At 58.2% G+C, this 53,976-nt stretch carries 61 protein-coding genes and 5 pseudogenes (1 of these 66 cut by a window edge); 42 read left to right on the top strand and 24 right to left on the bottom strand.

The genetic code is table 11. From position 1 onward, the window contains the following. Positions 1–252: 252 nt before the first annotated feature. Together E3W21_RS28675 and E3W21_RS28670 are read left to right on the top strand one after the other, a co-directional pair. Positions 253–582 (top strand): hypothetical protein, encoded by a 330-nt coding sequence (locus E3W21_RS28675; RefSeq protein WP_129444910.1) that lies wholly within the window; start codon positions 253–255, stop codon positions 580–582. 124 nt (positions 583–706) lie between these two features. Continuing rightward, complete coding sequence (locus E3W21_RS28670) at positions 707–1,009, top strand: hypothetical protein (protein ID WP_134423002.1); 303 nt, start codon at positions 707–709, stop codon at positions 1,007–1,009. Here the strand turns inward: E3W21_RS28670 and cynR are convergent. Continuing rightward, complete coding sequence (gene cynR, locus E3W21_RS28665; RefSeq protein ID WP_134423000.1) at positions 995–1,900, bottom strand: transcriptional regulator CynR; 906 nt, start codon at positions 1,898–1,900, stop codon at positions 995–997. The two genes, E3W21_RS28670 and cynR, sit on opposite strands and share 15 nt — an antisense overlap. A gap of 124 nt (positions 1,901–2,024) precedes the next feature. Between cynR and cynS the strand changes: the two genes are divergently transcribed. Both cynS and E3W21_RS28655 read left to right on the top strand, forming a co-directional pair. Then, entirely contained in the window at positions 2,025–2,492 is a 468-nt protein-coding gene (gene cynS, locus E3W21_RS28660; RefSeq protein WP_008043963.1) for a cyanase, read from the top strand. A gap of 115 nt (positions 2,493–2,607) precedes the next feature. After that, positions 2,608–3,270, top strand: a complete 663-nt coding sequence (locus E3W21_RS28655) for a carbonic anhydrase (RefSeq protein WP_134422998.1) — start codon at positions 2,608–2,610, stop codon at positions 3,268–3,270. A gap of 78 nt (positions 3,271–3,348) precedes the next feature. On the opposite strand, the gene E3W21_RS28650 is transcribed toward E3W21_RS28655, so the two are convergent. Beyond that, positions 3,349–3,699, bottom strand: a complete 351-nt coding sequence (locus E3W21_RS28650; RefSeq protein ID WP_129444915.1) for a BON domain-containing protein — start codon at positions 3,697–3,699, stop codon at positions 3,349–3,351. A gap of 170 nt (positions 3,700–3,869) precedes the next feature. Continuing rightward, positions 3,870–5,372, bottom strand: a complete 1,503-nt coding sequence (locus E3W21_RS28645; protein WP_134422996.1) for an aldehyde dehydrogenase family protein — start codon at positions 5,370–5,372, stop codon at positions 3,870–3,872. Positions 5,373–5,538: 166 nt separating this feature from the next. Between E3W21_RS28645 and E3W21_RS32070 the strand changes: the two genes are divergently transcribed. Beyond that, positions 5,539–5,691 (top strand): hypothetical protein, encoded by a 153-nt coding sequence (locus E3W21_RS32070; RefSeq protein ID WP_256661688.1) that lies wholly within the window; start codon positions 5,539–5,541, stop codon positions 5,689–5,691. A gap of 41 nt (positions 5,692–5,732) precedes the next feature. After that, complete coding sequence (locus E3W21_RS28640; RefSeq protein ID WP_256661687.1) at positions 5,733–6,110, top strand: N-acetylmuramidase domain-containing protein; 378 nt, start codon at positions 5,733–5,735, stop codon at positions 6,108–6,110. Here the strand turns inward: E3W21_RS28640 and glsB are convergent, their stop codons facing one another. Continuing rightward, entirely contained in the window at positions 6,111–7,019 is a 909-nt protein-coding gene (glsB, locus tag E3W21_RS28635; RefSeq protein WP_134422994.1) for a glutaminase B, read from the bottom strand. A gap of 428 nt (positions 7,020–7,447) precedes the next feature. On the opposite strand from glsB, the gene E3W21_RS28630 reads away from it, so the two are divergent. Genes E3W21_RS28630 through E3W21_RS28615 form a run of 4 tightly spaced genes read left to right on the top strand, consistent with a single transcriptional unit; the run spans position 7,448 to position 9,633 of the window. Further along, positions 7,448–7,651: a hypothetical protein gene (locus E3W21_RS28630; RefSeq protein ID WP_129444917.1), complete on the top strand. Its 204-nt coding sequence runs from the start codon at positions 7,448–7,450 to the stop codon at positions 7,649–7,651. 57 nt (positions 7,652–7,708) lie between these two features. Continuing rightward, entirely contained in the window at positions 7,709–8,224 is a 516-nt protein-coding gene (locus tag E3W21_RS28625; protein WP_134422992.1) for a DoxX family protein, read from the top strand. 50 nt (positions 8,225–8,274) lie between these two features. After that, complete coding sequence (locus tag E3W21_RS28620; protein WP_134422990.1) at positions 8,275–8,898, top strand: glutathione S-transferase family protein; 624 nt, start codon at positions 8,275–8,277, stop codon at positions 8,896–8,898. A gap of 36 nt (positions 8,899–8,934) precedes the next feature. Continuing rightward, positions 8,935–9,633, top strand: coding sequence for a dienelactone hydrolase family protein (locus E3W21_RS28615; RefSeq protein ID WP_134422988.1), 699 nt, complete (start codon positions 8,935–8,937; stop codon positions 9,631–9,633). An 81-nt stretch (positions 9,634–9,714) separates the two neighbouring features. Here the strand turns inward: E3W21_RS28615 and E3W21_RS28610 are convergent, their stop codons facing one another. Beyond that, positions 9,715–10,689, bottom strand: coding sequence for a nitrilase-related carbon-nitrogen hydrolase (locus E3W21_RS28610; protein ID WP_134422986.1), 975 nt, complete (start codon positions 10,687–10,689; stop codon positions 9,715–9,717). Here E3W21_RS28610 and E3W21_RS28605 point away from each other — a divergent pair. Further along, entirely contained in the window at positions 10,660–12,045 is a 1,386-nt protein-coding gene (locus E3W21_RS28605; RefSeq protein ID WP_256661686.1) for a hypothetical protein, read from the top strand. The two genes, E3W21_RS28610 and E3W21_RS28605, sit on opposite strands and share 30 nt — an antisense overlap. Then, positions 12,005–12,313, top strand: coding sequence for a hypothetical protein (locus tag E3W21_RS32065; RefSeq protein WP_256661685.1), 309 nt, complete (start codon positions 12,005–12,007; stop codon positions 12,311–12,313). The genes E3W21_RS28605 and E3W21_RS32065 overlap by 41 nt, the downstream gene beginning before the upstream one ends. Here E3W21_RS32065 and E3W21_RS28600 read toward each other — a convergent pair. Next, positions 12,310–12,510 carry a YbdD/YjiX family protein gene (locus E3W21_RS28600; RefSeq protein ID WP_134422984.1) on the bottom strand — a complete coding sequence of 67 codons (201 nt, stop codon included), beginning with the start codon at positions 12,508–12,510 and terminating at the stop codon, positions 12,310–12,312. The two genes, E3W21_RS32065 and E3W21_RS28600, sit on opposite strands and share 4 nt — an antisense overlap. A 174-nt stretch (positions 12,511–12,684) precedes the next feature. On the opposite strand from E3W21_RS28600, the gene E3W21_RS28595 reads away from it, so the two are divergent. After that, the gene (locus E3W21_RS28595; RefSeq protein WP_134422982.1) at positions 12,685–13,170 is read left to right on the top strand and encodes an adenosine-specific kinase; all 486 of its coding nucleotides are present in this window, start codon (positions 12,685–12,687) and stop codon (positions 13,168–13,170) included. 133 nt (positions 13,171–13,303) lie between these two features. Here the strand turns inward: E3W21_RS28595 and E3W21_RS28590 are convergent. Beyond that, a pseudogene (locus E3W21_RS28590) lies at positions 13,304–14,068 on the bottom strand (cation:dicarboxylate symporter family transporter); the annotation flags it as partial. Positions 14,069–14,142: 74 nt separating this feature from the next. Here E3W21_RS28590 and E3W21_RS28585 point away from each other — a divergent pair. Together E3W21_RS28585 and gfa are read left to right on the top strand one after the other, a co-directional pair. Beyond that, positions 14,143–14,571, top strand: a complete 429-nt coding sequence (locus E3W21_RS28585; protein ID WP_129444923.1) for a hypothetical protein — start codon at positions 14,143–14,145, stop codon at positions 14,569–14,571. Between the two features lie 938 nt (positions 14,572–15,509). Next, a complete protein-coding gene (gene gfa / locus E3W21_RS28575) occupies positions 15,510–16,073 on the top strand; it encodes an S-(hydroxymethyl)glutathione synthase (protein WP_305955717.1) in 564 nt (187 codons plus the stop codon). Positions 16,074–16,144: 71 nt separating this feature from the next. Here the strand turns inward: gfa and E3W21_RS28570 are convergent, their stop codons facing one another. Both E3W21_RS28570 and E3W21_RS28565 read right to left on the bottom strand, forming a co-directional pair. Continuing rightward, entirely contained in the window at positions 16,145–16,786 is a 642-nt protein-coding gene (locus E3W21_RS28570) for a DUF1109 domain-containing protein (protein WP_129444924.1), read from the bottom strand. Continuing rightward, complete coding sequence (locus E3W21_RS28565; protein WP_129444925.1) at positions 16,783–17,355, bottom strand: sigma-70 family RNA polymerase sigma factor; 573 nt, start codon at positions 17,353–17,355, stop codon at positions 16,783–16,785. Before E3W21_RS28565 ends, E3W21_RS28570 begins: the two co-directional genes overlap by 4 nt. A gap of 250 nt (positions 17,356–17,605) precedes the next feature. Between E3W21_RS28565 and E3W21_RS28560 the strand changes: the two genes are divergently transcribed. From E3W21_RS28560 to E3W21_RS28540, 5 genes are all read left to right on the top strand, one after another. Further along, positions 17,606–17,878 carry a DUF2282 domain-containing protein gene (locus E3W21_RS28560; RefSeq protein WP_134422980.1) on the top strand — a complete coding sequence of 91 codons (273 nt, stop codon included), beginning with the start codon at positions 17,606–17,608 and terminating at the stop codon, positions 17,876–17,878. A gap of 28 nt (positions 17,879–17,906) precedes the next feature. After that, positions 17,907–18,761, top strand: a complete 855-nt coding sequence (locus tag E3W21_RS28555; protein WP_134422978.1) for a DUF692 domain-containing protein — start codon at positions 17,907–17,909, stop codon at positions 18,759–18,761. Beyond that, positions 18,758–19,525: a DNA-binding domain-containing protein gene (locus E3W21_RS28550; protein WP_134422976.1), complete on the top strand. Its 768-nt coding sequence runs from the start codon at positions 18,758–18,760 to the stop codon at positions 19,523–19,525. Before E3W21_RS28555 ends, E3W21_RS28550 begins: the two co-directional genes overlap by 4 nt. A 20-nt stretch (positions 19,526–19,545) precedes the next feature. Further along, positions 19,546–20,019, top strand: coding sequence for a DoxX family protein (locus tag E3W21_RS28545; RefSeq protein WP_134422974.1), 474 nt, complete (start codon positions 19,546–19,548; stop codon positions 20,017–20,019). A 308-nt stretch (positions 20,020–20,327) separates the two neighbouring features. After that, positions 20,328–21,074: a YkgJ family cysteine cluster protein gene (locus tag E3W21_RS28540; RefSeq protein WP_134422972.1), complete on the top strand. Its 747-nt coding sequence runs from the start codon at positions 20,328–20,330 to the stop codon at positions 21,072–21,074. 14 nt (positions 21,075–21,088) lie between these two features. Here E3W21_RS28540 and E3W21_RS28535 read toward each other — a convergent pair. Then, positions 21,089–21,714, bottom strand: a pseudogene (locus E3W21_RS28535) (transposase); the annotation flags it as partial. A gap of 338 nt (positions 21,715–22,052) precedes the next feature. On the opposite strand from E3W21_RS28535, the gene E3W21_RS28530 reads away from it, so the two are divergent. Further along, positions 22,053–23,480, top strand: a complete 1,428-nt coding sequence (locus E3W21_RS28530) for a GGDEF domain-containing protein (RefSeq protein WP_134422970.1) — start codon at positions 22,053–22,055, stop codon at positions 23,478–23,480. Positions 23,481–23,546: 66 nt separating this feature from the next. On the opposite strand, the pseudogene E3W21_RS28525 reads toward E3W21_RS28530, so the two are convergent. After that, positions 23,547–24,166 (bottom strand): annotated as a pseudogene (locus tag E3W21_RS28525) (cell wall hydrolase). A gap of 175 nt (positions 24,167–24,341) precedes the next feature. Here E3W21_RS28525 and E3W21_RS28520 point away from each other — a divergent pair. After that, the gene (locus tag E3W21_RS28520) at positions 24,342–25,193 is read left to right on the top strand and encodes a CAP domain-containing protein (protein ID WP_134422968.1); all 852 of its coding nucleotides are present in this window, start codon (positions 24,342–24,344) and stop codon (positions 25,191–25,193) included. 70 nt (positions 25,194–25,263) lie between these two features. Here E3W21_RS28520 and E3W21_RS28515 read toward each other — a convergent pair whose 3' ends face one another. Both E3W21_RS28515 and E3W21_RS32060 read right to left on the bottom strand, forming a co-directional pair. Next, complete coding sequence (locus E3W21_RS28515) at positions 25,264–25,419, bottom strand: DUF2474 domain-containing protein (RefSeq protein WP_134422966.1); 156 nt, start codon at positions 25,417–25,419, stop codon at positions 25,264–25,266. Then, positions 25,406–25,570, bottom strand: a pseudogene (locus tag E3W21_RS32060) (cytochrome d ubiquinol oxidase subunit II); the annotation flags it as partial. The gene E3W21_RS28515 and the pseudogene E3W21_RS32060, both read right to left, overlap by 14 nt. Between E3W21_RS32060 and E3W21_RS28505 the strand changes: the two are divergent. Next, a pseudogene (locus tag E3W21_RS28505) lies at positions 25,560–25,862 on the top strand (cyclic pyranopterin monophosphate synthase MoaC); the annotation flags it as partial. The pseudogenes E3W21_RS32060 and E3W21_RS28505 sit on opposite strands and share 11 nt — an antisense overlap. Then, positions 25,859–26,110, top strand: a complete 252-nt coding sequence (locus E3W21_RS28500; protein WP_129444936.1) for a MoaD/ThiS family protein — start codon at positions 25,859–25,861, stop codon at positions 26,108–26,110. The pseudogene E3W21_RS28505 and the gene E3W21_RS28500, both read left to right, overlap by 4 nt. Positions 26,111–26,114: 4 nt before the next feature. Here the strand turns inward: E3W21_RS28500 and E3W21_RS28495 are convergent, their stop codons facing one another. Beyond that, entirely contained in the window at positions 26,115–26,903 is a 789-nt protein-coding gene (locus tag E3W21_RS28495) for a DeoR/GlpR family DNA-binding transcription regulator (RefSeq protein WP_134422962.1), read from the bottom strand. Positions 26,904–27,206: 303 nt separating this feature from the next. Between E3W21_RS28495 and E3W21_RS28490 the strand changes: the two genes are divergently transcribed. Both E3W21_RS28490 and speF read left to right on the top strand, forming a co-directional pair. Further along, complete coding sequence (locus tag E3W21_RS28490) at positions 27,207–28,127, top strand: serine hydrolase (RefSeq protein WP_134422960.1); 921 nt, start codon at positions 27,207–27,209, stop codon at positions 28,125–28,127. Positions 28,128–28,230: 103 nt separating this feature from the next. Next, positions 28,231–30,414: an ornithine decarboxylase SpeF gene (gene speF, locus E3W21_RS28485; protein WP_134422958.1), complete on the top strand. Its 2,184-nt coding sequence runs from the start codon at positions 28,231–28,233 to the stop codon at positions 30,412–30,414. A 4-nt stretch (positions 30,415–30,418) separates the two neighbouring features. On the opposite strand, the gene E3W21_RS28480 is transcribed toward speF, so the two are convergent. Continuing rightward, positions 30,419–31,312: a LysR family transcriptional regulator gene (locus tag E3W21_RS28480; RefSeq protein ID WP_134422956.1), complete on the bottom strand. Its 894-nt coding sequence runs from the start codon at positions 31,310–31,312 to the stop codon at positions 30,419–30,421. An 85-nt stretch (positions 31,313–31,397) separates the two neighbouring features. Here E3W21_RS28480 and E3W21_RS28475 point away from each other — a divergent pair, with 85 nt between their 5' ends. Next, a complete protein-coding gene (locus tag E3W21_RS28475) occupies positions 31,398–32,189 on the top strand; it encodes an NAD(P)H-dependent oxidoreductase (protein WP_134422954.1) in 792 nt (263 codons plus the stop codon). A 189-nt stretch (positions 32,190–32,378) separates the two neighbouring features. Further along, complete coding sequence (locus E3W21_RS28470; RefSeq protein WP_134422952.1) at positions 32,379–34,055, top strand: MFS transporter; 1,677 nt, start codon at positions 32,379–32,381, stop codon at positions 34,053–34,055. Positions 34,056–34,163: 108 nt separating this feature from the next. On the opposite strand, the gene E3W21_RS32055 is transcribed toward E3W21_RS28470, so the two are convergent. The 4 genes from E3W21_RS32055 to E3W21_RS28450 all read right to left on the bottom strand — a co-directional run bounded on the left by E3W21_RS32055 (position 34,164) and on the right by E3W21_RS28450 (position 36,404). Beyond that, entirely contained in the window at positions 34,164–34,790 is a 627-nt protein-coding gene (locus E3W21_RS32055) for a hypothetical protein (protein WP_134422950.1), read from the bottom strand. An 84-nt stretch (positions 34,791–34,874) separates the two neighbouring features. Then, entirely contained in the window at positions 34,875–35,297 is a 423-nt protein-coding gene (locus E3W21_RS28460; protein WP_129444943.1) for an HD domain-containing protein, read from the bottom strand. Positions 35,298–35,337: 40 nt separating this feature from the next. Beyond that, a complete protein-coding gene (locus E3W21_RS28455) occupies positions 35,338–35,997 on the bottom strand; it encodes a DUF2268 domain-containing putative Zn-dependent protease (RefSeq protein ID WP_134422948.1) in 660 nt (219 codons plus the stop codon). A gap of 35 nt (positions 35,998–36,032) precedes the next feature. Then, a complete protein-coding gene (locus tag E3W21_RS28450) occupies positions 36,033–36,404 on the bottom strand; it encodes a PH domain-containing protein (RefSeq protein ID WP_046049313.1) in 372 nt (123 codons plus the stop codon). Positions 36,405–36,603: 199 nt separating this feature from the next. Here E3W21_RS28450 and E3W21_RS28445 point away from each other — a divergent pair, with 199 nt between their 5' ends. Then, positions 36,604–37,029 (top strand): hypothetical protein, encoded by a 426-nt coding sequence (locus E3W21_RS28445; RefSeq protein ID WP_134422946.1) that lies wholly within the window; start codon positions 36,604–36,606, stop codon positions 37,027–37,029. A gap of 4 nt (positions 37,030–37,033) precedes the next feature. On the opposite strand, the gene E3W21_RS28440 is transcribed toward E3W21_RS28445, so the two are convergent. Both E3W21_RS28440 and E3W21_RS28435 read right to left on the bottom strand, forming a co-directional pair. After that, the gene (locus E3W21_RS28440) at positions 37,034–37,507 is read right to left on the bottom strand and encodes a GNAT family N-acetyltransferase (protein ID WP_134422944.1); all 474 of its coding nucleotides are present in this window, start codon (positions 37,505–37,507) and stop codon (positions 37,034–37,036) included. Positions 37,508–37,728: 221 nt separating this feature from the next. Beyond that, positions 37,729–38,208: a VOC family protein gene (locus E3W21_RS28435; protein ID WP_134422942.1), complete on the bottom strand. Its 480-nt coding sequence runs from the start codon at positions 38,206–38,208 to the stop codon at positions 37,729–37,731. Between the two features lie 152 nt (positions 38,209–38,360). Here E3W21_RS28435 and E3W21_RS28430 point away from each other — a divergent pair, with 152 nt between their 5' ends. From E3W21_RS28430 to E3W21_RS28370, 13 genes are all read left to right on the top strand, one after another. Continuing rightward, positions 38,361–38,903, top strand: coding sequence for a DinB family protein (locus E3W21_RS28430; RefSeq protein ID WP_134422940.1), 543 nt, complete (start codon positions 38,361–38,363; stop codon positions 38,901–38,903). A gap of 228 nt (positions 38,904–39,131) precedes the next feature. Further along, positions 39,132–40,406 carry a flavohemoglobin expression-modulating QEGLA motif protein gene (locus tag E3W21_RS28425; RefSeq protein WP_134422938.1) on the top strand — a complete coding sequence of 425 codons (1,275 nt, stop codon included), beginning with the start codon at positions 39,132–39,134 and terminating at the stop codon, positions 40,404–40,406. A gap of 160 nt (positions 40,407–40,566) precedes the next feature. Beyond that, positions 40,567–41,877, top strand: coding sequence for an NAD(P)/FAD-dependent oxidoreductase (locus E3W21_RS28420; protein ID WP_134422936.1), 1,311 nt, complete (start codon positions 40,567–40,569; stop codon positions 41,875–41,877). Positions 41,878–41,898: 21 nt separating this feature from the next. Then, positions 41,899–42,315, top strand: coding sequence for a RidA family protein (locus E3W21_RS28415; RefSeq protein ID WP_008027166.1), 417 nt, complete (start codon positions 41,899–41,901; stop codon positions 42,313–42,315). Between the two features lie 162 nt (positions 42,316–42,477). Continuing rightward, positions 42,478–43,155, top strand: coding sequence for a DUF1028 domain-containing protein (locus E3W21_RS28410; protein WP_134422934.1), 678 nt, complete (start codon positions 42,478–42,480; stop codon positions 43,153–43,155). Further along, positions 43,152–44,303, top strand: coding sequence for an acetylornithine deacetylase (gene argE, locus E3W21_RS28405; protein ID WP_134422932.1), 1,152 nt, complete (start codon positions 43,152–43,154; stop codon positions 44,301–44,303). The genes E3W21_RS28410 and argE overlap by 4 nt, the downstream gene beginning before the upstream one ends. A gap of 303 nt (positions 44,304–44,606) precedes the next feature. Beyond that, a complete protein-coding gene (locus tag E3W21_RS28400) occupies positions 44,607–46,022 on the top strand; it encodes a cytosine permease (protein WP_134422930.1) in 1,416 nt (471 codons plus the stop codon). A gap of 208 nt (positions 46,023–46,230) precedes the next feature. Further along, positions 46,231–46,449, top strand: coding sequence for a PLD nuclease N-terminal domain-containing protein (locus E3W21_RS28395; RefSeq protein ID WP_134422928.1), 219 nt, complete (start codon positions 46,231–46,233; stop codon positions 46,447–46,449). A gap of 680 nt (positions 46,450–47,129) precedes the next feature. Beyond that, entirely contained in the window at positions 47,130–47,423 is a 294-nt protein-coding gene (locus E3W21_RS28390; RefSeq protein WP_134422926.1) for a fructose-bisphosphate aldolase, read from the top strand. A gap of 193 nt (positions 47,424–47,616) precedes the next feature. Then, a complete protein-coding gene (locus tag E3W21_RS28385) occupies positions 47,617–49,095 on the top strand; it encodes a hypothetical protein (RefSeq protein ID WP_134422924.1) in 1,479 nt (492 codons plus the stop codon). A 96-nt stretch (positions 49,096–49,191) separates the two neighbouring features. Further along, positions 49,192–50,025 carry a suppressor of fused domain protein gene (locus tag E3W21_RS28380; protein ID WP_134422922.1) on the top strand — a complete coding sequence of 278 codons (834 nt, stop codon included), beginning with the start codon at positions 49,192–49,194 and terminating at the stop codon, positions 50,023–50,025. 229 nt (positions 50,026–50,254) lie between these two features. Continuing rightward, positions 50,255–50,773: a hypothetical protein gene (locus E3W21_RS28375; RefSeq protein ID WP_134422920.1), complete on the top strand. Its 519-nt coding sequence runs from the start codon at positions 50,255–50,257 to the stop codon at positions 50,771–50,773. A gap of 13 nt (positions 50,774–50,786) precedes the next feature. Beyond that, positions 50,787–51,416, top strand: coding sequence for a hypothetical protein (locus E3W21_RS28370; RefSeq protein WP_134422918.1), 630 nt, complete (start codon positions 50,787–50,789; stop codon positions 51,414–51,416). Positions 51,417–51,464: 48 nt separating this feature from the next. Here E3W21_RS28370 and E3W21_RS28365 read toward each other — a convergent pair whose 3' ends face one another. The 3 genes from E3W21_RS28365 to E3W21_RS28355 form a co-directional block, all read right to left on the bottom strand. Further along, complete coding sequence (locus E3W21_RS28365) at positions 51,465–52,013, bottom strand: cupin domain-containing protein (RefSeq protein ID WP_007895886.1); 549 nt, start codon at positions 52,011–52,013, stop codon at positions 51,465–51,467. A 444-nt stretch (positions 52,014–52,457) separates the two neighbouring features. After that, positions 52,458–53,741, bottom strand: a complete 1,284-nt coding sequence (locus tag E3W21_RS28360) for an FAD-binding oxidoreductase (RefSeq protein ID WP_134422916.1) — start codon at positions 53,739–53,741, stop codon at positions 52,458–52,460. A gap of 52 nt (positions 53,742–53,793) precedes the next feature. Continuing rightward, on the bottom strand, positions 53,794–53,976 hold the end of the coding sequence (locus tag E3W21_RS28355; protein WP_134422914.1) for an aldehyde dehydrogenase. The gene runs 1,308 nt beyond the window's last position; 183 of the gene's 1,491 nt are visible here — the last part of the coding sequence; its start codon lies off the right edge, out of view — the gene reads right to left on this strand; the stop codon is at positions 53,794–53,796.

The following is a 53,976-nucleotide window of genomic DNA, read 5'->3' as shown; positions in this document are numbered from 1 at the left end:
CAATCCTCATGAAGCTTGTGACCGACCCTGAAAATGTCGGCAGTGGCCAGAAGATTTTCGCCGCTTCTCCTCGTTGTGACGCTATTGCGTAGCAGTTATTCAACACGACTACATGCAACAGACGCGGGACCCCGTCATTTTGGCGGCCGACCGCTGACGTCCTGGTTTCGGTGCCAGGGATCAACTAACCGATGGGCTACCTGTATTAGCGAATCAACTTTGAAAGATCACCAAATGGTCAAGGGGCTTACTATGAATCTGAACAATCAACCCACTATCGATGAACTGGCTCATCTGTTCGCTGCGCAAAAAGACAGCCATGACAGCCATATTCTGTGGATCAGCAAGTCGGGTCAGGTGCAAATCGACTGCCTGTCGCCTCACGCCCATGAAGCGGAGTTCGACAAGAACAACCAGAACCTGCTCGCCCGACTGAAGATGTACCGTCGCGGCCAAGGCTATGTCGGCAAGAAAGCCGCGGCTGACAAGGACTTCATCGGTAATGTTCTGCAAACGCTGAAACAGGCATGGGCCTCGATGCAGAACCAGAACGACGTTCGGGTGATTGACCGGTTCTCCTGATACCTCCACACCCCATCCATAAAAAGGCCCCGCTCGTCACATCGAGCGGGGCCTTTTTGTTTGTCTCGTGCGCACCAAACAACGCTATCGTTAACCGTGTGCACTGGATCATTGGAGGATTGTGATGAACATACAACTGACAGGCTTGCTGTTGCTCGTAATGGCCAGTGCTGCCCATGCAAACAGCATCATCGGCGTTCCGTTGTTCGATGCGGACTGCCCCGGCAAAATCATCGTCCACGCGGATCAGGACGGGCCGGTATTGATCAACAGCAAGGAAGCCGAGACCAAAGCCATTGACGATCGCCGATTCGAAGCCAAGGGTTCGGGCGTCGTCATCTCGATCCTCCTCTCCGATGACGACTCGGTCACGTTGTCTTCCACGGGTAAGGCGCCTAATGGTGTGTGCCAATTAATAGAAGACTGATGCCGTCGACTCACCTGCAGCCGCACCCAACACCAGCTCCATAAAAGCCACCGACGCAGCGCTGTGATAGTTGTTTTTGCGTCGAAGCAGCGCGGCCCCTCGTTTGGGCGACTCCCCCAACAACGGGATTTTACGCAACGCGCGGTCCTCGGTGGCAATGGGCTCCGGAAGGATGGTGGCGATGGCCGTGTGCCGAATGACTTCCAGTAAGGTACTCACCGAGTTGACCTCGATTACCACCTTCGGCGTGATCTGCTCCTGGGCAAAATACTCATCGATGCGGGTGCGGGTAACGAAGTCGGGGGCCAGCAGCGCAAACTCCAGCTGCGCAACCTCTTGCGCGGACAACCCGACCTGGCTTTCGTATAACGGGTGATCGCGTCCCACCATGACGCCCAACGTCTCGGTAAACGCCGGGATCGACTCGATGTCGGCATTTCTGACCTGGGTAAAGGCGATGGCGATGTCCAGTGAGTCATCCACCAGACCGGCCTCGATGTCATCCATCGACAGCTCAAAAATCTGTAGATGGATGTTCGGATAACGCGCCACGTAATCGCGCACCAGCGGCCCCACCAGGTACGCCATGAACGTTGGCGTCATAGCCAGCCGCAAGGTGCCGCGGGACAAGTCCTTCACGTCATGCAGTGCACGTTTACCCGCCTCCAGTTCCACCAGCACCCGACGAGCACATTCGATGTAGGCCTCGCCCGCATCGGTGGGTTTGACCGTGCGCGAGGTTCGGTCGAACAGGCTGACACCCAGGGTTTCTTCCAGTTGCCGGATCTGTTGGGACAGGGTCGGCTGCGAGACGTGAAGCGCCTCGGCGGCGCGGGTGAAACCGCCGTGGTCGGCGACCGCCAGCAAATAGCGCAAATGTCGGAGCAGCATGGGGAATCACCATCTATAGGCTGTGCTTATTCGCTGCATTGTATATCGGTCTTGGACGCTATGGATCGATCAGCAGAAGATTGCTCCACACCCAAGCAACATCACTCCCGACAGGAGAAACACCATGCAACAGTCCCACGCTTACAACGACCCAAGCCTGGCCCTGACCACATCGATCCTCGATGCAAAAGCGCGCAAAAACCTGTCCTGGCAGGACCTGACCGACGGCACCGGCCTCGGTCTGGCCTACGTCACTGCCGCCCTGCTCGGTCAGCACCCGCTGCCGGAAAGCGCCGCCAAAGTGATTGGCGAGAAACTGGACCTGGACGCCGACACCGTGGCCCGCCTGCAGATCATCCCGTTGCGCGGCAGCCTCTCGGGTGTCCCGACCGACCCGACCATCTACCGCTTCTACGAAATGATCCAGATTTACGGCACCACCTTGAAAGCCCTGGTTCATGAACAATTCGGCGACGGCATCATCAGTGCGATCAACTTCAAGCTCGACATGAAGAAAGTCGAAGACCCGGAAGGCGGCTCCCGCGCGGTGATCACCCTCGACGGCAAGTTCCTGCCGCTGCGTCCTTTCTAAGTGGATGCCGGCCCTGCGAGGACTTCGGTCGAGCGCGACCCCGGCTCGGACGCAGCCTCGCGGGCTCGGCAGCTGCTACAAAATAATCATTCGTCTCACGCATGAGGACATCACCATGAAAGCGCTCATCGAAGGTTTTTTGAAGTTCCAGAAAGACGCCTTTCCGCAACGGACCGACCTGTTCAAGCACCTGGCCACTACCCAGCATCCGGGCACGCTGTTCATCACCTGCTCCGACAGCCGTGTCGTGCCGGAGTTGCTGACCCAACAAGAACCCGGTGAACTGTTTGTGATCCGCAATGCCGGCAACATCGTGCCCTCCTACAGCCCCCACCCCGGCGGTGTGTCGGCCACGGTCGAATATGCGGTCGCAGTGCTCGGCGTCACCGATATTGTGATCTGCGGGCACTCGGACTGCGGCGCCATGACCGCCGTCGCCAAGTGCACATGCATGGACCACCTGCCCGCCGTCAGCGGCTGGTTGCAGCACGCCGAGTCAGCGAAAGTCATTAACGAATCCCGCCCTCACGCTAATGAAGCGGCGAGGGTGAGTTCAATGGTTCGGGAGAATGTCATCGCGCAACTGGCCAATATTCAGACGCATCCGAGCGTGCGCCTGGCTCAGGAGAAAGGCCTGCTGAATTTGCATGGTTGGGTTTACGACATCGAGACTGGTTCGGTCGACGCCCTGGATGCCAACAATCACCGTTTTGTGGCGCTCGCCGAGTATCCGGACACCTGCGCCCTTCAAGCCCGATCCATAGAAGCAGCAGCCTGAAGTGTGTATCCACTGGCAGAGACGATCGACGCAGCGCTCCCGGCTCACGGGCGCGCTGCACTGACACGATCGACCGGGTTATTTATCGTCCATCTTTGCTGAAGATTGTGGCCGAATTTCAGCGCTCTCTTCGGCGTTGGGGGGTTCTGGAATACTGCCGGGCGTGAACACGTGAGTCAGCAAGTCTTTGGCATCGATGTCGACGACCCCCTGAACCGAACGGGCCAGAGCTACAGCCTGCTCACACTGTTTATGGGTGTTGACGCGACCGCTCAATGCCACCGTGCCCCCGTGGGTTTTGACATGGATTTGCAGGCCAAGGCTGGGTTCGGCCATTGCCAGGGCTGACTTCACCCTGGCGGTAATCCACGTGTCGTGAACGCCCCTTTCCAGATCATGAGAGTATTGTTGAAAGGAATGAAGTTTCATGGTGTAACCCTCCCTCATGTCATCAGATGCACTGCCCGTCCATTGGCTGTGCAGCCTTCTGACTCTCAGGCGAGCGTTATGGACATCTGATTCGTTTTGGAGTGCTCGCCACGCCCATACGGACGCACATTAAGTATAGTGCGGCCGTTGGCTGGGGTCGTGGTGCTGGATCAGCGTTTGACCGACAGATCCGTCTGGGTCATGCGACTGCGGATCGTGAACACCCCATCTCCCGAGAGAATCGCGCTGCGAGCAAACAGACGACCGCTCTCCCAGTTTGAAAGCCCCAGTTCCGGCTTGTTCAGCGCGTACTGTCCGTCGACCCAGCGGGTCATCCCATTGCCGACAAAAGGTGCGTTGACCGCGTTGTAGAAGCGCTCCTGAGCCTCGGCATCTTCACTGATCAATGACACGGTGAATTGCGGGCTATAGCGATTGAACAACGCGATGGCGCTGTCCAGGTCATCGACAATCTTCAGGCTGACTTCCGGGGTTTCTTCCCATTCCCACTCGCGGCCCAACTGATCCTCGGGCAGCGGTTCGGCCAACGCTTCGGTTTGATAGCCTTCGGCGCGGTACACCTCAACGCTGGCGGTCTGCCAATCGGTCGGCAAGTACGGCTCGCTGCCTTCGACGATGTGCAATTTGCAGCCCTGCCCCCGTGCGGTGCCGGCCTGTTGCAACGCGTCGAGGAACAGCGGCAGCAGTTCTGCGACCCGGTCACGGTGGATCAGGCAGACGTTCATCGTGTTGCAGACTTTGCGATCCAGCGAGTTGCGCACTACAGCGGCAAAGCGCTGGGCATCGGCGTCCTTGTCGGCGATCAGCCAGGCACCACCGGTGCCGTGCAGGCTGACGGCGGTGCCGGCCTGTTGGGCGATGCTGCCCAATTGACTGACGGCGCGCCCCGAACCACGGGCCACCGCCAACGACAGGCGCCGGTCGGCGAACATCGCCCAGCCGGCGGCGTGATTGACGCTTTCCACCAGCGACACCGCGCCGGTCGGCAACCCGGCGTCGCTCAGTGCCGGATTCAGTGCGTGGGTGACGATGGCTTGGGCCGTGCCCAACGCATCGCTGCCAATGCGCAGCACCGCCGTGTTACCCGTGCGCAACACACCGGCGGCGTCGGCGAAGACGTTCGGCCGGCCTTCGAAGACGAACGCGACGATGCCCAGCGGCGAGACCACTTGCTCGACTTTCCAGCCGTCATGCTCGACGCAACTGACCACTTTGCCGCGCGTGGCCGACGCATCGCGCCAGGCCCTGAGGCCGGCGATCATGTCACGGCGCATGCGTTCATCCGCCAGAAGCCGGGTGGTGGAGCGTCCGCGGGCCTTGGCTCGCTCGATGTCGGCCAGGTTGGCGGCTTCGATCAAAGCCCAGCAGGCAGGGTCTTCCAGGCGTTGGGCGAAGCGATCAAAGAACTCGCTGATGGCTTGATCGGAGACCGCGGACATTGCGCTGAAGGCCGCTTCGGCACGCTCGATTGCAATGGCCGCCGCTTGCTGGTCAGCCACCGGAATCAGCAACAATTCGCCGCTGACCTGCTCCACCAGCAAATGGTCCCCGGGCTGAAAGCGCGCGGCCAATTCGGGGCTGACCACAGAGACACGATTCCCGGCGAAAGGGATCGGCGTGCCAGCGACTAGACGTTCGAGCGCAAGAGACATGAAGCGGTTTCACCATGCAGTGGGCGGCCGGAAAATGTATAGGAAAATCCCTGGAGCGTCATTAACCGCACGCCTGACCGGTGATCGAAAACCCGGCAGCCCTGCACCCTGCCCTCCTACGCTGAAAGAGGTACATCAGCGTTTCCTGTTTTCCAAGGAGGCCGTCATGAGCGATGAATTCACAAGCCATGGAGCGGCCCTTGACGAGGATGGTCTGGCGGCTGCGCTAGACCTTGCCAAAGTCAGTGCCGCGCAACGCTGGGCTGTTTTGGCAGTAGAAACGTCCGGCAACGGTTCTTTCCCGGGGTTTTGCTGCTGATATCAGGGTGTTGCGCGTCAAACCTGACGATGATCAAACGGATGGTCGTGTCCGAAAACGAACAACTGCTGTGCACCGTTGGCACGTTGATCGAGGGCGGCTCAGTCGCGGCATTACGGGCCAAGGACTGGGCCAACTTTGCGCGCCGCTACAACGGCCCCAACTACGCGATCAATAACTACGACGTGCGGCTCAGCGCGGCGTATCAGAAGTTCTCCTATGGAGGGACGCCGGACCTGAGAATCCGTATGGCGCAAACCTGCTTGACATACCTGGGCTGGCATCCCGGCATCGTCGGCAAACAGACCCGGGATGCAATGAACCTCTTCCAGGCAAAAGAGCACCTGAATATCACCACGGTGCTGGACGATGAAACGCAGGCGTGTTTGCGCAGCCGGGTCGAAGCGTTGCCGCTCTGACTAGAACACCGACCAGCCAATCCGCTGACTCAGCAACTCCAGCGCGGCCATGCCCGCGAGGGAGTTGCCGGCAGTGTTCAACTCCGGCGACCAGACGCACACCGTGAATTGCCCCGGCACCACCGCGACAATCCCCCCGCCCACGCCGCTCTTGCCGGGCAAACCGACGCGATAGGCAAAGTTGCCGGCTTCATCGTAGAGGCCGCTGGTGGCCATGATCGAGTTGACTTGCTGGGTCTGGCGGGCGGTGAGGATCTGTTCGCCGCTGTGCTTGCAGAAACCGTCGTTCGCCAGAAAACAGAACGCCCGGGCCAGATCCACACAGCTCATGCGCAGCGCGCAATGGCTGAAGTAACTGCGCAGCACCGCTTCGACGTCGTTATGGAAATTGCCGAAAGACTGCATCAGATAAGCCATCGCCGCGTTGCGCGCGCGGTGCTGGTACTCGGACTCGGCGACCTTGCCGTCCACCATGACTTGCGGGTTGCCGGACAGCCGACGGACAAAATCGCGCATCGACAGTGCCGGCGCGGCAAAGCGTGACTGGTTGATGTCGCAGATCACCAGCGCACCTGCATTGATGAAGGGATTGCGCGGGCGTCCGCGCTCGAACTCCAGTTGCACCAGCGAATTGAACGGTTGGCCGGAAGGCTCGTGACCCAGGCGCTTCCAAATGTCTTCGCCGGAGTGTTCGATGGCCTGCACCAGGCTGAACACCTTGGAAATACTCTGCACCGAGAACAGCGTATGGGCATCGCCGGCGCAATACAGTTCGCCGTCATTGCCATACACCGCGATGCCCAGCTGATCGGCCGACACCGTACCGAGGGCGGGAATGTAGTCAGCCACCTTGCCCTGACCGATCAGGGGACGTACTGCGTCAAGGATCTCGTTCAACAGCGCTTGCATGCCGGGTTCCGAAGTCACGCCCCATGGGATTGCGGGGACACAAACGCTAGACGCCAGCGGTCGGTAGCGGATCACAGTTTTGTAAAAACTGCGGCACTGGATGAACCCAATCTCAACTACACCACTGATCCCCTGTGGGAGCGGCGGTGCGGCGATCCGACTTGCTCGCGAATGCGGTGTGTCATTTAACAACGATGTTGACTGACACACCGCATTCGCGAGCAAGTCGGATCGCCGCACCGCCGCTCCCACAATTGGTTTTGTGTTGGCTGTGTATCTGAGTGTGTACAGCCCCGCCCCATACACACCCCGCCCCTAAAACCCCACGGCAAAGACACATCGCAGATACACCTGCTTGATGAACTGTGCCTGTCGATTGGCCATGCCAATCAAAGCGCTCAACTCACTCAATGCTACGGAGTATCACGATGTTCAAGCTCTCGACTTCTTCTTTGACCCTCGGCCTGATCTTCGCTGGCGGCCTGGCCCTGTCCAACGTGGCTTCGGCCTCCGAGTCCGAAGCGTTCAGCATGAAACAACTGGCCCACGGCTACAGCCAGGTCCAGGCCGACACCGCGGAAAAACCGGCGGAAGGTAAATGTGGCGAAGGCAAGTGCGGCGCCAGCGAGTAACCCAATGTGTGGGGCACCGCGGCGCCCCTCCTCCCTGACTGAACGGAGATCAAGCCCATGACCACCTCACTCTCATCGGCCGTGAAAGGCCTGCACCTGAACCTCGACCGTGCCGGTAGCTGGATCGCGCCGCTGACCCTGCGGGTGTTCCTCGCCTGGGAGTTCTTCGAATCAGGCCTGGAAAAATTCAATGGCGAGAACTGGTTCGCCGATATTCAGGACAGCTTCCCGTTCCCCTTCAACCACGTGCCGGCCACGCTGAACTGGGACCTGTCGATGTGGGCCGAACTGATCTGCGCCCTGGCCATACTGTTCGGCCTGGGAACGCGGATCTCGGCAAGCATTTTGATCGTGGTCACGGTCGTCGCGACCGCCGCCGTTCACTGGCCGGCCGATTGGTCTACATTGAGTGAGCTTGCCCAGGGTTACGCCATCAGCAACAAGGGTCACGGCAACTTCAAACTGCCGCTGATCTACCTCGCGGCCTTTATGCCGCTGTTGCTCTCGGGTGCCGGCAAGCTCAGCCTCGATGCGCTGCTGGCTCGAGTCTTCTGGCGTCGCGATAACCGCTGAAGCGCCAGGGACTCGATAACGTCCCTCGGTTCAATAGTGGAGCAATGGTCATGAGTCTCACCCTCTACGGTTTTGACGGCAGTTCCTATGTGCGCACAGTGAAGATGCTGCTGGTGGAAAAAGACGCGGACTTCGACCAGGTGCAGGTCAACGTGATCAAAGGCGAGCCGCACCTGCCAGAGCACTTGGTGCGTCACCCTTTCGGCAAGGTGCCGGTCATCGACCATGACGGTTTCCGGGTGATCGAAACCGATGCGATCGTGGCCTATCTGGACGAAGTCCTGCCAGGCCCGTCAATCACCCCTGACAATGCCCACGACCGTGCGCGCACCTACATGGCCCAGGGCATTTACAATTCCTATGGCTACGGCAACCTTGTGCAAGTGTTCGGCTACCATCTTTTTCCTGACTTCATTGGTGGACAGAATGAAGATTCGCGCCGCAAAGGGATCGAGAACTCGAAACGGGTGCTGCGCGAACTGATGAAAATAAAAGGCACCGATCCGTTTATCGCCGGTCAAGAACCCAGCATTGGCGACTTTTACCTGGCGCCGGGCTGCGCCTACATCGCCATGACCCCGGATGCGCCACAGGTGTTTGCCGTGGACGGCTTCGGCGAATGGTGGAAACGTATGCAGGCACTGCCAAGCTTCAAGGCCACACTGCCCCAATAAGCTTCATCCAACTCACTTGTGTAGACAGGAGCCACCATGAGCGTGACCACCCAATGGATCGAGATCGACAGCGCCGACGGTAAATTCGGCGCTTACCTGGCGATTCCGCACACCCGCAAAGGGCCGGGGATCGTGCTGATCCAGGAAATCTTCGGCGTGAATGAACACATCCGCTCGGTCGCCGAACAATACGCTGCCGACGGTTACCTGGTGATTGCACCGGACCTGTTCTGGCGCAGCGGCGAGCGCATAGAGCTGGGCTACGACGAGGCCGGCTGGAAACGCGCCGTCGAGTTGATGAACGCCACCGATGTTGGCAAGGCACAGACCGACATCGAATTGGCCATCGACGCCTTGAAAGCCCAGCCGGGTCTGGACGGCGGGATCGCCTCGATTGGTTACTGCTTCGGTGGCTTGCTCTCGTACCACACCGCCGCCAATGGGCTGGTGGACGTGGCAATCGCCTATTACGGCGGCGGGATCCAGAACCATCTGGACCGCGCCAATGAAATAGAAGTGCCGCTACTGATGCACTTCGGCGAACAGGACAGCCACATCCCACTGGAAGCCGTGGAGAAAATCGCCGAACGTTTCGATACCAACGATAACGTCGAAATTGTCGTGTACCCGGAGGCCGAACATGGCTTCAACTGCTCGCATCGCGACAGCTACAACCAGCGCGCAGCGGCTGAGGCCCACGGCAATACGTTGATCTTTTTGGGTATGGAACTGTAAGGCCAGACTTTTTAGCGCCTGTAATGGCCTCATCGCGGCGATCCGACTTGCCCGCGATGGGGTCGACACGGTCTCAGCCGATTAACGACCGGTTTCTTCCACCACCTCGTTCACCATCAACTTCGGATGAGCACTGCGCTCATGCACATGGGCTGTCGGTGTACGGTCGATCAGCAGGCTCAACAGTTCCGGACGGCTGTAGTGACCGCGCGAATCCATCATGCGTTTGCGCTTGTCGATCAGGCCCATGTCGAGGTCGACGATGACTTCGCCTTCGCCTTCAGTCAACGAACCCAACACCGAACCGTCCGGGCTGATGATGGCGGTGAAGCAACCACCGGAAATCGGGCCGATGGGGCAACCGGTATCGGCCATGATTTGCGCCTGTTGTTCAGGGTTCAGCCAGGCCGTGGAGTTGACCACGAAGCACGCCGCTTCCAGCGCATGCTGGCGGATGCTGACTTCCATTCTTGAAGCAAACAACGGCCCCGCAAACGACCCCGGGTACATCGCTGCATGGATCTGTTCGCCATCGGCCATCAAGGCATAACGGGCCAGCGGGTTGTAATGTTCCCAGCACGCCAGTTGGCCGATGCGCCCTACCGCGCTGTCGGTGGCGCGCAGGCCGGAGCCGTCGCCCATGCCCCAGATCATGCGTTCGTGATAGGTCGGGGAGATCTTGCGGCGATGCTGAATCAGGGTGCCGTCGGCATCGAACAACAACTGCGTGTTGTACAGCGTGCCGCCGTCACGCTCATTGACGCCGATGGAAACCACCATGCCGGCCTGTCTGGCGGCGGCGCCGATGGCCTCGGTGGCCGCCGAAGGGACCGTGACGGCCTGATCCAGCAGTTTGAGGTGTTCAGCCGCCATTTCGAAAGGCGACTGAACGAACGAGAAGTACGGGTAGTAAGGCACGATGGTTTCCGGGAACACGGCGAACTGCACGCCCTGCTCACCGAGTTCGAGAATCTTCTGCACCACTTTGTCGACGGTGCCTTCACGGCTGTAAAGAACGGGGCTGATTTGTACAGCGGCGGCTTTTACGAGGGTCATGGCGGTGATCTCATTGAGGGAGTGGACTTCAACGAGATCAAAATTACGCCAATAATATTTCTGCTCTCGCCGGGCATCTATGAAGTGGGGATCAGCGGCTTCATTCCGCTGGCGAGCCGGTTGAGCGCGTCACGCCCCGCTAATTGCGAGGCACCGACCCAATCGCAGTCGGAACGAGGCGTACGTCCGCACGACCTGATGGCGCTGCGCTGCCTTCAGGACCCCTCACCGCCGCCCTACCCTGAACCCTCCAAATTAATTCGCGACCGCTTCAAGCAAGCCCAATCGTTCTTCTGGACCGGGCCACTGACGATCACGTTGTTGATACTCGCCGGGTTCATCGTCTGGGGGCGGATCGAGGGCCCGAAAGATGACCATGACGCACGGCTGGCCTGGGTGCGCGGCGTGCCGATGACGCTGTTCATGGTGGCGACGGCCTGCGCATTCATCGCCACGCGGTTCTGGCATGCGGAGTCTCTCTGGTTCACATTCGTGCTGATATTGCTGGGTATCATCTCGTCGAACCTGACCGGGCGCTCCGCGAGGCAACTGGCGATGGCCAAGGACTCGACAGCCAGCATGGACACTGGCTTATACGACTCCCGGGCGTGGTACATCGTGGTCCCGCTCGTCATGTTCATCCTCGCGCTGATGCTGGCGTACCAGATGCACAGCACGTTGACGGACAACGGACTGGGTGAGCCGATGTTCCTGTTTGAAGGCATCAGTGCCTGGCCCACCGTGGCACTGCGGCTGCTGGCCGTGCTGATATCCCTCTCTGCATTGACATGGGGCTGGCGCAATCTGCGCATCAACCGGACCGAGATCGAAGCCGCGTACCATTTACGCCTGCACATGCGCAAATACGAGATGACGTTGTGGGGACAGGTTCGACGCTTGATTCGCCGGGGCCAAGGCTGGACATTGCGTCTGCGGCTCCTTCGGCGCTCGAATGCTGCGGGCCATGCTCGCCACGTGGGTTTACGTTGTGGTCACCAGCGTGTTGTTTGTCATCTGGCCCATGGAGGGCATGCCCGTTCGCGGCTCATCGATGTGGTGGATGATGAGTTGGCTGATCCCTTCCCTGATTTTCCAGGTGATGGTGTTCTGGGTCATGGATGCCAACCTGCTGCTGACGCGATTCATCCGCCATCTCAGCGAACGTCATGCGATCTGGCCAGGCACCTTGCAGATGGAGCACAAGAAGACCTTTGGCATGCTCCGGCACCCGTGCATCGACGAGTGGATGGATTTGCAACTGATCGCCAAGCGCACCTCGGCCGTAAACCGTCTGATCTATGCGCCGACGGTGGCCATGTTGATCCCGTTCGCATCGCGCAGCAGCCTGTTCGATAACTGGCCGACACCGCCCAACCTGGTCATTTCCTACCTGCTGACGGCGCTGGTACTGCTGGTCTCAGCGCTATCGCTGCGCCGTGCCGCGGAAAAATCCCGCACGCTTGCACTGCAACGACTTGACGCCTACCTGCTGCAAACACCTGAAACGACGCCCTGCTACGGCAAGTTCAAGATGATCCGCGAACGAGTCGCGACGCTCAGTACCTCGCTGACCGGTATCGGCGGCTCGGCCATTGTCGATGCGTTGAACTATGCGAAGTTCTAGCAGCAACGGGTATTGCATTTCCCACGGCCGAAACGGGCGTCCTGACGCTCACGGAAAAACGCCGAATAGCTCATGACCGGCTCACCGGGATGATTGAGCGCCATTTGGGCCACGTAGTTGTCGTAATCGGGTACGCCGACCATTAAACGCGCGCTCTGGCTGAGGAACTTCGCGACATGCTGCAGTTTGCGGTACATGGCAAATCTCTCTATGAGTGTGGGGCTGGCCCATGAGAGCGCACTGATGTATCTGCACTGTGTCAGCACCGGGGCGCTTTGTATTTTCACGTATCAAAAGCGGCGACGCTCAACACCCGGCTCGTTCTCACGCTAGGCTGAAGAGTAACGACATCGTGAAAGGAGGCGTTCGAGATGCAACTCATCACGTTGAAAATCGACAAGCCGGAAGCGGCGAACTTCATTTTGGGTCAGACCCACTTCATCAAGTCCGTCGAGGACATCCACGAAGCGTTGGTCAATGCCGTGCCAGGTATCCGCTTTGGCGTGGCCTTTTGCGAAGCTTCCGGCAAATGCCTGGTGCGCTGGTCCGGCACCGATACCGCCATGACCGAACTGGCTCGGAGCAATGCCCAAGCCATCGGCGCAGGCCATAGCTTCATCATTTTCCTCGACGATGGCTTCTATCCCGTAAACGTGTTGAACGCCGTCAAAATGGTTCCAGAGGTGTGCCGCATTTTTTGTGCGACGGCTAATCCGACTGAAGTGATTCTCGCCGAGACGGACCAAGGGCGAGCCATTCTGGGCGTGGTGGATGGCTTCTGTGCCCGTGGCATTGAAGGCGAGGAAGACATCCTGTGGCGCAAGAACCTGTTGCGGCAGATCGGCTACAAGCTTTGAGCACCTTCCGTTATAACCGGGCGCTGAACATCACACTGTTCAGCGCCTCACACCTTACGCCTGAGAGGCTTTTTGGCGAGCCTGCGGCACGGAACCTGCTCCCAGCGCTGAATGAGCAGAGATAACCTCTGCCTGAGGTAAACATCAGCACGGCCAGGACGATCAACTGATCCGTCAGGGTCAGCGATGTGTTCGTGGCCTGCGCGATGAAGATGGCGGCGATGGTGTAGTAAATCGCCTGACCATCCGGGTTGAAGGTCAGGCCCGATGGAATGATCAGGCCGGCGACGGGTTTGGAAACACCGGCCTTTTCCATCTTGGAAATCATCTGCGGCAGCACCGATTCCGAAGAGCTGGTGCCGAGGACAGTGAACAGTTCTTCCTTGATGAACTTCAGAAACTTCCACAGGCTGAATCCGCTGTAGCGGCAGATCGGGCCCAGTACAAAAACCACGAACACGGCACAGGTCAGGTAGACACAGGCCATCAGCTTGCCGAGTGAGAACCGCGAGCCAAAGCCGTATTTGCCGATGGTGAAGGCAATCGCTCCGAAGGCGCCGATGGGTGCCAGACGCATGACCATGTTGACGATGCGAAACATGCCCTGCATCAGGCTGTCCAGCGTGTCGACGAACACCTTGGCACGAGGTCCGACATGCGCCAGGGCAATACCCAGCAGTATGGAGAACAGCAATATTTGCAGCACGTTGCCCTTGGCGAAGGCATCCACGATGGTGTCGGGGATGATGTTCATCACAAAGTCCATGAACGACGCATGCTTCACGGCGCTGGTGTAGGTGGCCAGGCTGGACGTATCCAGCGTGGCGACATCGATGTTCATGCCGGCGCCGAGTTTGAACACATCGACCACCACCAGACCGACGAGAGCGATGGTGTTTTTGGCGAATGGCTTTATGAAGCAAAGCAGCATGACGCTCTGATACATTCGTCCTTTTTCAGGAGGGAAAAATTATGCGAAGGATTATCGCAGCGGGGGCGCTCTTGCTGGCCTTGGGCGGTTGCGCAACATCACCTATGCGGGTTTATGAAGCGCGGCCAGTGCCGGCCAATGCGATGTACGCGTTCAAAAGCCAGGGTACGAAAGATCCGGGACGCCTGACCATTCTCCGTGATGACGGGTTTGTCGGTTCGGGATGTGACATCGTGTTCTACATTGATGGTCAGCGCGCAGCCAAGATAGGTCCCGGTCAGAAGGCATCTTTCGTATTGCCTGCCGGTGAAGTGAACCTCGGCACCGGGCTCGCCGAGTCTGGATTATGTGCTGGTGTCGCGATCAAAACTGTCGCGGCCAACATCAAGCCAGGGAAAGAAGTGATTTATCGAATCAACTGGGATACACAAGGTTTCTACTTGGGCCCCTACGTTGAATATGGACGTTGAGCCCAGACAGTTCCGGCCTGTTTCGCACGCCACATCACCTATAGTGAGTGATCGCAAACACCAAAGCGCACCCTGAATGCAGAACGGGTGGCTCGCAACGACTCATCCCAAAACCGGGCAATCCCTCTGTCATTACGGTGGATGAAGTGACATTAGGCGATTTAACAACGTGCAATTCACTCAACAGGAACTGGAACTGATCGACGGCCTTTTATACATGTATGGATAAGTCGGCTACACGTTAGCACCGGTGCTAGTCCTTTCGGCGTCAATTTTCTCCGGTTGCTACCTGGTCAGGCTTGGCGGAAGAGCGGGAGGCGCGATTGTGCTCACTCTCCTCTGCCGTTTGGGTGTCCGCTATCGGCCGATTCTGTTGAAAAAGTCTGGATTGCTTTCCACGGCAGAAAAGTACGCGCCTGAGATTGAAATCCTTGCTTTCAGCAAAGGCTTCCGGACTCGGATTTCACGTAGCAGCGTGCAATAGAGGTATTTTCATCCATCAATTCGAGTGGTTTGGGCAAACCGACTTTTTCAACAGAATCGGCCAAGAGCAGACCATGAACACGCTGCTAATGACTCCGTAATGTGTGCACAAACCGTGTCGCTTTGCCTTCTCATGTCCGGCCCTACAAACGATCCGCTGCGGACCATTGATGCGTCAAGTGGGATACCGCGCCTGGCTCACGCCAGCGTTGAATTCGGCACACTCGCCCAAGCGCTGGCCCCCATCATCGCAGACTATTCTTGATCTGGGTAACCGACCGGTCGCACCGAAGGAGGTCACTCGTTTATACACTGTGTCCTTTTCGCAATCCGCCGCGGTTCGATCTGATGCATGAAGGCAAATCGATCCGCGCCGTCATCGAGTTCCAATGAACTACCGGTCTGCGGCACGGCCCAGGCACTTTTGTCTGCCCCCCTGAAACGGAGACGCCAGCATGAGCACCTTGCAACTTCGCCCTGCACTGGACAATGGTATCCAACCCGCCGCCGCGAATTTCGCAGGTGGCACCCTGCAATGCCTGTGTGCGGCCGACAAGGTTGAGGTCAAGATCGACGCACAAACCCTGCATAACCACGCGTGCGGCTGCAGCAAATGCTGGAAACCGCAAAACGCGACATTCGCCGTCATCGCCGTGGTGCCTCGAGATAAGGTCAGCGTCATTGCCCACGGCGAAAAACTGGCGATCGTCGACGAAACCGCCACCATCCGGCGCCACGCCTGCAAGCAGTGTAAAGCCCATCTCTTCGGGCGCATCGAGAACAAGGACCATGCGTTTTATGGCCTGGACTTCGTCCACACCGAGCTTTCGCCACAGAGCGGATGGGCTGCGCCGGGATTCGCGGCGTTCGTGTCCTCCATCATCGAAACCGGCACACCGCCAGCGCAAATGAAGGCTATCCGCGAGCGTCGGCGCCAACAACCACCCATTTGCACAGGTACTGACCAACTGTTTGCATTCAACCTGACCAGTCATTTGCATTGGATTTGGTCGGGGTAGCTGTACTGTTCTCCCACTTGCGACGATAGTCAGTGGTGGAGTGGCTGGATAACTAGCGATTTTTAACCACACTACCATTGAAGCCAGCGCGGTCCGAGCAGCGCACCGATAACGGTCGGTATCAACATACCAAGCAAGTACCAGACGCCCCAGAACGGCACTTCCATTTCAGGGCAATGCAGGCAGTAGGCAATGGTAGCTATCGCCCCTGCGAGCAACCCGCCGCAGGCGCCGGCCAGTCTCAGGCGAGTGGGCGCCAACCCGCGCAAAGCCCAAAAAACTGAAATGAACCCCGGTATCGAAAGCAAGCTGATGTTCAGTGTGCACACCCGCCAGGTTTTACCAAGAATCATCGAAACACGCACGTCCGGGGTTGCGGTCATCAGGACGTAGAGGGTTCCAGCCCACACCAGTGCGAGCACTGCAATGACCAGGATTTGTCCGGCCCCCGGAGTGACGCCAGGTCTCGCCAGGCGCACGACCAAGCTCAACGCACCGAGCATCAGGCTCAGGGGAAAGGCAATCTTCGCCCAGAAAATCGGGGTTGCCACCACTTCGGCCAGATCTGGACGAGCACCAAATATGATCAACACCAGCAAGAAGGCTGCAATCAGACCGACCAGCACCCCGACGCCGAAACGTTTGGCGAGTGCATTGCGGTCAACCGGTGTGACTCCAGACGCGAGCATGGAAATAAAATCATCAGTTTTCATCGTGTACCTCTAATCCTCTCGGCCAGCGCTTTAAGCCCGCGATGGATGCCTATCTTCACGGCCGACTCCGAAAGTCCGGTCATTTGCGCGGTTTCGGTTACCGACAATCCTTCAAGCTTCACATGCTGGATGGGTAGACGCTGCCGCTCAGGTAGTTGCTCAAGTAACTTGCCCAAGTCGCGACTGGCCTGCGCCGGTTCCAGATAGGGCTCGGCAAACAGCTCCGTCGCATCGTCGAGGGAGTCGTTGAGTACCTCATGGCGCGACCTGCCGCGAAAAAAATCCGTGAGTTTGTAGCGGGTGATGGCAAACACCCATGCCGTCAACGGCTGGTCCGCCCGGTACGTTTGTCGACCGTTATGAACGGCCAGCAAAACCTCTTGCAGCAAATCCTCGACTTCACCCGGTTGGCGTTGAAGCCGAGTTCGCACAAAGCCGCGTATATGACCACTCAGTTCCGAGAGGAAGGTGCGATAAGCCCGCTCGTCTCCACCCAAACCCGCGAGGAACAAGGTCTGAAGATGGATCTCCCGACTGCGCAGTGCATCGTTATGTGTAGTTCGTTCCATCGCTCACTCTAGTTACACGAAGGCAAAAATATTATGTACCTACATAACGCTAGCCCCCTAACGGGCAACGGATGATGCTTGCGGCCAAGGACACAAGGCAACCAGCGGATTCATTCTGCGGTACTAAAAAAATATTTCGCGATGGCTGTAACCGGATTGGAAAACCCAGCGAACTACCTTTCGGATCTGAAGCACAGCGCACTCCTGAATTGATGCGACGGTCCATCCTCATGAAACCGGAGAAACAGTCATGAACAATCTGAAACTCGCCGCCCTCGCCGTTGCCTTTTCCTCCTTCGCTGCCGGTGCCATCGCTGCAGAGACCCCGGCCGCCGCAGGCGCCATGGAGAAATGTTACGGCGTCGCCATGGCCGGCCACAACGACTGCAAGGCCGGCGCCGGCACCACCTGCGCAGGCACCGCCAAAATGGATTACCAGCCGAACGCCTGGAAAAACGTTCCAGTCGGTACTTGCACTACCATCAAGACGCCAAAAGGCACCGGCAGCCTCACACCTATGTAACGTCAACACCACGGGGCACACGCCAATCATGAACAAACCATTCCAGATCGGGGCCGGACTCGGCCTCAAACCGAACCATTATCAAGAGGCCCACGACTGCACGGTCGAAGGTCTCTGGTTCGAAGTTCATCCGGAAAATTACATGGTCGGTGGTGGCCCCCGTTTGGCTTGGCTGGAGGCCATTGGTGACCGGCACCCATTGTCGTTGCACGGTGTATCACTCTCGCTGGCGGCCGATTGCCCGCCGGACCCGGAGCACTTGAAACGCCTGAAGCTGCTCGCTGATCGCGTTCAACCGGCATTGATTTCCGAGCACCTGGCCTGGTCAGCCTGGCGCGACCAGTATCATCCCGACCTGCTGCCATTTCCCCGTACAGGCGAAGCCTTGCAGCGCATCGCAGGCAATATCCAGCGCACCCAGGATGCCCTTGGACGCCGGATTGCCATCGAAAACCCGACCCACTACTTGCACCTTGATGGGCATGACTACAGCGAACTCGATTTCCTCACCGAGTTGAGCAGGGCCACGGGCTGTGGCTTGTTACTGGACGTCAATAACGTACACATCAGCGCCCACAACCTCGGCTTCGATGCAGCTACTTACCTGGACGCCTTTCCCGCCGAGGCGATCATGGAGATTCATCTGGCCGGATTCACCAAAGACCTTGGCCATTCAACGTTGCTGATTGATAGCCACGACGCCCCTGTCGCAGAAAACGTTTGGACGTTGTTTCAGCGCTTGATCGAACGGATCGACCCGCGTCCAACACTGATCGAACGGGATGACAATATCCCCGGCTTCGAAGTTTTGCTGGCCGAGCGCAACCGAGCGCAGACGTTATTGAACCTTGGGCAAAACCAGCGATTGAAGGTGGCGATATGAAGCCATCTCTCGCAGGTTTTCAGGATGCATTCGTCGATGCGTTATACGGCACAGAATCATCCATGATGGAAACGCTGACCCAACAACCGGGCTTTGCGGTCTATCGCAATACCGTACTCAAAGGCACGACGGATGCGTTGCTAGCCAACTTCCCTACCGTAGAGCGCCTGGTGGGAACTGACTGGCTTAAAAGCGCCGCCGCCATACATGCCCGGCTTTCACCGCCAACAGATGCCCGTTTACTGAATTACGGAGCGGGCTTCCCCGACTTTCTCGACAAATTCGAGCACGCGCAAGACATGCCGTATCTGGGCGACGTCGCCCGTCTGGACCTGCTCTGGACACAGGTCCATTGCGCCGCTGATGAGCCTGGCCTTCAGCTGAACGACTTGGCGCAGTTTCCCGCAACGGAACTGGGCAACCTGCGGCTGACACCACGGGACACCGCCCGTTGGGCCTGGTTGCCGGACTGTCCCGCCTACACGATCTGGCGCGTCAATCGTGAACAACGGGAAATGCCTGAAAAACTCGAATGGCAAGGTGAAGGTGTACTACTGACACGCAAGGCCGGCCGCGTGCATTGGCAGGCTGCCAGTGCGGCCGACTGTACCTTTCTCGACGCCTGCGCGGCACACCTGCCTCTCGATGTCGCCGCCGACTGGGCCAGTGATGTCGAGCCTGGCCTGAAACTGGAAGACCTCATTATTCGCCTGGTGAGTGCTGACGCGTTCGCAACGGCGGAACTCCTGACTACCAGCCACTGAAGCCATCAACGGAGCACAGCATGGATACCATCCACACCCGCTCACCTGCCGCCGACAATTCCTTGCGTGGCTTCTGGAACCGCGTTGCAACCCGATTGGGCAATCTGATCGGCGATTCGTTTCTGGTGTTGGTGGCGCGCATCGCCATCGCCGCCATTTTTTTCATGTCCGGGCGCACCAAAGTCATTGACGTTCTGACGATTACGCCGAGTACCTACGAACTGTTCCGTACGGAATACGCCTTGCCTCTGATCTCTCCAGAACTGGCGGCACACCTTTCGACCTACAGCGAGCACCTGTTTCCACTGCTGCTGGTGCTCGGTCTGTTCACCCGTTTATCCGCCTTGGCATTGCTGGGTATGACCTTTGTCATCGAGGTTTTCGTTTACCCCGATGCCTGGCCGACGCACCTGTCCTGGGCGGGATTGCTGCTGATCATCATCGCACGCGGTGCAGGAGTACTTTCGCTGGATCGCCGACTGGGAATCCGGTGATCCATTCACGTATGAAGAAACTCTCGAGCAGGAGTATGCAAGTAGTTATCGGCACCCCGACGGCATACATCCAGCGTGAAAATTGCCGTCACTCCAAGAGCAAAGCCTTTGTACAAGTTAACAATCCAGGGGGCTCCCTCACATGGGCGAGCGCCGAGCATACGTGCGCATTGCGCCCGCGATGAACAACTAAACAAGCGAATCCAGCAACCGGTTTATCGCCAGCCAATTCATCCTTAGCGCGATCCACATCATGCAAATACAACACCCAACTTCCGTCAGGTTGTCGTTACGTACAGGTGAATAATATGCAAAGCGACACCGTCCGATTCTCCTGCGTAGGCTGCGGTGTCTGCTGCAAGGGCAGACTGATACCGCTGACGTTGGCCGAAGCGCAACAATGGTTGATCCGCGGGCATGACATCGCGGTGATTCTCGAGGCCTTCGATGAATCGAGCTGGCCTCGTTCATCAGAGGAGTTTGCCCACGCCAGAGGCCGATCAGTAAGTGTGCATTGTGGTCAGACCCAGATACAGGTCATCGCCGTGTTTGCTGGCAGAGCCCTCGAGCAATGCCCTAATCTCAGAGAGGACAATCTTTGCGGCATCTACGAAGAACGCCCACTGGTTTGCCGCATTTACCCGATGGAAATCAACCCATTCATCGCGTTACGTCAAGACAACAAAGCGTGCCCGCCACAGGCGTGGGAGAGCAACGACATTCTCTGCACAGATGGACGTGCCGATCCGGCTCTGGAAGCACTCGTCATTCAATCTCGACAAGCAGACAGAGCCGATGCATCAAGCAAAATCGCCATCTGCGCGCAACTGGGCTTGAATGTGGCGAGTTGGAAGGACAACGCGCTGGCCGTTTACTTTCCACCACGGGAAAAACTGCTCGAAGCGATACACAGCGTCAAAAGTACTCTTGAGGAGTATCCAGGCTGCGAGTGGCAGGTGCGGGTCGATGATTCATCGCTGCGCGAGCTATTGACCGCGTCGGCGGTGTCTCTGGCTGCCAACGAGTCCGCCGACTACATCTTTCATGTTTTATGAACCGCCTTTACAGCCTCGGTCCAGCGTTGCAAGGTTCTGAGTGACAGACCAACCTCCTGGCAGGCCTTGATCTTTCTGGTCCCTGCTGCGACGGCCTCGGTCAACCACGCCACGAGTAACTGCCGTTCCGGCAAAGACGTCAGTTGTCCTCGTTGTCGGTCGCCCAGTAGTCGTTGAGCTTTTTTCGCAGCACCAACAACGCAGCTGTTTCAGCGAGCGCCTTGTCTTTGCGGCGCTGTTCGCGCTCAAGTTCCTGGATGCGTTTCTTATCTTTGCGAGACTGCTCCCGATCTTCTTTTTGCTGGGCCTTTTCCGATTTCTGGCCGGTGATGAAGGCTTGTCGCCAGGCAGTGATTTGCTCGGGGTAAAGGCCTTTGCGGCGGCAATACTCGCTCAGGTCGATCTCGGACAAACCGGCCGCTTCAAGGACGACAGCAAACTTGGTTTCGGCTGACCAGTTCTGAGCCGATTGCCTGTTTTCGGACACTGCACTTCCTTCAGAACTGAGCTGCTTGCGCCAGTGGGACAAAGACATTTCGCTGACCCCTTCGCGCCGGGAAACCTCGGCCATCGACAGGTTCAGTGGGGGAAGCAGCATCTTGAGAAATGCGGCTTTACGTTCGGGTGAATAGTACGGCACGACCAGTCTCTTTCCGCCCCCGATATGCTTTTTTTCGGAAAAACCGGAGAGGCGACAACTATCCTGACACCGGGGGATAACGGCCAATTTCTGCCTCTCACGACTGACCGAAAATCGCCGATGAGAACAATGAGACATTCCTTATTGGTTAATTGCGTTCGCGTGAACATTTTTACCTGCTTGTGCAGCAGAAATCGGGAAGGAGTCTAATATTGAAATGCCATAGATCGGTCCATCCCATATTTACGTAATGATGCGACGGACCATTGGCATACAGGCGGCTTTGGAGCCAACACCGGACCGGTGTTGGCTAAATAGATTTCAACCTGGAGGGAACCATGAGCAATCTCATCGCCACCGGCGAGCCACCTGAAGCCGTCCGCCTCATGGTCAAGGTTTATGCCTACTTGCTGCTCGCAGGATTCGCGTTTGTTCCGGCCTATCTGATTGGCTACTTATACGTCTTTCAAGACCCCACCCTTATATTCGAAAACCACCTGTTCCATATAATTGCGATCACGGCAGCCACCTTGGCGGGCCTGTTTGTTACTTACGTCACGTGGCGCTGCTATCAGTCATCGGGAGACCCGCTGCTGCGATGGATGACGCTTGGTTTTCTCGGTTTTGTACTGATCTACGCGTTGCATGGTGCGTTCACCGGGCAAGCACACCACAATATCTGGCTTTTTCTGCTGTATGGACCGGCCTCTCGACTGGTCATGTCGATTCTGCTGTTAGTCGGAATGCTGTCGTACCACCGCCCACCGGATGCCGCGGACCAACGAATGAAGGCCCGTCCGTGGTTGACCTGGATAGGCCTGTTCCTGCTGGTTGATGTGGCAGTGGCGTACGTCGCCAATTCGCCGATCGCCGGCAATCTCGCGGTGCGCCTCTCGATGGAAGGTGGTGCCCTCATTCTTTCCACATTGACCGTGGCAATACTCCTGCTGCGCCGTATCCGTTCGCCGCTGATGATGATTTTTGTCATCTCGGTCACCGCGTTCGCGCTGTCATCGCTTGCCTTCATCCTTGCGCGTCCGTGGAACCACATGTGGTGGCTCGCTCATGCGATCTTCGCCGGTGGATTCTTCATATTGAGCTACGGGGTCGTGCAAGCGTTCCTCACTACGCGGTCGTTCTCGAAGATTTACAGCCAGGAGGAGTTGATGGTGCGGCTTGCCGAAGCGATGGCGTATACCGAGAGCGCCCTGCAGGAACTCCAGCGCACCAATCAAGAACTCGGGCACCTTGCGGCGACCGATCCACTGACTGGCGCTGATAATCGGCGTCGGTTCATGGAGCGGGTCGAAGTCGAAATGGGCCGGACCAAGCGCGGCGGTGAGCCGTTCTCCGTGTTGGCACTCGATCTGGATAATTTCAAGTCCATCAACGATCGCTTCGGGCATCAGGTTGGCGATGACATCCTGAAGGGTTTCGTGGAGAAATGCCTCGACTCGATCCGGCCGTATGACGGCGTAGCCCGGGTGGGCGGGGAAGAATTCATGATATTGCTACCTCAGACTTCACTTGAAGGCGCGCACGTCATCGCTGAGCGTCTGCGAAGCACCGTTGCAAATAATTCTTTTCATGGCCTGCAGCGGTTAACCGTGGTCACAGTGAGCATCGGCGTATCGCAATCCGGCCGCGACGGCGACACCATCGAGGCCATTCTGCGTACAGCCGATCAACGCCTGTATCACGCTAAACACGAAGGCCGTAACCGTGTGGTCACTGCCATCAAAACCAGCCTCCAACCTCTGCCCTGACCATCATTTAGAAGTCGCTGGGCTAATCGAAGGGACGGCACCGCACCTGTTTTGGATCGAACGTCCCTACTTCGCCGACCCACCACGCGGCGTATAAAAAAGAAACATCGAAGTCTCGCTGGTCTTGATGTATTTCCTGGCCCAAGCGGGTTTCACCTTCCTGTCGTGGAAATACATCGCGCCATGGGTTCGGTCGTTGAGTTGCTTGTTGAGCACCTTGCGCGCGATTTCCTTGGCAATCGCGTATTGGGTTTCTTCCTGGACCTGATCCGAGCGTCCATCACACCACCACGAAAACTGACAATTCCTGGTTTCAGAACCCTGCTTGACCACGGCGCATACCGTGTCCGGAAAGCCCTCGTGGCCCAGGCGGTTCATGACAACGCTGGCGACGGCTTCCATGTCGGCGGACGATTTGCCTTTGGATTCCCAGTAGATGGAGCGGGCCAGACAGGTGATTGCATCGTCCATGGGCGACTGACCGGCCGGATCGACCGCCTGAGCCTCGGAGGTGGTGATGGTTTCGGACTTGGGCACCGGTACATCGCTGCCCTTCTCCGCGGCTTTCTGCTCCAGGACCTCGGCCTGTCCTCAGCCACTTCCTTTTTTTGCTCCTGCTCAGACGCGATGGTGTGGCCGGCGAGAAGGGTTATTGCGAAGCAGGTGGCTATCCAGATAACTCGCATGATCGACCCTTCTGACGGAACCGGGAGCACAAAGCACTGGTGACTTTGCTTGATTGTAGTTGCCAAAATTCATTCCAACAGACGGACAAAAAAACAGTCTTGGGGCGTGAAAAGTCATTGCGCTTGCGGGGGTGAAATCGCGCATCATGGGCGCAGTCAGCTCAAGGGGATTTCCATGCGCTTCAAATCATCTGCTAAGCGTCTTGCCACGTTGTCACTGGGGATGTTGTTCGCCGTGAACGCGTTGGCGGCCGACGAGAAACAACTGATTGATTCGATCAACCTCTACCGCAGCCAGGTGCAGCGCTGCGCAGGTCAGGTATCGCAGGAACTGCCACCGCTGGCCGGCGACCCACGGCTGGCGCTGAACGCCAACAGCGTCGGCAATCTGCAGCAGGCAATGGCCAGCGCGGGTTATCCGATGAAGAATGTACAGGCGATCAGCCTGTCTGGGCCGCGCGATGCGCCGTCAGCGATGAAAGCCATTCAGGAGAGTTTTTGCCAGATTGTGCTGGACCCGCAATTCGTCGATGTCGGCGTCAGCCGCCAGGATCGTGAGTGGCGCATCGTACTGGCACGTCCACTGTTGAGCGCTCGCCTGGGTGACTGGCAGGCCGAAGGTCAGAAACTGCTGGCCGAGCTCAACATCGCACGCAGTCAGCCGCGCCAGTGCGGCACGCAATCCTTTGCCGCCGCCACGCCACTGGCCTGGAACGCCGCACTGGCAACGGCGGCCGAGGAGCACGCCCGGTCGATGGCTAACAACAATTACTTCGATCACAAGGACCGCGATGGCCGCATGCCGGGTGATCGGGCTGAATTGGCCGGTTACAGCGGCGGGCAGGTCGGCGAGACCATCGCTGCCGGCCAAGACACCGTGCGCAAGGTGGTCGATGGCTGGGTGTCCAGCGCCGGTCACTGCGCGAACCTGATGAACCCGAATTACCGGGAGTTGGGCGCCGCATATGCGGTTGATCCGAAGAGTGATCCGGGGATTTACTGGACCGCGATGTTCGGGGCGCAGTAAGTTCGGGACGCTCGATAGAAAAAACCCGTAGCCCTGTTATGGGGCTCCGGGTTTCTTTTTGCAGCGATCGTCAGTGGGTACTCATCCCGGCCGCATGCATCAACAATCGCAATGCCCCCGCCACAACACCCAACGCCAGCACACTGCCCAGCCAGATCAACACAAGCCACCCAAGGCGCCGATACCAGCGCACGGGTTCAGGCTGACGCAATTTAATGGTAGCCATCACCGATCCTCACTTTGCCGCGGAACACGTAGTAGCTCCAGCAGGTGTACATCAGGATGATCGGGAGAATGAACAAGGCCCCGATCAAAATGAACAGTTGGCTGCAGGGTGATGACGCCGCGGCCCACAGGCTGATGGACGCCGGCATCATGGCGGCAAAAAAGACCCACGAACTGATTCCGCTCTGCCACGCCTTGCTGCTCAGTTCGATTCATGTCGAGCTCAAAGCCTGTGCGCCCGACAGCGTGAAGATCATCGGCACGTGCCGCCTCGAAGGGCAGACCGGCGTCGAACTGGAGGCACTGACCGCCGTCAGTGTGACTACGCTGACCCTTTACGACATGTGCAAAGCGGTGGATCGCGGCATGGTCATCGGCGAGATCCGTCTGCTCAGCAAACACGGTGGACGCTCGGGGAAACTCCAGTGGGAGGACGCACAATGATTCTGATCAGCTACTTCGCTCGTTATCGCGAGCAACTAAACCTTGGCGGTGAAAAGCTGCCATTGACGGCAACCCTCAACAGCATCGACGACGTCCGCCAACTGCTGATCGCGCGTGGCGGGGTCTGGGCAGAGGTGTTCGGTGAAAGCAACCTGATGTGCGCCTTGAACCAGGAGCTGTGCCATCCGGATCAGGCGATCGAGGACTTTGACGAGATCGCCTTTTTCCCGCCGGTGACCGGGGGCTGAAGCTTCACGCCTCCACCTGCACCACCTCAATCCCGAGCTTTTGATAGTCCTCGACATTGCCCGACGCCACATGACGCTCGGTGATCAGGGTATGAATACGCTGACACGGCGCGACCACGAACGGCTCCACCGCCCCCAGTTTGTCGGCGGTGGTGACGGCAACGACATGGGAGGCGCTGGCGAGCATCGCCTGTTTGACCGGCACCTCCTCGAAATGCAGGGAGCTGATGCCGACTTCCGGGTGAATCGCACAGACGCCGGTGAACAACAGATCAGCCTTGATGCCCTCGATCAGCCGCAGGGTTTCATGTCCGCTGGCCGACAGGGTCGCGGGATTGAGTTGCCCGCCGGCCAGAATCACCGTGATGCCTTTGTATTCGGCCAGGGTGATCGCAATCATCGGCGAGGCGGTGACGGCCGTAATGGCAATGTCCGAAGGTAGAGAACGGGCGATTTGCAGCGTCGTGCTCCCCGAATCGAAAATCACAATCTGGCCGTTGTGTACCTGGCGTGCGGCGAGTTGCGCCAGGTGTGTTTTCACTTCATCGGTTTCACTGACGCGGGTGAAATAATCCTTGCCGGTGTCCTTGGGCCGCGGCAGTGCCCCGCCGTGCACCCGCTGCACCAGCCCGGCGGTGGCCAGCTCCGCCAGATCACGGCGAATGGTGTCTTCGGACACTGCGAAATGCAGGCTCAGCTCACTAGCCATGACCTTGCCGTCACGTTCGAGAATCAACAAGATTTTTTGCCGGCGCAGATGAGGGAGCTCGGCGGCTGAGTGTGAGTCGTGCATGTTTTTGCCTGTTTTTGCGCGAAATTGCGTGCTTGTGCGAGACTAGCCAAAGCGCGGGATAAACACAAACCACCCGGACATCAATTGTTTCGATAATTCAAATCATGAAGCCGAATTTTTTATTTGTTTGTGACTTGTTCAAGATGGCGCCATCACAAATGTTTTGGATGAAAACTTCATGAATCTAAACTTTGCCTTTGCCTTTGCCTGCATGATCGTGGTCTCGTTCGCGATTGCGTTGGGTCACGCCTGATCAGCAGAAGCCAAAGGCCATTCGCTCCCTCCTCCATCCAGAGTCGACTCATACTGTGTTCCCTTGTATCGAACGGCGCTATCGTCACGCCTGAAAGGCCGGATACAACGGTGCCCTGGTGGAGCTTTACCAAAACCGTGCTCGCTGCTGCCGCGCTGTCACTGGTGCGTGACGGGTTGATCGACCTTGACGACACCGTTGCTGAAGGCCCCTTCACGCTGCGCCAACTGCTGCGGCACGAGGCCGGGCTGGCGGATTATGGCGAACTCGCCGACTACCACAACGCCGTGGCCCGCCATGAGACGCCCTGGCCGGCCGATGACATGCTGCAACGCCTTGATGCCAGCCGGTTGCGCTACGCACCCGGGGACGGTTGGCGCTATTCGAACGTCGGCTATCTGTTCGTCGTGCGACTGATTGAACGCGTGACGGGGCGCACGCTTGAAGCAGCGCTCACGGAGCGTGTGTTCGCCCCCCTCGGTTTATCCCGCGTACGCCTCGCCAAAACGCAAGCCGATCTGCCGGGCGTGAACATGGGAAGCGCGCCATCCTACGACCCCGGCTGGGTCTATCACGGCTTGCTGGTTGGCCCACTTGAGGAAACCGCCCTTTGTCTGGACGGTCTGCTGGCCGGCAACCTTCTGCCAAACGCGCTGCTGCAAGCGATGCAAACGGTACGCGTCCTCGGCGGCCCGATTCCCGGTCGCCCGTGGACTTCCCCGAGCTACGGTCTCGGCCTGATGCAGGGTTTGGTCATGGGCGATCTGACGTTGAGCGGACACACCGGCACCGGCCCGGGCAGCGTAGTGGCGGTCTATCGCTGCGTTGATGGCGAAAACGCGGCGAGTTGCGTGGTCTTTCATGAAGGCGCCGACGAAGGGGTTGCCGAAGCAGAAGTGGTCGAGCGCCTGTCGGCAGCCCTTGGGAAAAGCCGGCAGAAAAGCCGTAACCCTTCCCCGCATGGTCTATAACCAGTGGCGACATGATTTGGATCAGGGAACCTTGAAGGCGCCCTCGCTAAATTGATCTCTTGAAAAAAGCCGACAAGTGACTGTCCGCTAGGAGATTCCCCGCATGAAAGCCCTGAAAATAGCCGCCAGTGATTCCGCGTTCGATTGTTTCCAGACCTCCCGAGAAGTGATCCCGCTCAATCAAACCGACTACACCGACGTCGCGGTTGCGGTGTTCTCTGTGGAGGATGTGATGGCGGGCGCCCTGGACGCCCTGCAGCGTACCGGTTTCGATATCCCCATTTTTCTCGTCGCCTCTCCCGGTTCCGGCAACCGCGCCCGGGACGTCTACAAGCACCTGCAAGATGTGCTGCTTCAGGTGAATGGCATTTTTGACCCCTCGCGCAATAACGCCGAATACCATGGCAACCAATTGGAGACCGCGGCAAAAGCCTATGAAGAAAGTCTCCTGCCGCCCTTCTTCGACGCGCTCAAGCACTACACCGAATCGGCCAACGCTACGTTCGCCTGCCCTGGCCACCAGGGCGGCCAGTTTTTCCGCAAACACCCGGCTGGCCGGCAGTTCTTCGACTTCTTCGGCGAGACTCTATTTCGCGCCGACATGTGCAACGCCGACGTCAAGCTCGGCGACTTGCTGATCCACGAAGGCCCGGCACTTCAGGCGCAAAAACACGCGGCGCAGGTGTTCAACGCCGACAAGACCTACTTCGTGCTCAATGGCACATCGGCCTCTAACAAGGTGGTCACCAATGCGCTGCTCACGCCTGGCGATCTGGTGCTGTTCGATCGAAACAACCACAAATCCAATCACCAAGGTGCGTTGATCCAGGCGGGGGCTACCCCGGTTTACCTGGAAACCGCGCGCAACCCTTATGGTTTTATCGGCGGGATTGACGCCCATTGTTTCGAAGAAGGTTACCTGCGCGAACTCATCAGCGAAGTGGCACCGGACAAGGCCCAACTGCCACGGCCGTTTCGTCTGGCGATCATTCAGCTGGGCACCTATGACGGCACCATCTACAACGCCAGACAAGTCGTCGATCGCATCGGCAAACTGTGCGACTACATCCTGTTTGACTCGGCATGGGTGGGTTACGAACAGTTCATCCCGATGATGAAGGATTGCTCGCCGTTGCTGCTGGATCTGCATGAAAACGATCCCGGTATATTTGTCACTCAATCGGTGCACAAACAGCAGGCGGGGTTTTCCCAGGCGTCGCAGATCCACAAGAAAGATCGCCATATCAAAGGCCAGGCCCGTTATTGCAACCATGCACGGCTGAACAACGCCTTCATGGCCCAAGCCTCTACCAGCCCGTTTTACCCGCTGTTCGCCTCACTGGATGTGAACGCGCGCATCCATTCCGGCCGCAGTGGCCTGCGCCTGTGGGAAGACTGTGTGAAGTTCGGTATCGACGCGCGCAAATTGATTCTGGAAGCGTGCACCATGGTTCGCCCCTTCGTGCCGGACACCATTGACGGTCGCCCCTGGCAGGACCATCCGACTGAGGACATCGCCAACGACATCCGGTTTTTCGAATTCCATCCGAAGGATCGCTGGCATGCCTTCAGTGGTTACGCCGACAAGCAATACTTCATCGACCCCTGCAAGTTGCTGTTCACCACGCCAGGCATCGACCCGGTCGATGGCAGTTACACCGACTTCGGTATCCATGCCGGCATCCTCGCCAACTTCCTGCGCGAGAATGGCATCGTTCCGGAAAAGTGTGACCTGAACTCGATTCTGTTCCTGCTCACCCCTGCCGAAGACTGGGCGAAGATGACGCATCTCGCCGCACAGATCGCACGCTTTGAACGCTTCATCAGTGATGACGCACCGATGAGCCGGGTGTTGCCGGCCATCTATGCAACGCATCAGGAGCGCTATCGCAACTACACCATTCGCCAACTCTGCCAGGAGATGCACGACCTCTACCGCACCCACAACGTCCAGCAATTGCAGAAGGCAATGTTCCGCAAGGAACACTTCCCGAAAAAGGCGATGAACCCGCAGGCAGCACATTTCGAATTCATCCGTGGCAACGTCGAACTGGTGGCGCTGGCGGACGCGGAGGGTCGCATCGCTGCCGAAGGGGCCCTTCCCTATCCACCCGGCGTGCTCTGCGTGGTGCCCGGGGAAATATGGGGAGGCGCGGTGCTCAAGTACTTCCTGGCGCTGGAGGAAGGTATCAACGCTCTTCCTGGCTTCACCCCGGAACTCCAGGGCGTGTATTTGAAACAAGAAGGTGGTCGCATTCGAGCCTATGGGTACGTGATCAAGACTTGAGTCTTCACACCGCCCCCACAATAAACGCCCGCAACCACTGATGCGCCGGATCGCGATGGCAGCGCTCCGGCCAGAGCATGCTCATCTCGTAACCCGGCACCTCCAGCGGTGGCTCGAACACCGCCAGCCCGTTTACGTCACGAACCAGCCGTGCTGGCAGCATCGCCACCAGATCCGTGCTCTCCAGCACCGAGCGGACAAACAGGAAATGCGGAACCGACAGCACGACCCGACGCGTCAGCCCGACTTCAGCGAGCGCCCTGTCAGTGGTGCCGTGAAAACCGCCGCCATCCGGCGACACGATCACATGATCGAGCTCGCAGAATTGCGCCAGTGTCGGCCGCTTTTGCAGACGCGGATGGTCGGCACGCCCCACCAGCACATAGCGTTCGGTAAACAATGCCCGGCGATGCAAACCGGGTGGCGAGTCCTCGCGGGTATGAAAAGCCAGATCGATGGCGCCCTGCTCCGCTTGTTTGGCCAACCGTGGCGGCACCAGGTCAAACACCGCCAGGCGCGTGCCCGGTGCTGCCGAGCGCAGCCCAGCCAATGCGGGCAACAGGATGGTCGACTCGCCGTAATCGGACGCCATGACCTTCCACGTCTGTTGCGCCTCGGCCGGGTTGAAAGCGTCCGCGGGCGACACGGCGCGCTCCAGAGCTTCCAGTGCCTGGCGCAGCGGTTCGCGCAATTCATCGGCCCGGGCGGTGGGCCGCATGCCCCGTGGGCCCGGCAGCAACAGCGGATCGCCGAAAATATCGCGCAACTTCGCCAAGTGCACACTCACCGACGGTTGCGACAGATTCAGACGGTGAGCCGCGCGGGTCACGTTGTGTTCCGAAAGCAGGACATCAAGGGTCAGCAACAGGTTGATGTCCAGGCGCCGCAGATTATTCATCACAATACCTGGCATATTGGTTATTCATTTCCAATATACCGGTCAACGTCCGATCCTGCAGCCTCCAGACACCGGAGACTCAGTGATGAATGTTTTGCTCGTTTATGCCCACCCTGAACCCAAGTCCTTGAACGGCTCGCTCAAAGACTTCGCCATCGAACGGCTGGAAGCTGCCGGCCACCAGGTCCAGGTTTCAGACTTGTACGCGATGAACTGGAAAGCCTCGCTGGATGCCGATGACAGCCTCGGCCGGCCCACCAGCTCGCGCTTCGATCCGTCGCTGGACTCCAAGCGTGCGTACGCAGAAGGCCTGCAACAACACGACATCGCGTGTGAGCAGGAGAAGCTGATGTGGGCGGACGCGGTGATTCTGCAATTTCCCCTGTGGTGGTTCTCGATGCCGGCGATCCTCAAAGGCTGGGTGGAGCGGGTCTACGCCTATGGTTTCGCCTATGGCGTGGGGGAACACTCCGACGCGCGCTGGGGCGACCGTTATGGGGAAGGCACGCTGGCGGGCAAGCGGGCGATGCTGGTCGTGACCGCCGGCGGCTGGGAGTCTCATTACAGCCCGAGGGGGATCAACGGCCCGATCGACGACCTGCTATTCCCGATCCACCACGGCGTGTTGTTTTACCCCGGTTTCGACGTGCTGCCACCGTTCATGATCTATCGCACTGGCCGAATGGACGACGCACGCTTTTCAGCGACGTGTGACTCACTTGGGCAGCGGCTGGATGACCTTTGGACGACGCAGCCCATCGCGTTTCGTCCGCAGAATTCGGGGGCGTATGAGATTCCGCAACTGACCTTGCGCGATGAGATTGCTGCGGATGAATTCGGTTTTGCGGCTCACATTGGGGAATCAGCCCGGGGTTGAGCGTGATGGCGAGTGGATATCTGCGCGAAGCCGATTATGCTTCAGGAAACCTTGCAGCGATGCGAGGCCGTCAGCCTGTGTGCATGCTTCGCGCAATCCGTAATCCGACGACATCAGCCCCAGGGCCTGGGTGCGGCAAAAAAGGTAGTGAGGTACTCCGGCCTACAACAAGAACGACGGAGAAGACTCATGGCCGCAATCGACAACACATCCACGGGCAGCGCGCCCCACCACGGGATCACCAAGGAGGAGCGCAAGGTCATTTTTGCCTCGTCCCTGGGTACCGTGTTCGAGTGGTACGACTTTTACCTTTACGGCTCCCTCGCTGCGATCATCGCCAAGCACTTCTTCGCCGGCGTCAATGAGACAACGTCCTTCATCTTCGCGCTGCTCGCGTTCGCCGCGGGCTTCGCGGTACGCCCCTTCGGCGCCATCGTGTTCGGCCGACTGGGCGACATGATCGGGCGCAAACACACCTTTCTCATCACCATCGTGATCATGGGTATCTCCACGGCCGTAGTGGGCTTTTTGCCCGGCTACGCGACCATCGGCGTGGCAGCGCCGGTCATTCTGATCAGCCTGCGCCTGCTGCAAGGCCTGGCCCTGGGCGGTGAGTACGGCGGCGCGGCGACCTACGTGGCCGAACATGCGCCGAAAGGTAAGCGCGGCTACTTCACTTCGTGGATTCAAACCACTGCGACCCTCGGTCTGTTCCTTTCGCTGCTGGTGATCCTCGCCTGCCGCACCATCCTCGGCACCGAAGCCTTCGAGGCCTGGGGCTGGCGGATTCCCTTCCTGCTGTCGATCCTGCTGCTGATCGTCTCGGTGTACATCCGCCTGCAACTCAGCGAGTCGCCGGTGTTCTTGAAGATGAAAGCCGAAGGCAAGTCCTCCAAGGCGCCGCTGACCGAATCCTTCGCCCGCTGGGACAACCTCAAAATCGTGATCATGGCCCTGCTCGGCGGTACTGCCGGCCAGGCCGTCGTCTGGTACACCGGGCAGTTCTATGCGCTGTTCTTCCTGCTGCAGACGCTGAAGATCGACCCGCAGACCGCCAACTTACTGATTGCCGGCTCCCTGCTGATCGGCACGCCGTTCTTCGTCATATTCGGCAGCCTCTCCGACCGCATCGGCCGCAAGGGCATCATCATGGCCGGCTGTATCCTCGCGGCGCTGACCTACTTCCCGATCTTCCATGCGTTGACCCAATACGGAAACCCCGACGTGTTCATCGCGCAGGAGAAGAACCCGGTGACAGTGGTCGCCGATCCTAACCAGTGCTCGTTCCAGTTCGACCCGGTGGGCAAGGCCAAATTCACCAGCTCCTGCGACCTCGCCAAGACGGTGCTGGCGAAGAGGGCCATCCCCTACAAGAACGAGAAAGCTGAGCCTGGCGCCGTCGCGCAGGTCCGCATCGGGAACAAGGTGATCCCGAGCTTCGAGGGCACCGGCATGCCGGCCGCCGACTTCAAGGCCAAGAACGACGCCTTCACGGCCTCCCTCGGCACCGCGCTCAAAGACGCCGGCTACCCCGAGAAAGCCGACCCGGCCAAGACCAACTATCCGATGGTGCTTCTGCTCCTGACCATCCTGGTGATCTACGTGACCATGGTCTACGGTCCGATTGCCGCCTGGCTGGTGGAACTCTTTCCGGCGCGCATCCGGTACACCTCGATGTCGCTGCCCTACCACATCGGCAATGGCTGGTTCGGCGGCTTCCTGCCCACGGTGGCGTTCGCCATGGTCGCGGCCACGGGTGATATCTACTACGGGCTTTGGTACCCCATCGTCATCGCCGTGATGACGGCCATTCTTGGCATATTCTTCATGCCGGAAACCAAGGATCGGGAAATTCATCACACCTAGGCTGGCACCTGCCCTCTCCTTGTGGGAGAGGGCAATTCTTCCGTATTGGGTGTGTTGCATCTACTGCTTGAATCTCACATCGACCCGCTTTCCACTGCTATTAAAGGCTCAGTCTCGCCACGAGGTGTGAGTAGGTCGTGGGAGCGATGCGATCATTTGATCAAAGGCCGCTAGCGCATATCTTCCATCAAGGATTTTCAAGGTCGGAATTTCTGAAGGAAAACCGAATCGTACTCGGCCGGGAAGTACCTTTTCGATGGCTGAGTACCAGTTAAAAAGAGCGGTTTGCAGGCGCACGTGTAGCTCGAATCTACTCCGTCGGCGGTCCGTGTCTGCTTGAGCACGCTGTCGCGCGAGCTGCGGATCGATGCTGCCGACAATGTAATAGTCAGCGAAGCCAACTCGCCTTTGGGCTATCGTTTCTCGTGTAGCCGCCAACTCCAATCGCCAGTCGTGTTCGCTTGCCTCGCCTATCTGCCAGAGACTCCAAATGTAGTGGAGCTTGAGGGGGTCGCTGTCGCACAAAGCCCACGAACACATTTCTTCCATGGTGAGCGCTGCCTGCCAGCGATCTACGTTTCGCTCTGCCCAGAAAGTTGCCGCTCCGACCGGGTTTTGTAGTCTATCCGGCTCGTCCTTGAAACGTCCATTTTCAGGAATGACGTGTTGCCCTCCATGCTGTGCGCACCAGGTAGTTTTCCCGCTAGCGCTGATACCGTCGACAACTAAAATCATCGTTCTGACTACTCCGCAAAATGCATCATGCTCCTGTCTTACAGGCATCCGTAGAAATGGGGACGGATCTATTTGTTCGGCTCGTCAGGAACGCAACACGCCAATCGCCCGCCGATATTTTTCAATGCGTTCCAGGTCTTCCCACGACGGCTGCGCGATTCGCGACAAGTCGCTGTTCTCTTCCAGATCCGCCAGTTTCACCACCCGGCCAATCGGGTTCTGCGCCGCGCGTTCGACGAAGGTTTCATAGGACTCCCCCGGCACTTTGGTGACCGATTCGATGGCCGTCAGTACGGCTTCGCTGAACCCTTCCTTGCGCAGGTCATCAAGGCTGATGCCGCAGTCTTCGACCACGTCATGCAGCACCGCGACGATGCGTTCTTCCAGCGTCGTGACCCGCAGCATGACTTTCAGCGGATGCAGGATGTAAGGGCTACCGCCCTTGTCGACCTGCCCCTCATGCGCAGTGGCGGCGATGGCAATGGCGCGTTCCAGTGTTTGAGTCATCTTGCAGCTCCCAGGCTTGAATGCCTTAACGGTCGTTGGGTCAGAGCACCACAATGCCTTCCTCAAGCGCTGAGGCGAAAATATCGTGTGCAGGCACGTTGATCCAAGTTGCAGCATCGATTTCGCCCACTGACGCAAGCCAGCGCCCAACCATCTCGTAACCAAGCGTATAGCCAAGCCATTTCGGATGAGCACCAAAACCGAAAAACCACTCACTGTGATTGTAATGCGTGGACTCAAGGGTCTTCAGGTCTACCGGGAAGCGAAGCAGATCGGCGTCGGTAACGGCACACTCCCAAGGCTCTGGGTCGCTGCCGAGCAAATGCCGGACGAACTGTCCGGCAAGTCCCTCGCTGACCAAGGCTTCACCTAACGTCCAACCGTAACCAGGCCCCGCCATGCGCAGGCAATGATGAACCTCATGGACGATTTGTCGATGCAGCGTGCGCAGGCTGGGCAAAAAATTCGGGTTGTCTGGATCGATGGTCATCGTGAACATTGAGCTTCGATAAGCGCGCCCCAAGAGGCCCATTTCAGGAATGGTCTCGCCAGGGAGCCGCTGGATCAACACATCAAGTCGCGCAGGCGTAATCAGACGGGAGACCGTCTTGTAAGCGGCGTCAAATTCGCCGATCAGATCGGAGCGAAGTTCAGCAAGGCTCCCCGAGGCTTCCAGCCAACGCAGTGTCCATGCGTCCATTGTTACCTCTGAAAACTGTCACGAAGCCTAAAAACTCAGCCCAACAGATGCTGTGAGATGAGTTTGGAAATCTCGACCATCGACGTCCTCCCAGTGAATTCAAACTTCACTCTGCCCAGCGCCGAGAAGTAGATTTCCAGCTCAGAATCCAGGTCGAAGGTGCCCGAGGTTTCCACGGAGTAAGCGACGATGTTTTTGTAAGGCAACGAAGTGAAATCTTTTTTGCTGCCGGTGATGCCTTGCACGTTCACCGCGATGATTCGTTTGTTGGTAAACACCACGCCGTCGCGCATGGATTTATAGGCATCAATGACCTGCTCGCCGTCCAGCAGCAGCGCGGTGACTCGCTCCGCGTACTCGTTGTTTTGCTTGAGTTTGAAAAAGCCTTTGTTGTTGAAATCGATCATCCGCCATCCCCTTCCTTAAAGAGTGTTCCCTGGATTGCCAGCGCGTGGCGCGGCGAGCATACCATCGGGCCTGCGCTTTTTGCGCCCCCTCCCACAGCGGATCTAAAAAACCAATGGAACCCCGCGCCTCATCGCGTTTTCGAAACCCTATCAGCGCTGATCTTTGATCAAACAAGGCGCCATTGGATAGGAAATCCCGATGAACAGTAGACTGCTGCTTCTGCTTGCCAGCCTGAGTCCCACCCTGGTCATGGCTGAAGGCTGTGACGTGCTGACCCGCTCTCAAAGCCCTTCCGTGCCGGTGGTCGAAACGCATAGCTGCTATGAGTACGAAGGCATGCCGGTGAACGCCATCAATTGGTCATGCAGCAACGAGAGCAAAGACATGCTGGCCAGTACCAAGAAAAAAGTCGAACAGTGCGCCGATCATTCTCAGGCCACTTGCATCGCCACGTTGACGCAAGAATCGCTGGCCAATCCTCACTCCACCAGCAAAGACAAGAACAGCACATCGCTGAATATTCCGAACAATGCTCAGGTCACTACGTATTACTACGGCGCTGAGCATTTGAGTCAGGCGAAAATTGATTGCGAGTCGGGTGGTGGTCACTGGAAAACGAAATAGCCGCTCAAGAACGCAACAGCCCCTTCACCATCGGAATGCAAGCGAGTTGCAGACCGGAGGGCGAATGGTAAATGGCCGTCTGCTCACCGACGAAACCGCATTGCCGGTAGAAGTGAGCGGCGTTCAACGTAGCGTCCAGTTGAACTTCCTCCAGCCCCAAATCCCGTGCCAGGCACTCAAGGTAATCCAGAATGCGCTTGCCAATGCCCCGCTGCATAAAGCCAGGCAAGACAAAGATCGCGCCGATTTCACGCCTCTCCAGATCAAGCATGCCTGTCGCCACAGGTTCTCCCTGAATACACCCCAGATAAAAGTGTTTTTCCATCAGGTCGCAATATCCGTCCTCAGCGGCCCCTGCCGTCCAGACGTCCATTTGCTGCGGGGTATAGGCGCCGATGCACTGATGCCGTATCGCGTGACGGCGAATGTCGAATGCCGCCCGGCAATCGCCTTGATGGGCTCGTTTGATCTCTAACACTTCAATCTCCGTTAGCCATCGGCGGACGGAGAACTAAAAAGCCCCGTCCATTTCTGGCGGGGCCTTGGTGAATACGTCAGGTTCCAAGCACGCATGACCTCATGGCCCGCCGGAAGCGGTCATGGAGGAATACATCATGCACATGCGGGATGTGTAAGTCATAGGCAGATAGTGTTGTTGGAGACGTGGGTTGTCAATCGCCCGGCCCCAAGCAGCGTTGGTTAACCCTTAACAGCCGCTTCAATCGCAGCAACGTCGATCTTCCCCATCTCCATCATGGCGTCGAACGCACGCTTGGCCGCGGCTTGATCAGGATTGGTGATCGCAGCGGTCAGAACACGTGGTGTGATCTGCCATGACACTCCCCACTTGTCCTGGCACCAGCCGCATACATTTTCCTGGCCGCCATTCCCGACAATCGCATTCCACAAGCGGTCCGTTTCGGCTTGGTCGTCGGTCGCAACCTGGAACGAAAAAGCCTCGTTGTGCTTGATCGCCGAGCCCCCGTTCAGTCCGAGGCAAGGGATGCCCATCACCGTGAACTCGACTGTCAGGACATCGCCCTGCTTGCCTGCCGGATAGTCGCCGGGCGCGCGAAGGACAGCTCCCACAGCGCTGTCGGGAAACGTTTCGGCGTAGAACGTCGCTGCATTCAACGCGGTGCCGTCGTACCACAGACAAATCGTGTTTTTGCTGATCATCTTGGTTCTCCAGAATCGGAATGGGTTCGTGCATTTTAGCAGCGCATTCAGCGGCACGGCTTTGGCTACTCTTCAGTAGCTGCTCCGCATTGGAGGCGATAACATCCCGGCCTCGCATGGATAGTGCGAACACATACTCAAAGGATGAACACATGAGCCGCACCGAACACATCTGCCTGATGGCGACCTATAACAAATGGATGAACGCAAAGATCTATGGGGCAACCAGTTGCTTGTCCGATGATGAGCTCTCAGCCGATAGAAAAGCGTTCTTCAAATCTATTCTCGGGACGCTAAACCACGTGGCGATCGGAGACACTGTGTGGCTAAAGCGATTCGCCAAGCATCCAGCGGACCACTCGGCACTGGAGTCGGTGAGGCAACTTTGCGATCCGAAAAGCCTCGACCAATTGTTGTTCTCTACTATTCCAGAGCTCTCAGTGCATCGAGAGAGACTCGATCAGATAATTGTCGAATGGGCTCACTCTATTACAGAGTCCGATCTGGACCACACTCTCCATTACGCCAGCATGAAAGGTGTAGTGTCCGATAAGGATTTTTACAGCCTGGTCATGCATTTTTTCAACCATCAAACCCATCACCGTGGCCAGGTTACTACGCTGCTTTCACAGGCTGGTATTGACATAGTTGATACAGATTTAGTCTTTCTCATTCCATCCCAATCCTGCGTATAAAAAAACTCGTCACCAGGCACCTGATCATTGGGCAGACTTTTGGCCTGGTCTTCTGTCGCAAGCCGTCCATCGTCGAGAGTTCGCAGCTCCAGAGCTTCCAGTGAATCGATACCTGACCAGAGAGCCTTTTCACTCCAATAGATACAGCTCAGGCGTGACCTCTCACAACGGGATGCATCGACAACGACTAAACTTTTGCGACGAACCTCGTCTCCCAAGGTGATGTCTGTGAGTGCCACTCCCCTGTCCGAGCTCGATGCCGCCCTGCCCGGTCTGGCCCGCAAGATCCGCGTGCTGGATGCCCTGGCCTGGCCGGATGGGGTCGAGGAAGTATTCCTGGCACGTTGGCGCGCCGGGCAGGCAGAACTGCCCAAGGTCGAGCTGCGCCCGCACGACCACAGCGCCGATATCGCCGCCCTCGAAGCCTTTATCGGCCGCTGCGATGAGGGCCATCCGGCCGGGCGCCACCTCGCCATGACGGCGCGCAGCTATGCGACGGCGGGGCATATGCTCGGTGCCATCGGTACACCCGCCTTTACTCAGTATTCGTCAGCGCTGTACCGGCGCCCGGACTTCTATTACTCGAGCCAGAAATTGAGCATGCTGGACGCGGCCCAATTCTTCCTCAAGACCACCGACGCCCTTCTGGGCGGTGCGCGGATTCCACCGTGCCCGGCAGAAATCCCGGCCGAGGTCTTCGCCGCCTGGATGCAGCCGGAACTGGACCGCTTCTTCGGACCGGGCCGGATCACCGTCGTGCTCGATCCGACCCTGGCCGCCAAGGCCATCGCCGGGGCCAGTCGCATCCGCCTGCGTGCCAGCGCGCTGTTCTCGGAACTGGACAAGAACCAGCTGTTGCAGCATGAGGCCTTCGTGCATGTCGCCACGGCACAAAACGGCGCCCTGCAACCCAACCTGAAAAGCCTGGGCCTGGGGGCACCACGCACGACCCAGACCCAGGAGGGCATCGCCACCCTGGCCGAGCTGTTCACCGGTAGCATGGACATTAACCGCCTTCGCCGCCTCGCCCTGCGCGTGCTCGCGGTCCAGCAGGCGCTGGATGGCGCCGACTTCATTCAGGTATTCGAAGGCTTTCTCGCCGCCGGTCAGTCGCAAGAGGAGTCCTTCCGCTCGACCCAGCGGGTTTTCCGCGGCGCCGACCTGCGCGGCGGTTCGGCGTTCACCAAGGATGCCGCCTACCTGACCGGTTTGCTCGGCGTGCATACCCTGTTGCGCATCGCGATCCGCGACAACCGGCCGGAACTGGTGGGCCATTTGTTCGCCGGGCGCCTCAGTCTGGGCGATACCGTGCGCCTGGCCCCGCTCTTCGAGTCCGGCTGGCTCCAGGGGCCGGTCCATGTCCCGGCCTGGGCCTCCGATCTGCGTCTGCTCGCCGCCAACCTGGCCTTCTCCGCTTTTATTTCCCGAATCAAGCTGGATGTACTCGATCTGGAGGTGCTCATGGCCTTCGCCGACGAGCATGAAGCCGATGCCAGCGCCTAGCGTTTAAAGGGAGAGCCACCGAACCAAACGCTCTGCATCAGTTATTTATACTCAAATGCCAGCTTAATAATATTTTACCGATACCAGGGTGATCCCTAGTCTTGACCCCAAGAAATGGCAGGCCGTTACCGACCTAAATCCAACTTCGAAGGGTATAGAGATGACCACTGAAAAAATAAAAACAGATACGCTGATAGTTGGCGCCGGTCAGGCTGGCGTGGCCATGAGTGAACACTTGAGCAAACTTGGCGTGCCGCACCTGGTGCTGGAGCGTAACCGTATCGCCGAACGCTGGCGCACCGGCCGCTGGGATTCGCTAGTGGCCAACGGTCCGGCCTGGCACGACCGTTTTCCCGGTCTCGATTTCGACGACCTCAGCCTCGATGACTTTGCCCCGAAAGAGCGGGTCGCCGACTACTTCGAAGCCTACGCCAAGAAATTCAACGCCCCGATCCGCACTGGCGTGGATGTGCTGAAGGTTGAGCGCAATGTCGGTCGGCCGGGCTTCACCATCGAAACCTCTGAAGGCGTGATCGAAGCCAACCGCGTGGTGGCTGCCACCGGGCCTTTCCAGCGTCCGGTTATCCCGCCGATCGCGCCGAAAGATCAGCCATTCCTGCAGATCCACTCGGCCGACTATCGCAATCCAGCGCAACTGCCCGAAGGCGCGGTTCTGGTGGTCGGCGCCGGTTCGTCGGGCGTGCAAATCGCCGATGAACTGCAGCGTGCCGGCAAGAAGGTTTACCTCTCGGTCGGCGCACACGATCGCCCTCCCCGCGCTTATCGCAACCGTGATTTCTGCTGGTGGTTGGGTGTGCTCGGCGAATGGGATCAGGCGGCCATGAAACCCGGCCGGGAACACGTGACCATCGCGGTCAGCGGTGCCCATGGCGGCCGCACGGTGGACTTCCGTGGGCTGGCCCATCGCGGTATGACACTGGTGGGTTTGACCCAATCGTTCAACGGCGGCGTAGCGACTTTTCAACCGAACCTTGCCGAGAACCTGGCGCGCGGCGACGAGAATTATCTGGCGTTGCTCAATGCCGCCGATGCCTACATCGAACGCAACGGTTTGGACCTGCCGGAAGAGCCTGAAGCGCGCATTACCTTTTCCGATCCGGAATGCGTGACTAACCCGATTCTTGAGCTCGACCTGGCCAAGGCCGGCGTGACCTCGATCATCTGGGCCACCGGTTTTGCCACGGATTACAGCTGGCTCAAGGTTGATGCCTTCGACGACAACGGCAAACCGGCGCATCAGCGCGGCGTGTCGAGCGAGCCTGGCGTGTATTTCCTCGGCCTGCCGTGGCAGTCGCGTCGCGGGTCTTCGTTCATCTGGGGCGTTTGGCACGATGCCAAGTACGTGGCTGACCACATCGCCATCCAGCGTTCATACCTCGACTACCACGATGCCGCGCAACGCGAGACTGAAACCGTCCCGGCCGCCCATAAAGCAACGGTTAGTGCTTAATTTCTTCTTCAGGAGCTTCAAATGTCCACGCCAACTCATACCCGTATTCGCATGTTCAACACCAAAGAAACCTACCCGAACCAGAGCCTGGACAACGACTTGTGCCAAGCGGTCCGGGCTGGCAACACCGTTTACGTTCGCGGCCAGGTCGGTACCGACTTCGAAGGCAACCTGGTGGGCCTCGGTGACCCGCGTGCGCAAACCGAGCAAGCCATGCGCAACGTCAAACAGTTGCTGGAAGAGGCCGGCAGCGACCTCAGCCACATCGTGAAAACCACCACTTACCTGATCGATCCGCGTTACCGCGAGCCGGTGTATCAGGAAGTCGGCAAGTGGCTTAAAGGGGTGTTTCCGATCTCGACCGGGCTGGTGGTGTCGGCGTTGGGGCAGCCGCAGTGGTTGATGGAGATTGATGTGATTGCGGTGATTCCTGAGTAAGCAGGTAAGACCGAGTCGCGGCCATCGCAGGCAAGCCAGCTCCCACAGGTTGTTCGTCGTTCACATACTTGTGGCCACTGAAGATCCCTGTGGGAGCGGGCTTGCTCGCGAAGGGGCCCGCCCAGACACCCATTTCGCCAACGCTAACCAAGGAGCAAAACCATGACCTTCTCCATCGCCGCCCGTTGCCCCGAAACCGGTCAGTTCGGCATTGCGATCAGTTCCTCCAGCATCGCCGTCGGCGCCCGTTGCCCCTGGCTGCTGCCGGGTGTCGGCGCCGTCTCCACACAAAACATCACCCTGCCGTCGCTCGGCCCGGAAGCCCTTGCCCTCATGGAACAAGGCCTCACGCCGGCCGAGGCTTTGGACAAGGTCCTGACCCGCAACGGCTACAGCCAATATCGGCAGATCACGGCGATAGACCATCTCGGCCGCACCGCGCATTTCAGCGGTTCGCAAACCCTGGGCAACCACAATGCCGTGTCCGGCAATCAATGCGTCGCTGCCGGCAACATGCTGGCGGACCGATCAGTGATCGAGGCCATGGTCGAGGCGTTCGAGCATGGCGAGGGCCAACTGACCGACCGCTTGCTCGCGGCCATGAAAGCGGCCATCGCCGCGGGCGGCGAAGCCGGGCCGGTGCATTCGGCGGCGGTGGTGGTGGTCGGCGAGTTGACCTGGCCGATCATCAACCTGCGGGTGGACTGGGCGGATCACGACCCGATCGGCCAGCTTGAGAAATTGTGGGACGCCTATCGCCCACAGGTTCAGGACTACATCGACCGCGCCCTGGCCCCCGACAAATCCCCTGGCTACGGCGTTGCCGGAGACGACCGATGAGCAACAGCCTCGATTTGCTGAAAACGTTGGTGGCGTTCGACACCACGAGCCGCGAATCAAACCTGCACCTTATCGAGTTCGTCCGCGACTACCTCGAACGCTTCGACGTGCCTTGCGAGCTGGTCTACAACGAGCCGCGCAGCAAGGCCAACCTGTTCGCCACCATTGGCCCGGCGGACCGGCCGGGCATCGTGCTGTCGGGGCACACCGACGTGGTGCCCGTCGACGGCCAGCCGTGGACCGTCGCGCCGTTCGAACTCACCGAGCGCGACGGCAAGTTGTACGGTCGCGGCACGGCGGACATGAAAGGCTACATAGCCTGCGTACTCGCGCTGGTCCCGTCGCTGGTGAAAGCCACGCTGCGGCTGCCGGTGCACATCGCACTTTCGTACGATGAGGAAGTCGGTTGCCTTGGTGTGCGTTCGTTGCTGTCGGAATTGGAAAAGCGCCCGGTCAAACCGATGCTCTGCATCATTGGTGAGCCGACCGAGCTCAAACCGGTGCTGGGCCATAAAGGCAAACTGGCGATGCGCTGCGATATTCACGGTGAAGCGTGCCATTCGGCGTACGCCCCACTCGGAGTCAATGCCATCGAGTACGCCGCCGAACTGATCGGTGAACTGAGGCGGATTGGCAACCGGCTCAAAGCGCCCGAGCATCACGACGCCCGTTTCGATCCGCCGTTCAGCACCGTGCAAACCGGCGTCATTTCCGGCGGCAAAGCCTTGAACATCGTCCCCGCCGATTGCCGTTTCGACTTCGAAATCCGCGCCCTGCCCTCGCATGATCCGAGCGAAGTTGCGCAGGAGCTGAAGGCCTATGCCGAACAGCAGGTATTGCCGCGCATGCGTGCTGTGAGTGAACAGAGTGAGATTCGATTTAGCGAGTTGTCGGCGTATCCCGGGTTGGCGACGGATGCGCAAAGTGAAGCAGCTGAGTTGATTGCTGCTTTCTGCGGCTCCCGAGAGTTCGGCACCGTAGCCTTCGGAACCGAGGGCGGCCTATTCGACGCAGCAGGCATTCCCACCGTCGTCTGCGGCCCCGGCAGCATGGATCAAGGCCATAAACCCGACGAATTCGTCAGCCTCGAACAACTCACAGCCTGCGACGTCATGCTCCATCGAATGCTGCAATCAATCAGCGAATAGCAAAGATTTTGAACCCACAAAAATTCCCTGTGGGAGCGGGCTTGCTCGCGAAGGCGGAGTGTCAGCCAACATCATTGTCGACTGACACTCCGCCTTCGCGAGCAAGTCGAATCGTCGCACCGCCGCTCCCACAGGTTTTTCACCGTCCCCACTGGCATACATTTTTTAACGTCTATACCCACAAACTTACTAATTTATCTCTCACTCCCCACCGCACATCATCAACTCCAACAAGAAAAGCGTCGCCCCGCGCGGCGCTCACCGAAGTACGTCCACGTACTCACTTTTGCCTTGGAGTCCGTCATGGTTACCGCAGCAACAACCTCCGCCCCGCTCATCGAAAAACACACCATCGGCTACGTGCCGCCCGAAGATCGCCACGGAAAAACCAAAGACCTGTTCACCCTCTGGTTCGGCGGCAACATCGCGCCGTTGCCCATCGTCACCGGCGCCCTCGGCGTGCAGATGTTCCACCTGAACCTGGTGTGGGGCATCGTCGCCATCCTCGTCGGCCACCTGGTCGGCGGCGTGCTGATGGCCCTGCACTCGGCGCAAGGCCCGCAGATGGGCATCCCGCAAATGATCCAGAGCCGCGCCCAGTTCGGCTCCCTCGGCGCACTGCTGGTGGTGCTGATCGCCGGCATCATGTACATCGGCTTCTTCGCCTCCAACATCGTCCTCGCCGGCAAATCCCTGCACGGCGTGGTCGACAGCGTACCGGTGCCGGTGGGCATCGTCATCGGCGCCCTCGGTTCGGGCATCATCGGCATCATCGGCTACCGCTTCATCCACGTGCTCAACCGCATCGGCACCTGGGTCCTCGGCGCCGGCATCGTGCTGGGCTTCGGCTACATCTTCACCCACGTGCAGACCGCCGACTTCCTCACCCGCGGCAGCTTCAACATCTCCGGCTGGCTCGCCACCGTCTCCCTCGCCGCACTCTGGCAAATCGCCTTCGCACCCTACGTCTCCGACTACTCGCGCTACCTGCCGGCCAACGTGCCCGTGGCCGCAACGTTCTGGACCACGTATCTGGGCACCGTGCTCGGCTCCAGCCTCTCGTTCATCTTCGGCGCCGTCGCCGTCCTCGCCACGCCCGTCGGCATGGACACCATGGACGCCGTCAAACTCGCCACCGGCTCCATCGGCCCACTGATGCTCGTGCTGTTCCTGCTCAGCGTCATCAGCCACAACGCCCTCAACCTCTACGGCGCCGTGCTGTCGCTGATCACCCTGATCCAAACCTTCGCCTACCGCTGGATCCCCACCGCCAAAAGCCGCGCCGTCCTCTCGGTCATCGTCCTCGCCGCCTGCTGCTTCGCCGCCGTCGGCGCCTCCGCCAACTTCATCGGCCACTTCGTCGACATGGTGCTGGTGCTGCTCGTAGTGCTGGTGCCGTGGACCGCGATCAACCTGATCGACTTCTACGCGATTCATAAAGGTCAGTACGACATCGGCTCGATCTTCAAGGTGGATGGCGGGATCTATGGGCGGTACAACCCGCAGGCGCTGTTGGCCTACGCGATTGGCATCGTGGTGCAAATCCCCTTCATGAACACGCCACTCTACGTCGGCCCCATCTCCGAACACATCAACGGCGCGGACCTGTCCTGGCTGGTCGGCCTGCTCATCACCTCGCCGCTCTACTACTGGCTAGCCAACCGCGACACCGCCTACAAACGCCGCCTCTCAACCGGAAAACTCGCCAACTCGATCTAACTAAACCCCCAATCCCATGTGGGAGCGGCGGTGCGACGATTCGACTTGCTCGCGAAGAGGACCTGACAGTCAACATCCATGTCGACTGTCACACCTTTCGCGAGCAAACCCGTTTTCGCTTTACCCGCCCTCCCCACAAAACCCCGAAATTTAATGAACCCCGCCCACACCCGCTCACCTAACTGAATGACTATCAGGAGGGTGACTCATGCAAACCGAAACCATCTGGATCGTACTCACAGCAATTCTTTTGCTCGTCGAGTTATGGGCAATCAACAGAGTGCGCAAAGCCGAAGGCAAATCGAGCAACAAACTCTTGTGGATAGTGGTGATCGTGTTCGTGCCATTGATTGGGGTGGTGGCATGGGCAGTGGCGGGACCGAAACACACCGAACACAACCCGCATTCGCCGCAGGCTGGACAATGATGTCGGAGGCAATGCGGTAAGAATTTGGGAAGTGCGCAAACTCAATCAACAAAGCCCCAAAGATTCCGGGCTTTGTTGTTTCCAGGCATTCGATCAGCGTAAAAGCTACCGAAAGCCAAAATCTTCTAATCTTCCGATCCGAAAATCTTGTAGGAAACCACCCTCTGTGGCGAGGGAGCTTGCTCCCGCTGGCCGGCGAAGCCGACCCAAACCCTGCCGATCAGTTAAACAACACCCAACCCCTGTAGCAGCTGGCGAAGCCTGCGTTCGGCTGCGCAGCAGCCGCAAACCCGCCACGCAAGGTCCACCTGACACTAAACAACCTTTGATTCCCGATTGTTTCTCAGCCGAATACAGACTCCGCCTTCAGCCACAAAACACGGATTTACGTCCTACACCCCCGTTTGCAGCCACCAAAATCGACGCCTATATTCGACGCGTCGCTGACCGCAGTTAGCGATTGGGTTTCGCAGCCCTACAGAATAGAATCAGCCGGCACCGTCATAAGACACCCAGGCGAGCTTCGCCTGCGTCGCAGTTTATGGCGGCTGTGCGTGGGAGACTTTCGAGTCTGCCAGGTTTGATTCTTTCCTGGTCTGCGAACCCGCGCACAGTTGCCACCCATTTTGTTTCGCAGCAAAAAGGTGGCAGTTCATCCCCTTCATAAAGAATCTTATCCAATGACAATGAACAATCCGCCTCGCCGCTTCACCCCCATGTCCCAATTCGCCACCGACTACCCCGTCCTCCTCATCGACAGCGACGCCCCACTCCGCGAACTCCACAACTGCGTCAGCGAACGCCTCAGCGCCGTCCTCAAGTACCTCAACCTCATGGCCTGCACCAGCCTCCCCGACTACGCCGAAAACGACATCAACACCGTCACCAACATCGCCCGGATCCTGGTCCAGGATGTGAGTGATGTGTTTCGGGTGATTGAGCAACGTGGGTTTGATGTACCAAAGAGTCAGTGATCAGAGTTGAGTCGTAAAAAACCCGCACTGAGCAGCGGGTTTTTTTGTTTTGTTCAGTACTGTCGAGTTACCGAGAGGATTGTCTTCTCTATCAGCACAGCACGAACACAATATCGTCTCTATAAGCGCCGCCCTATTTGGCAGCCAGCACTCATGTTAATATGCCATCACTTTTTCGATGAAGTACACCCGCATGGATGCCACGCCCCACCCTTTCAGCCTTTTTTCACTGCTTACCGCTGCCTTGATCCTCTCTGGATGCCAAGCGACAAAGCCCGCGTCCGCTCAAATCACAACACCTGAGGCCCAGCCGGGTCTTGCGGTTTTCAACAGTGTGATGTTCGAGACACCCGAGCCGAACTCGATCGTGCGCGAGGGAGATCGGATCACCTATGTAGTGGCTTCGTCCCCAAGTCCGGAACTCCACTATCTGGCACGTTTCGACGCCAACTGCAGCCAGCCCGATGCGCAAATGGCTTACCGCAGCAAAGAGGGAATGTCGCTATTCGCCGCCAACCCGCGGGGGCGTTCGGTTGAATCCTGGCAATTGCCTGCTGAACAAAAGAGCCAGTACCTGCAAAGTGCGCAGTTGAAGCAGGTGTGTGCCCAGACAACACCTCCTCAATGGCGCGTGTTCTCGGCACCCGAGCATCAGGATTGGCAGATGATCGACCGCAGCAACCTGAAAGTAAAAGGTGATGAGGTCACTTTCTGGACGGCTCGGGTACTACCCGGCGAGATGTTGGTGCCCGGCAAAAAAGTCTTGTATGGGCAGGTACGCCAGCGGTGGACGGCCAACTGCGCTCTGCAACAACTGACCGCGTTAAGCCGTTTCTACCTTGATACCCACAGTCGTGTGCTCGCTGGAAACATGCAGACAGATCTTAAAGCCATCGGCCTGCAAAGCCTCGGAGTCGATGAGCGTCAGCTGGTTCAGGTGGCCTGTGGCAAACCGCAGTCGCTGGACCAATACAAACAATTTGAAGGGCGTGAGCAGTCGCCTTTCGAATTACCGGCCCCCGTCGTTGCCGCCCCGGTGTTGAAAGCCATCGAGGCATTGAATATGCCCAAACCGGAGAAAAGCATTCAGCACCTGCGCCGGGTGTTCAAGGATAACTCCGTGCCAAGACAGTATTCAGATGACACCGTGCGATTCATGGAGCGTGACTCGAAATATCTTTCTGGCGAGGCGGGCAATCAACTGACGGAGCGTTTTAAAAAGCAAGGAAGTCAGTGGGTCAAAGCCACTTTCCGAGGCCTGATTGACTTGGCTGAATGTAAATACAGAACTCGTGCAGGTGAGATAACGATCGAGAAAAAGGCGCTGACGAACCTCAGCTTCCAGGGCGATTGGGCGAACATGCCGGTCGGCGCACTCCTGCGATACACGGCGCAGGAAATGCTGGTTCAATCCACCAACGGCGGGAAAGGTCCCAGAACCTTGGTGCAGGTCGACGACAGATACAGCTGTGAGGTGCAGTCGCAGAAACCCGCCAGCACGTATCACCCGAGTTTGACCGGGACTGCCAAGGTACTCAGTTGCACAAGAGATGCCTACCAATACAGCACCGACATTTACGTCTACCTCGAAGCGTATGGAATGTTTGTGCCGTTCCAATACGTCACGCGGAACGTGCAGGGCGAATGGACGATTGAGGTGGTGGAATCTTGAGTTGCCTGGCCATTAGCCCCAATAGAACCGTTGAAGTGGAAGCACAATCTGCTTCCGCGTTTTCACATCAATGCCAACACCCGGCAAGGAACGCACATGAATTTCTTTAAGAAGCTTCTCGACTCACTAAGAAGCCCTGTCACCCAAGACCTCCAGGCCGAACCGCAAATCGAGGCATTCCAGAAACTGGTGGCTTTCGGTGAGTTGAACGAGGCTGAAGCGGCCAATCTGGCGGCGCGACTCGCCGGCGAAGCGTGCCTGGATCGTCATTGGCGCTCTGTCGGCACCGTCGAGCGGGATGTCATTGCCTATATGATCAGTCCGAGTTTCAGGGGTGGCCCTGACTGGCCCTCGACTCGTCAGGCTTACCGGGTGGTTCGCCGTGGTGACTCGATACTCCTTGCCACCGACGGCCTGTCAGATCCATTCGATGGTGTTGAAGGGATGGGCAATGGTTTCGAGATGGAGTTGTTCATGGAAACAGCTGACATCCCTGAGCACGCGCGTGGATCACTCGGTGAGATCGATCTATTAAAAAACAGCTGGGCATTCGAACTGTTGGAACACGTTGCCAAAACGGTGGCCGACGCTGGAGGAGTCACCGAGCGGCTCGATCAGTACGGTACGCTATCTCTCGAAATTCCCGGGTTCAGCCTGTCGCACCACATGAGCGATCAACTCCCCAAAAACTTCGTGACCGAAGACGACTGTACAGGCGTCTTGCTGGGAGCCCTGGAACCGGATTTCCCGACCCGACTGGATGACATGCCGTTATCTCCGGTCAGGTTGGTTTCGATGGTATTGATCACCGCATCGGAGCTTGAATATGTCCGATCGGGTGGGCGAGCAGCACGCGAAGATCTGGTCAGCCGTTTGAAGGCCGCCGGCATCGGACATATGAGCAATCTGAATCGTGCTAGCGTTGTGTGAAAACCGAGCGGTCGCTTTCATGCGCACGATAAAAGGTGACAGATCTATTTATTAATAGATCTGTCACCTTTTACGATTATCCAAACGTATCGTACGAGTCGGACGAAAACACTTAAAAACAGGGATGCTGGAGACTCCGAATTTTACACTTGGAGAAAACCATCAGAACCATGTTCCTCCGTGTAAATTCTAATATTTTTCACCCAAACCGCTACGGACAGAAACGCCCATGAAACCGTTGTATTTAGGCTCGCTCCTGCTTCTGATTACGGGCTGCTCCCCGATCCCGCAATACGAAATCCCTGCCAATGCCCCCCAAGCGCAAATTCGCAGTGAAATGGACGCAATGACCAACCGTCGCAACTACCTGACCCTTAGCGCAGCGCCGACCATGGCCTGCAAATACGGCAGGTCGGTACCCGTGACACCCGCTCGGGAACTATTCTCGGTCAGCGGCGGGCCCCCATCGAAACCCGAAGGTTTTCGAGCCATTGAAGCGGGCAAACCGATCCACCTGATGCTGGAGGGCGGGGCCAGCGGCAACCGCAGATGCACAGTGGTTTTTGTCAGTGAGTTCATGCCGGGCGCCCGCTATGTGATCAAGGGCGGCATCGCCGAAGGCCCCAATGTCATGAGCGGCTGCCAGATCAACATCGTTGATCTGGATTCCGGAGCTCGACTCTTTCAGGCTAAGCAATCACCAGCCAAAGACTGTGCACTGGATCGGTTATCACTGCCGACGCCTTGAGCGCGCTGGCCGATTGAGCGCTGTCATCTATTCCGTTACTGTTGTTCATTGGCGCTGGAAATATACAAATATGGCGAGAAAACCTGAAACAACTTGGGAGATGCTGAATGAGGCCATGTCCCATTTCCAGGAGCACATTCGCAACAAGAAGTTAACCTGGGAGCTTTCGCTGGTCGACCTCCTGCACGTAAGCAACTTCAAGGGTGGAAACGCTTCTATAACAGAGCCGATGGCAACGCTGTCCGCGAAGCTGAAATACTACGAAATTGCTCTAAAGGAGATCGAAACAACATTTAAGAAAAAGCCTCTGAATAATCTGACAGAAGAGGAGCTGACTCAACTGACTGGTCGCTGCACAGACTTCCTCGCTTTAACAACAAAACCGAAAAGTAAAATCCGAGGTCTGGGGCCGTCTTACGCTTCAGCGCTATTGGCAGCGCACTTCATAGATCTCATCCCCGTTCTGGACCGTCGGGCCCTCAACGGCGCCGGCATCAGCGTTAAAACGTATAGCAACCGCCAGGTCAAGGACATCGCTAACCACTACGCCGAACTAATCAAGGCGTTTAGAGCGGCGCTGCGACTGACGCCAGAAATGACGTTGAGAGAGTTGGATAAACAATGGTTCAGTAAAAGCCTCTGAGATGTATGAACGGGAGAAGCGGCCCCCCGCCGCTTCTATCATCAGGTATCAGAAGTTAGCTGGCGTATTCGCACTAATAATCTCCGCCTCATCCGCCCCTATATTCCGAAACCGATGCGGCAGCGTCGTCGGAAAGTAATACCCATCCCCGGCATTCAGCACACTAATCTGCCCATCAACAGTCAGCTCCACAGTGCCACGGGTAACAAGCCCACACTCCTCCCCTTCCGAGTGCACAATCGGCTCTTCCCCCGAACTCGCCCCAGGCGCGTATTGCTCGCGCAAAAGGCGCATCTGCCGACTCGGCACCGAAGCGCCAATCAGCAGCAACCGCAATCCATGACGCCCGAGATCCGGCTGTTCATTAGCCCGAAACACGTATTGATGCTCACGCGGAGGCTGATCAAAGGTAAAGAAGTCCGCCAAAGACATGGGGATGCCTTCGAGCAGTTTTTTGAGGGAGCTGACGGAGGGACTGACGCGATTTTGTTCGATCAGGGAGATGGTGGCATTGGTGACGCCGCTACGCCGGGCCAGCTCGCGCTGGGAGAGTTTGTAGCTTTCGCGTACTAATTTGAGTCGTGAGCCCGTGTCCATGACAGCCTTATGCGAGGAATACTTAAGGGTTATGGGGGTGGATGGCGGGCGACTTTTGGCCGCGAAGATACCGCTTCCCTGTCCCGGAAATTTGAAAGGCGGGTATTAAATCACGTTTGGTTGTGTTGCTCAGCAGGTTCGATAAATGGTTGGGTAAAAAGGTTGTTTCGGCCTGAAGTCAGGGGGTTTGGCCTTGAGAAATGCAGGTGCGATTTCTGTGGGTCAGTTGGGATTGATAGTGATTGGTATGGCCTCATCGCGAGCAAGCTCGCTCCCACAGTTTGGTTCTGGTTGGTCACAGATTTTGTGTATGCCATGGATCTCTTGTGGGAGCGGGCTTGCTCGCGAAGGCGGTGTGTCAGCTACATCATTGTTGGATGTTAAGCCGCCTTCGCGAGCAAGTCGAATCGTCGCACCGCCGCTCCCACAGGGATTGCGCTGGGGTTAGATGCCGAATCGGTCACGCAGCGCGTAATACGCGGCGCCCATGGCGGTGAGTGGGGCCTGGAAGGTGCGGCCACCGATCATTGGCATGTGCGGGAGCGAAGCGAATGCATCGAAGCGTTCGGCGTCGCCGCGGATCATTTCCGAGATCAGTTTGCCGGCCAGGTGCGAGCAGGTGACGCCGTGGCCGCTGTAGCCTTGCATGTAGTAGGCGTTTTTCTCGATGCGGCCGAATTGCGGCATGCGGGACATGGTCAGCAGGAAGTTGCCGGTCCAGCGGTAGTCGATTTTAACGTCCTTCAGTTGCGGGAAGCTCTTGAGGATTTTCGGCTTGATCAGTTGCTCGATGTCGTCCGGTTCGCGGGCGCCGTAGACCACGCCGCCGCCGTACAGCAAGCGGTTGTCGGCAGTGAGGCGGTAGTAGTCGAGCAGGTAGTTGCAGTCTTCGACGCAGTAGTTGTTTTTGATCAGGCTGCGCGCAACCTTTTCCGACAACGGCTCTGTGACGACGATTTGCGAGCCGCACGGCATGCTTTTGCGCGTGACGCGGTTGTCGAGGTCTTGCGGCAGGTAGGCGTTGCCGGCGATCAGCAGGTACTTGGCGCGCACGATGCCTTTGGCGGTGCGCACGGTGATCGGTTCGCCGTAGGTGATTTCCACGGCGGCGGATTGTTCGTAGATTTTGCCGCCCAGGCCGATGATGGCCGAGGCTTCGCCGAGGGCCAGGTTCAGCGGGTGGATGTGGCCGCCCTGCATGTCGAGCAGGCCGCCGACGTAGTTGTCGCAACCCACTTCGCGCTTGATGTCCGCCGCGTCGAGCATTTTCAGGTTCTTGTTGCCGTAGCGTTCCCAGCTGCTTTTCTGCGCGGCCAGGCCTTTGAGTTGCTTTTTGTTCAGCGCAGCGAAGATGCCGCCCGGGCGGTAGTCGCACTGGATGTCGTAGTGTTGTATGCGCTGACGGATGATGTCGGCGCCTTCGAAAATCATGCTTCCGAGGACTTCGGCGGTTTTGTCGCCGTAGCGTTCTTCGATGACATCGACGTCGCGGCTGTAGGAGTTGACCAGTTGGCCGCCATTGCGACCGCTGGCGCCGAAACCGACTTTGGCGGCTTCGAGCACGGTCACGCTGTAGCCCGCTTCGGCGAGGAACAGGGCCGAGGACAAACCGGTGTAGCCGGCGCCGATCACGCAGACGTCGCAGTCCACCGCTTGTTCGAGCACCGGGAAGTCTCCGGTGAAGTTGCGGGTGGCGGCGTAGTAGCTGTTTACATGTGTCTGTTTCATAGGTTTCTCCGATGGCCGCTGGCATGTGCCGGCGGCCGCCGTTGTAGAGGTGTTAGAGCTTGATCCAGGTCGCTTTGAGTTCGGTGTATTTGTCGAACGCATGCAGCGATTTGTCCCGACCGTTACCCGACTGCTTGTACCCGCCGAACGGCGCGGTCATGTCGCCGCCGTCGTACTGGTTGACCCAGACGCTGCCGGCGCGCAAGCCACGAGCGAAGGTGTGCGCCTTGCTCAG

It is taken from the genome of Pseudomonas sp. F01002 (assembly GCF_004402115.1).
GTDB lineage: Bacteria > Pseudomonadota > Gammaproteobacteria > Pseudomonadales > Pseudomonadaceae > Aquipseudomonas > Aquipseudomonas frigoris.
Note: the sequence above shows the minus strand (reverse complement) of the source record. Positions and strands in the feature narration are given on the sequence as shown.

Bases quoted from the DNA above. Each gene is read 5' to 3' on its own strand.
- E3W21_RS28675 (WP_129444910.1), top strand. From the start codon at position 253: ATGAATCTGAACAATCAACCCACTATCGATGAACTGGCTCATCTGTTC.
- E3W21_RS28670 (WP_134423002.1), top strand. From the start codon at position 707: ATGAACATACAACTGACAGGCTTGCTGTTGCTCGTAATGGCCAGTGCT.
- cynR (WP_134423000.1), bottom strand. From the start codon at position 1,900: ATGCTGCTCCGACATTTGCGCTATTTGCTGGCGGTCGCCGACCACGGC.
- cynS (WP_008043963.1), top strand. From the start codon at position 2,025: ATGCAACAGTCCCACGCTTACAACGACCCAAGCCTGGCCCTGACCACA.
- E3W21_RS28655 (WP_134422998.1), top strand. From the start codon at position 2,608: ATGAAAGCGCTCATCGAAGGTTTTTTGAAGTTCCAGAAAGACGCCTTT.
- E3W21_RS28650 (WP_129444915.1), bottom strand. From the start codon at position 3,699: ATGAAACTTCATTCCTTTCAACAATACTCTCATGATCTGGAAAGGGGC.
- E3W21_RS28645 (WP_134422996.1), bottom strand. From the start codon at position 5,372: ATGTCTCTTGCGCTCGAACGTCTAGTCGCTGGCACGCCGATCCCTTTC.
- E3W21_RS32070 (WP_256661688.1), top strand. From the start codon at position 5,539: ATGAGCGATGAATTCACAAGCCATGGAGCGGCCCTTGACGAGGATGGT.
- E3W21_RS28640 (WP_256661687.1), top strand. From the start codon at position 5,733: ATGGTCGTGTCCGAAAACGAACAACTGCTGTGCACCGTTGGCACGTTG.
- glsB (WP_134422994.1), bottom strand. From the start codon at position 7,019: ATGCAAGCGCTGTTGAACGAGATCCTTGACGCAGTACGTCCCCTGATC.
- E3W21_RS28630 (WP_129444917.1), top strand. From the start codon at position 7,448: ATGTTCAAGCTCTCGACTTCTTCTTTGACCCTCGGCCTGATCTTCGCT.
- E3W21_RS28625 (WP_134422992.1), top strand. From the start codon at position 7,709: ATGACCACCTCACTCTCATCGGCCGTGAAAGGCCTGCACCTGAACCTC.
- E3W21_RS28620 (WP_134422990.1), top strand. From the start codon at position 8,275: ATGAGTCTCACCCTCTACGGTTTTGACGGCAGTTCCTATGTGCGCACA.
- E3W21_RS28615 (WP_134422988.1), top strand. From the start codon at position 8,935: ATGAGCGTGACCACCCAATGGATCGAGATCGACAGCGCCGACGGTAAA.
- E3W21_RS28610 (WP_134422986.1), bottom strand. From the start codon at position 10,689: ATGACCCTCGTAAAAGCCGCCGCTGTACAAATCAGCCCCGTTCTTTAC.
- E3W21_RS32065 (WP_256661685.1), top strand. From the start codon at position 12,005: ATGTTGATCCCGTTCGCATCGCGCAGCAGCCTGTTCGATAACTGGCCG.
- E3W21_RS28600 (WP_134422984.1), bottom strand. From the start codon at position 12,510: ATGTACCGCAAACTGCAGCATGTCGCGAAGTTCCTCAGCCAGAGCGCG.
- E3W21_RS28595 (WP_134422982.1), top strand. From the start codon at position 12,685: ATGCAACTCATCACGTTGAAAATCGACAAGCCGGAAGCGGCGAACTTC.
- E3W21_RS28585 (WP_129444923.1), top strand. From the start codon at position 14,143: ATGCGAAGGATTATCGCAGCGGGGGCGCTCTTGCTGGCCTTGGGCGGT.
- gfa (WP_305955717.1), top strand. From the start codon at position 15,510: ATGAGCACCTTGCAACTTCGCCCTGCACTGGACAATGGTATCCAACCC.
- E3W21_RS28570 (WP_129444924.1), bottom strand. From the start codon at position 16,786: ATGAAAACTGATGATTTTATTTCCATGCTCGCGTCTGGAGTCACACCG.
- E3W21_RS28565 (WP_129444925.1), bottom strand. From the start codon at position 17,355: ATGGAACGAACTACACATAACGATGCACTGCGCAGTCGGGAGATCCAT.
- E3W21_RS28560 (WP_134422980.1), top strand. From the start codon at position 17,606: ATGAACAATCTGAAACTCGCCGCCCTCGCCGTTGCCTTTTCCTCCTTC.
- E3W21_RS28555 (WP_134422978.1), top strand. From the start codon at position 17,907: ATGAACAAACCATTCCAGATCGGGGCCGGACTCGGCCTCAAACCGAAC.
- E3W21_RS28550 (WP_134422976.1), top strand. From the start codon at position 18,758: ATGAAGCCATCTCTCGCAGGTTTTCAGGATGCATTCGTCGATGCGTTA.
- E3W21_RS28545 (WP_134422974.1), top strand. From the start codon at position 19,546: ATGGATACCATCCACACCCGCTCACCTGCCGCCGACAATTCCTTGCGT.
- E3W21_RS28540 (WP_134422972.1), top strand. From the start codon at position 20,328: ATGCAAAGCGACACCGTCCGATTCTCCTGCGTAGGCTGCGGTGTCTGC.
- E3W21_RS28530 (WP_134422970.1), top strand. From the start codon at position 22,053: ATGAGCAATCTCATCGCCACCGGCGAGCCACCTGAAGCCGTCCGCCTC.
- E3W21_RS28520 (WP_134422968.1), top strand. From the start codon at position 24,342: ATGCGCTTCAAATCATCTGCTAAGCGTCTTGCCACGTTGTCACTGGGG.
- E3W21_RS28515 (WP_134422966.1), bottom strand. From the start codon at position 25,419: ATGGCTACCATTAAATTGCGTCAGCCTGAACCCGTGCGCTGGTATCGG.
- E3W21_RS28500 (WP_129444936.1), top strand. From the start codon at position 25,859: ATGATTCTGATCAGCTACTTCGCTCGTTATCGCGAGCAACTAAACCTT.
- E3W21_RS28495 (WP_134422962.1), bottom strand. From the start codon at position 26,903: ATGCACGACTCACACTCAGCCGCCGAGCTCCCTCATCTGCGCCGGCAA.
- speF (WP_134422958.1), top strand. From the start codon at position 28,231: ATGAAAGCCCTGAAAATAGCCGCCAGTGATTCCGCGTTCGATTGTTTC.
- E3W21_RS28480 (WP_134422956.1), bottom strand. From the start codon at position 31,312: ATGAATAATCTGCGGCGCCTGGACATCAACCTGTTGCTGACCCTTGAT.
- E3W21_RS28475 (WP_134422954.1), top strand. From the start codon at position 31,398: ATGAATGTTTTGCTCGTTTATGCCCACCCTGAACCCAAGTCCTTGAAC.
- E3W21_RS28470 (WP_134422952.1), top strand. From the start codon at position 32,379: ATGGCCGCAATCGACAACACATCCACGGGCAGCGCGCCCCACCACGGG.
- E3W21_RS32055 (WP_134422950.1), bottom strand. From the start codon at position 34,790: ATGATTTTAGTTGTCGACGGTATCAGCGCTAGCGGGAAAACTACCTGG.
- E3W21_RS28460 (WP_129444943.1), bottom strand. From the start codon at position 35,297: ATGACTCAAACACTGGAACGCGCCATTGCCATCGCCGCCACTGCGCAT.
- E3W21_RS28455 (WP_134422948.1), bottom strand. From the start codon at position 35,997: ATGGACGCATGGACACTGCGTTGGCTGGAAGCCTCGGGGAGCCTTGCT.
- E3W21_RS28450 (WP_046049313.1), bottom strand. From the start codon at position 36,404: ATGATCGATTTCAACAACAAAGGCTTTTTCAAACTCAAGCAAAACAAC.
- E3W21_RS28445 (WP_134422946.1), top strand. From the start codon at position 36,604: ATGAACAGTAGACTGCTGCTTCTGCTTGCCAGCCTGAGTCCCACCCTG.
- E3W21_RS28435 (WP_134422942.1), bottom strand. From the start codon at position 38,208: ATGATCAGCAAAAACACGATTTGTCTGTGGTACGACGGCACCGCGTTG.
- E3W21_RS28430 (WP_134422940.1), top strand. From the start codon at position 38,361: ATGAGCCGCACCGAACACATCTGCCTGATGGCGACCTATAACAAATGG.
- E3W21_RS28420 (WP_134422936.1), top strand. From the start codon at position 40,567: ATGACCACTGAAAAAATAAAAACAGATACGCTGATAGTTGGCGCCGGT.
- E3W21_RS28415 (WP_008027166.1), top strand. From the start codon at position 41,899: ATGTCCACGCCAACTCATACCCGTATTCGCATGTTCAACACCAAAGAA.
- E3W21_RS28410 (WP_134422934.1), top strand. From the start codon at position 42,478: ATGACCTTCTCCATCGCCGCCCGTTGCCCCGAAACCGGTCAGTTCGGC.
- argE (WP_134422932.1), top strand. From the start codon at position 43,152: ATGAGCAACAGCCTCGATTTGCTGAAAACGTTGGTGGCGTTCGACACC.
- E3W21_RS28400 (WP_134422930.1), top strand. From the start codon at position 44,607: ATGGTTACCGCAGCAACAACCTCCGCCCCGCTCATCGAAAAACACACC.
- E3W21_RS28395 (WP_134422928.1), top strand. From the start codon at position 46,231: ATGCAAACCGAAACCATCTGGATCGTACTCACAGCAATTCTTTTGCTC.
- E3W21_RS28390 (WP_134422926.1), top strand. From the start codon at position 47,130: ATGACAATGAACAATCCGCCTCGCCGCTTCACCCCCATGTCCCAATTC.
- E3W21_RS28385 (WP_134422924.1), top strand. From the start codon at position 47,617: ATGGATGCCACGCCCCACCCTTTCAGCCTTTTTTCACTGCTTACCGCT.
- E3W21_RS28380 (WP_134422922.1), top strand. From the start codon at position 49,192: ATGAATTTCTTTAAGAAGCTTCTCGACTCACTAAGAAGCCCTGTCACC.
- E3W21_RS28375 (WP_134422920.1), top strand. From the start codon at position 50,255: ATGAAACCGTTGTATTTAGGCTCGCTCCTGCTTCTGATTACGGGCTGC.
- E3W21_RS28365 (WP_007895886.1), bottom strand. From the start codon at position 52,013: ATGGACACGGGCTCACGACTCAAATTAGTACGCGAAAGCTACAAACTC.
- E3W21_RS28360 (WP_134422916.1), bottom strand. From the start codon at position 53,741: ATGAAACAGACACATGTAAACAGCTACTACGCCGCCACCCGCAACTTC.